The 57528-nt window shown below is 43.6% G+C and carries 55 protein-coding genes, 1 tRNA gene and 1 rRNA gene (1 of these 57 only partly in view); 36 read left to right on the top strand and 21 right to left on the bottom strand.

Annotation, left to right across the window (positions count from 1 at the left end; all coding sequences use genetic code 11):
- The first annotated feature begins 6 nt into the window (after nt 1-6).
- The 6 genes from rrf (at nt 7) to ABD943_RS00030 (ending at nt 6421) form a co-directional block, all read left to right on the top strand.
- Nucleotides 7-122: ribosomal RNA gene (gene rrf, locus ABD943_RS00005) — 5S ribosomal RNA — on the top strand.
- Nucleotides 123-457: 335 nt separating this feature from the next.
- Nucleotides 458-3154, top strand: a complete 2697-nt coding sequence (locus tag ABD943_RS00010; RefSeq protein WP_345291154.1) for a S8 family serine peptidase — start codon at nt 458-460, stop codon at nt 3152-3154.
- Nucleotides 3155-3275: 121 nt separating this feature from the next.
- Nucleotides 3276-3845 carry a hypothetical protein gene (locus ABD943_RS00015; RefSeq protein ID WP_345291155.1) on the top strand — a complete coding sequence of 190 codons (570 nt, stop codon included), beginning with the start codon at nt 3276-3278 and terminating at the stop codon, nt 3843-3845.
- A gap of 163 nt (nt 3846-4008) precedes the next feature.
- A complete protein-coding gene (locus tag ABD943_RS00020) occupies nt 4009-4581 on the top strand; it encodes an RNA polymerase sigma factor (RefSeq protein ID WP_345291156.1) in 573 nt (190 codons plus the stop codon).
- A complete protein-coding gene (locus ABD943_RS00025; RefSeq protein ID WP_345291157.1) occupies nt 4574-5107 on the top strand; it encodes a hypothetical protein in 534 nt (177 codons plus the stop codon). Before ABD943_RS00020 ends, ABD943_RS00025 begins: the two co-directional genes overlap by 8 nt.
- A gap of 3 nt (nt 5108-5110) precedes the next feature.
- Nucleotides 5111-6421 (top strand): hypothetical protein, encoded by a 1311-nt coding sequence (locus ABD943_RS00030; protein WP_345291158.1) that lies wholly within the window; start codon nt 5111-5113, stop codon nt 6419-6421.
- 13 nt (nt 6422-6434) lie between these two features.
- Here ABD943_RS00030 and hflD read toward each other — a convergent pair whose 3' ends face one another.
- Genes hflD through ABD943_RS00050 form a run of 4 tightly spaced genes read right to left on the bottom strand, consistent with a single transcriptional unit; the run spans nt 6435 to nt 9318 of the window.
- On the bottom strand, nt 6435-7049 hold the full coding sequence (gene hflD, locus ABD943_RS00035) for a high frequency lysogenization protein HflD (RefSeq protein WP_345291159.1): 615 nt from the start codon (nt 7047-7049) through the stop codon (nt 6435-6437).
- A 1-nt stretch (nt 7050) separates the two neighbouring features.
- Nucleotides 7051-8160 (bottom strand): tRNA 2-thiouridine(34) synthase MnmA, encoded by a 1110-nt coding sequence (mnmA, locus tag ABD943_RS00040; protein WP_345291160.1) that lies wholly within the window; start codon nt 8158-8160, stop codon nt 7051-7053.
- A gap of 6 nt (nt 8161-8166) precedes the next feature.
- Nucleotides 8167-8664 (bottom strand): NUDIX hydrolase, encoded by a 498-nt coding sequence (locus tag ABD943_RS00045; protein ID WP_345291161.1) that lies wholly within the window; start codon nt 8662-8664, stop codon nt 8167-8169.
- Between the two features lie 36 nt (nt 8665-8700).
- Complete coding sequence (locus ABD943_RS00050) at nt 8701-9318, bottom strand: pseudouridine synthase (protein ID WP_345292661.1); 618 nt, start codon at nt 9316-9318, stop codon at nt 8701-8703.
- Nucleotides 9319-9538: 220 nt separating this feature from the next.
- Here ABD943_RS00050 and ABD943_RS00055 point away from each other — a divergent pair, with 220 nt between their 5' ends.
- On the top strand, nt 9539-11767 hold the full coding sequence (locus tag ABD943_RS00055) for an NADP-dependent isocitrate dehydrogenase (RefSeq protein ID WP_345291162.1): 2229 nt from the start codon (nt 9539-9541) through the stop codon (nt 11765-11767).
- A 141-nt stretch (nt 11768-11908) separates the two neighbouring features.
- The gene (locus ABD943_RS00060) at nt 11909-12586 is read left to right on the top strand and encodes a nitroreductase family protein (RefSeq protein WP_345291163.1); all 678 of its coding nucleotides are present in this window, start codon (nt 11909-11911) and stop codon (nt 12584-12586) included.
- A 33-nt stretch (nt 12587-12619) separates the two neighbouring features.
- On the opposite strand, the gene ABD943_RS00065 is transcribed toward ABD943_RS00060, so the two are convergent.
- Nucleotides 12620-13180: a MarR family winged helix-turn-helix transcriptional regulator gene (locus tag ABD943_RS00065; RefSeq protein WP_345291164.1), complete on the bottom strand. Its 561-nt coding sequence runs from the start codon at nt 13178-13180 to the stop codon at nt 12620-12622.
- Nucleotides 13181-13369: 189 nt separating this feature from the next.
- Here ABD943_RS00065 and ltaE point away from each other — a divergent pair, with 189 nt between their 5' ends.
- Nucleotides 13370-14383: a low-specificity L-threonine aldolase gene (gene ltaE / locus ABD943_RS00070; protein WP_345291165.1), complete on the top strand. Its 1014-nt coding sequence runs from the start codon at nt 13370-13372 to the stop codon at nt 14381-14383.
- Here ltaE and fabR read toward each other — a convergent pair.
- Nucleotides 14370-15005 carry an HTH-type transcriptional repressor FabR gene (fabR, locus tag ABD943_RS00075; RefSeq protein ID WP_345292662.1) on the bottom strand — a complete coding sequence of 212 codons (636 nt, stop codon included), beginning with the start codon at nt 15003-15005 and terminating at the stop codon, nt 14370-14372. The two genes, ltaE and fabR, sit on opposite strands and share 14 nt — an antisense overlap.
- A 152-nt stretch (nt 15006-15157) precedes the next feature.
- On the opposite strand from fabR, the gene ABD943_RS00080 reads away from it, so the two are divergent.
- Nucleotides 15158-16321: an acyl-CoA desaturase gene (locus ABD943_RS00080; protein ID WP_345291166.1), complete on the top strand. Its 1164-nt coding sequence runs from the start codon at nt 15158-15160 to the stop codon at nt 16319-16321.
- 75 nt (nt 16322-16396) lie between these two features.
- Here ABD943_RS00080 and trxB read toward each other — a convergent pair whose 3' ends face one another.
- Nucleotides 16397-17344, bottom strand: a complete 948-nt coding sequence (gene trxB, locus ABD943_RS00085) for a thioredoxin-disulfide reductase (RefSeq protein ID WP_345291167.1) — start codon at nt 17342-17344, stop codon at nt 16397-16399.
- Nucleotides 17345-17565: 221 nt separating this feature from the next.
- On the opposite strand from trxB, the gene ABD943_RS00090 reads away from it, so the two are divergent.
- Nucleotides 17566-17745: a hypothetical protein gene (locus tag ABD943_RS00090; protein WP_345291168.1), complete on the top strand. Its 180-nt coding sequence runs from the start codon at nt 17566-17568 to the stop codon at nt 17743-17745.
- Nucleotides 17746-17757: 12 nt separating this feature from the next.
- Here ABD943_RS00090 and ABD943_RS00095 read toward each other — a convergent pair whose 3' ends face one another.
- Entirely contained in the window at nt 17758-18186 is a 429-nt protein-coding gene (locus ABD943_RS00095) for a DUF1801 domain-containing protein (RefSeq protein WP_345291169.1), read from the bottom strand.
- Between the two features lie 10 nt (nt 18187-18196).
- Complete coding sequence (locus ABD943_RS00100) at nt 18197-18829, bottom strand: DsbA family protein (RefSeq protein WP_345291170.1); 633 nt, start codon at nt 18827-18829, stop codon at nt 18197-18199.
- Between the two features lie 287 nt (nt 18830-19116).
- Between ABD943_RS00100 and ABD943_RS00105 the strand changes: the two genes are divergently transcribed.
- Entirely contained in the window at nt 19117-19323 is a 207-nt protein-coding gene (locus ABD943_RS00105; RefSeq protein WP_046561259.1) for a cold-shock protein, read from the top strand.
- Between the two features lie 188 nt (nt 19324-19511).
- Nucleotides 19512-19877, top strand: a complete 366-nt coding sequence (locus ABD943_RS00110; RefSeq protein WP_345291171.1) for a putative signal transducing protein — start codon at nt 19512-19514, stop codon at nt 19875-19877.
- 46 nt (nt 19878-19923) lie between these two features.
- On the opposite strand, the gene ald is transcribed toward ABD943_RS00110, so the two are convergent.
- Nucleotides 19924-21057, bottom strand: a complete 1134-nt coding sequence (gene ald / locus ABD943_RS00115; protein ID WP_345291172.1) for an alanine dehydrogenase — start codon at nt 21055-21057, stop codon at nt 19924-19926.
- A 150-nt stretch (nt 21058-21207) separates the two neighbouring features.
- Between ald and lrp the strand changes: the two genes are divergently transcribed.
- The 8 genes from lrp (at nt 21208) to ABD943_RS00155 (ending at nt 31962) form a co-directional block, all read left to right on the top strand.
- On the top strand, nt 21208-21711 hold the full coding sequence (gene lrp / locus ABD943_RS00120) for a leucine-responsive transcriptional regulator Lrp (RefSeq protein ID WP_345291173.1): 504 nt from the start codon (nt 21208-21210) through the stop codon (nt 21709-21711).
- 96 nt (nt 21712-21807) lie between these two features.
- Entirely contained in the window at nt 21808-24171 is a 2364-nt protein-coding gene (locus ABD943_RS00125; RefSeq protein WP_425559448.1) for a DNA translocase FtsK, read from the top strand.
- A 226-nt stretch (nt 24172-24397) separates the two neighbouring features.
- A complete protein-coding gene (gene lolA / locus ABD943_RS00130) occupies nt 24398-25075 on the top strand; it encodes an outer membrane lipoprotein periplasmic chaperone LolA (RefSeq protein ID WP_345291174.1) in 678 nt (225 codons plus the stop codon).
- A 16-nt stretch (nt 25076-25091) separates the two neighbouring features.
- Nucleotides 25092-26432, top strand: coding sequence for a replication-associated recombination protein A (locus tag ABD943_RS00135; RefSeq protein WP_345291175.1), 1341 nt, complete (start codon nt 25092-25094; stop codon nt 26430-26432).
- A gap of 7 nt (nt 26433-26439) precedes the next feature.
- Complete coding sequence (gene crcB / locus ABD943_RS00140) at nt 26440-26823, top strand: fluoride efflux transporter CrcB (protein WP_345291176.1); 384 nt, start codon at nt 26440-26442, stop codon at nt 26821-26823.
- Between the two features lie 25 nt (nt 26824-26848).
- Nucleotides 26849-28117, top strand: a complete 1269-nt coding sequence (gene serS / locus ABD943_RS00145; protein WP_345291177.1) for a serine--tRNA ligase — start codon at nt 26849-26851, stop codon at nt 28115-28117.
- A gap of 172 nt (nt 28118-28289) precedes the next feature.
- Entirely contained in the window at nt 28290-30542 is a 2253-nt protein-coding gene (locus tag ABD943_RS00150; RefSeq protein ID WP_345291178.1) for a mechanosensitive ion channel domain-containing protein, read from the top strand.
- A gap of 28 nt (nt 30543-30570) precedes the next feature.
- A complete protein-coding gene (locus tag ABD943_RS00155; RefSeq protein ID WP_345291179.1) occupies nt 30571-31962 on the top strand; it encodes an amidohydrolase family protein in 1392 nt (463 codons plus the stop codon).
- A gap of 56 nt (nt 31963-32018) precedes the next feature.
- On the opposite strand, the gene ABD943_RS00160 is transcribed toward ABD943_RS00155, so the two are convergent.
- On the bottom strand, nt 32019-33047 hold the full coding sequence (locus ABD943_RS00160) for a 3-deoxy-7-phosphoheptulonate synthase (protein ID WP_345291180.1): 1029 nt from the start codon (nt 33045-33047) through the stop codon (nt 32019-32021).
- A 12-nt stretch (nt 33048-33059) separates the two neighbouring features.
- Entirely contained in the window at nt 33060-34277 is a 1218-nt protein-coding gene (gene pheA / locus ABD943_RS00165) for a prephenate dehydratase (protein WP_345291181.1), read from the bottom strand.
- A gap of 321 nt (nt 34278-34598) precedes the next feature.
- Between pheA and ABD943_RS00170 the strand changes: the two genes are divergently transcribed.
- Nucleotides 34599-35078, top strand: a complete 480-nt coding sequence (locus ABD943_RS00170; RefSeq protein WP_345291182.1) for a DUF2489 domain-containing protein — start codon at nt 34599-34601, stop codon at nt 35076-35078.
- Nucleotide 35079: 1 nt separating this feature from the next.
- Here the strand turns inward: ABD943_RS00170 and ABD943_RS00175 are convergent.
- The 4 genes from ABD943_RS00175 to cmoA all read right to left on the bottom strand — a co-directional run bounded on the left by ABD943_RS00175 (nt 35080) and on the right by cmoA (nt 37779).
- A tRNA-Arg gene (locus ABD943_RS00175) sits at nt 35080-35156 on the bottom strand.
- Between the two features lie 218 nt (nt 35157-35374).
- On the bottom strand, nt 35375-36049 hold the full coding sequence (locus ABD943_RS00180; protein WP_345291183.1) for a pseudouridine synthase: 675 nt from the start codon (nt 36047-36049) through the stop codon (nt 35375-35377).
- 4 nt (nt 36050-36053) lie between these two features.
- Nucleotides 36054-37049 (bottom strand): tRNA 5-methoxyuridine(34)/uridine 5-oxyacetic acid(34) synthase CmoB, encoded by a 996-nt coding sequence (cmoB, locus tag ABD943_RS00185; protein WP_345291184.1) that lies wholly within the window; start codon nt 37047-37049, stop codon nt 36054-36056.
- 1 nt (nt 37050) lies between these two features.
- Nucleotides 37051-37779, bottom strand: coding sequence for a carboxy-S-adenosyl-L-methionine synthase CmoA (gene cmoA, locus ABD943_RS00190; RefSeq protein WP_345291185.1), 729 nt, complete (start codon nt 37777-37779; stop codon nt 37051-37053).
- A gap of 89 nt (nt 37780-37868) precedes the next feature.
- On the opposite strand from cmoA, the gene ABD943_RS00195 reads away from it, so the two are divergent.
- From ABD943_RS00195 to ABD943_RS00205, 3 genes are all read left to right on the top strand, one after another.
- On the top strand, nt 37869-38129 hold the full coding sequence (locus ABD943_RS00195; RefSeq protein WP_345291186.1) for a chorismate mutase: 261 nt from the start codon (nt 37869-37871) through the stop codon (nt 38127-38129).
- A 282-nt stretch (nt 38130-38411) separates the two neighbouring features.
- A complete protein-coding gene (locus ABD943_RS00200) occupies nt 38412-40481 on the top strand; it encodes a S9 family peptidase (protein WP_345291187.1) in 2070 nt (689 codons plus the stop codon).
- Nucleotides 40482-40577: 96 nt separating this feature from the next.
- Nucleotides 40578-40961, top strand: a complete 384-nt coding sequence (locus tag ABD943_RS00205) for an ACT domain-containing protein (protein WP_345291188.1) — start codon at nt 40578-40580, stop codon at nt 40959-40961.
- 3 nt (nt 40962-40964) lie between these two features.
- Here the strand turns inward: ABD943_RS00205 and ABD943_RS00210 are convergent, their stop codons facing one another.
- Nucleotides 40965-41651 (bottom strand): alpha/beta hydrolase, encoded by a 687-nt coding sequence (locus tag ABD943_RS00210; RefSeq protein ID WP_345291189.1) that lies wholly within the window; start codon nt 41649-41651, stop codon nt 40965-40967.
- Nucleotides 41652-41833: 182 nt separating this feature from the next.
- On the opposite strand from ABD943_RS00210, the gene ABD943_RS00215 reads away from it, so the two are divergent.
- Both ABD943_RS00215 and megL read left to right on the top strand, forming a co-directional pair.
- The gene (locus ABD943_RS00215) at nt 41834-42316 is read left to right on the top strand and encodes an Lrp/AsnC family transcriptional regulator (RefSeq protein WP_345291190.1); all 483 of its coding nucleotides are present in this window, start codon (nt 41834-41836) and stop codon (nt 42314-42316) included.
- 33 nt (nt 42317-42349) lie between these two features.
- Nucleotides 42350-43564 (top strand): methionine gamma-lyase, encoded by a 1215-nt coding sequence (megL, locus tag ABD943_RS00220; RefSeq protein ID WP_345291191.1) that lies wholly within the window; start codon nt 42350-42352, stop codon nt 43562-43564.
- Nucleotides 43565-43650: 86 nt separating this feature from the next.
- Here megL and ABD943_RS00225 read toward each other — a convergent pair whose 3' ends face one another.
- Complete coding sequence (locus ABD943_RS00225) at nt 43651-45414, bottom strand: hypothetical protein (protein ID WP_345291192.1); 1764 nt, start codon at nt 45412-45414, stop codon at nt 43651-43653.
- 121 nt (nt 45415-45535) lie between these two features.
- Here ABD943_RS00225 and ABD943_RS00230 point away from each other — a divergent pair, with 121 nt between their 5' ends.
- From ABD943_RS00230 to arsJ, 6 genes are all read left to right on the top strand, one after another.
- Entirely contained in the window at nt 45536-45820 is a 285-nt protein-coding gene (locus ABD943_RS00230; RefSeq protein ID WP_345291193.1) for a DUF4404 family protein, read from the top strand.
- A 155-nt stretch (nt 45821-45975) separates the two neighbouring features.
- Nucleotides 45976-46755: a DUF2884 family protein gene (locus tag ABD943_RS00235; protein ID WP_345291194.1), complete on the top strand. Its 780-nt coding sequence runs from the start codon at nt 45976-45978 to the stop codon at nt 46753-46755.
- Between the two features lie 149 nt (nt 46756-46904).
- The gene (locus tag ABD943_RS00240) at nt 46905-49031 is read left to right on the top strand and encodes an amidohydrolase family protein (RefSeq protein ID WP_345291195.1); all 2127 of its coding nucleotides are present in this window, start codon (nt 46905-46907) and stop codon (nt 49029-49031) included.
- A gap of 182 nt (nt 49032-49213) precedes the next feature.
- The gene (locus ABD943_RS00245) at nt 49214-49552 is read left to right on the top strand and encodes a metalloregulator ArsR/SmtB family transcription factor (protein ID WP_345291196.1); all 339 of its coding nucleotides are present in this window, start codon (nt 49214-49216) and stop codon (nt 49550-49552) included.
- 32 nt (nt 49553-49584) lie between these two features.
- The gene (locus tag ABD943_RS00250; protein WP_345291197.1) at nt 49585-50607 is read left to right on the top strand and encodes an ArsJ-associated glyceraldehyde-3-phosphate dehydrogenase; all 1023 of its coding nucleotides are present in this window, start codon (nt 49585-49587) and stop codon (nt 50605-50607) included.
- 2 nt (nt 50608-50609) lie between these two features.
- The gene (arsJ, locus tag ABD943_RS00255; protein WP_345291198.1) at nt 50610-51845 is read left to right on the top strand and encodes an organoarsenical effux MFS transporter ArsJ; all 1236 of its coding nucleotides are present in this window, start codon (nt 50610-50612) and stop codon (nt 51843-51845) included.
- Between the two features lie 61 nt (nt 51846-51906).
- On the opposite strand, the gene fdxA is transcribed toward arsJ, so the two are convergent.
- Both fdxA and mutS read right to left on the bottom strand, forming a co-directional pair.
- Nucleotides 51907-52230, bottom strand: a complete 324-nt coding sequence (gene fdxA / locus ABD943_RS00260) for a ferredoxin FdxA (RefSeq protein WP_345291199.1) — start codon at nt 52228-52230, stop codon at nt 51907-51909.
- 60 nt (nt 52231-52290) lie between these two features.
- Entirely contained in the window at nt 52291-54894 is a 2604-nt protein-coding gene (gene mutS, locus ABD943_RS00265; RefSeq protein ID WP_345291200.1) for a DNA mismatch repair protein MutS, read from the bottom strand.
- A gap of 256 nt (nt 54895-55150) precedes the next feature.
- Between mutS and ABD943_RS00270 the strand changes: the two genes are divergently transcribed.
- Together ABD943_RS00270 and ABD943_RS00275 are read left to right on the top strand one after the other, a co-directional pair.
- A complete protein-coding gene (locus tag ABD943_RS00270) occupies nt 55151-55663 on the top strand; it encodes a CinA family protein (RefSeq protein ID WP_345291201.1) in 513 nt (170 codons plus the stop codon).
- A gap of 57 nt (nt 55664-55720) precedes the next feature.
- Nucleotides 55721-56662, top strand: coding sequence for a DUF2971 domain-containing protein (locus ABD943_RS00275; protein ID WP_345291202.1), 942 nt, complete (start codon nt 55721-55723; stop codon nt 56660-56662).
- 127 nt (nt 56663-56789) lie between these two features.
- Here the strand turns inward: ABD943_RS00275 and ABD943_RS00280 are convergent, their stop codons facing one another.
- Nucleotides 56790-57173 carry a MerR family transcriptional regulator gene (locus ABD943_RS00280; RefSeq protein ID WP_345291203.1) on the bottom strand — a complete coding sequence of 128 codons (384 nt, stop codon included), beginning with the start codon at nt 57171-57173 and terminating at the stop codon, nt 56790-56792.
- A 157-nt stretch (nt 57174-57330) separates the two neighbouring features.
- On the opposite strand from ABD943_RS00280, the gene ABD943_RS00285 reads away from it, so the two are divergent.
- On the top strand, nt 57331-57528 hold the 5' end (the start) of the coding sequence (locus ABD943_RS00285; RefSeq protein ID WP_345291204.1) for a MauE/DoxX family redox-associated membrane protein. Its footprint extends 552 nt past the window's final position; the window shows 198 of its 750 coding nt (coding positions 1-198); the start codon lies at nt 57331-57333; its stop codon lies beyond the right edge, outside the window.

Consider the following 57528-nt stretch of genomic DNA (forward strand, 5'->3'; position numbering starts at 1 on the left):
TTTTTGCTTGGCGACCATAGAGAGTTGGAACCACCTGATCCCTTGCCGAACTCAGAAGTGAAACGACTCATCGCCGATGGTAGTGTGGGGCTTCCCCATGTGAGAGTAGGTCATCGCCAAGCGCTTATATAAAAGAAAGCCACCTTCGGGTGGCTTTTTTTATTACTTGTAGAAATTGTAAAGCCCACATGTTCGCTGAAAACCCCATCCTGCTTTTACAGCATTCCCATCGTCTCTGGGGGGGCAATGGGATTTTCGAGGGAGTGAGTAAAGCAAAGGATGTTTGCCTTAAAATAATGATTACACGCAATATCTTAAGCGTTATATGAACGCTTTCCTGCCAACACGCACTGCTCAGACCATTCAATAAATAGGGGATTCCCCGATAGTTGTCTTGTGCCTAAAACATTAGCATTGAAAATTCACTAGTGTTTATACGTAGGATAACAGAGTCTATATGAAAATCTCATTTACAAAAAGTTGGTTGATGGTAGTAATGCTGGCTTTCAGCTTTAGTTCTAATCAGAGTAAGGCCATAAATAGTCAGGGATTTGACATAGAAACATATGGTCAAGAACTGCAACCAGCAATGAGCAATGGCAAACAGGTATTGTTTATTGAGCTGGTTAGCAAACCACTGTCAGAAGTAAAGATAAGTAAGAAAAGACAGAGTGTATACCTGAAAAAGCTGTCAAAGGAGCGTTCAAGTTTTCTATCTGCTGCTAACCATGCAGGTATAAAGCTCCAGGTACGACACACTTATGATGTTCTTTATAATGGTTTATCGATTGAAATATCTAAAAATGATCTAGCTAAGATTAAAACTTTAGATATGGTTCATGCCACATACCCTGTGTATCAGGTTATGAGCGGACACTCTCCAATTCCATCTGAAACGAAACAGGTTAATCGAGAAACAGTAACCGTTACTGAACTGACGGGGGTGGCTGAGGCGCATAAAGCAGGAATAACAGGCGAGGGTGTCGTTATTGCTATTATTGATAGTGGTATCGACTATAACCACAAAGCTTTTGGTGGCTCAGGCTTTCCTAGTGAAAAAATTGTGGCTGGTTATGACTTTGCAGACAATGACGCTGATCCCTATGATGATCGCTACGGTATAGCCGCTATGCATGGTACCCATGTTGCAGGTATTGCTGCGGGTGAAGATGACATCATGGTTGGAGTCGCCCCTGATGCAAAGCTTAGTATTTATAGAATTTTTGGTACTGAGAACCCATATACTACCGAAGATATTCTGATAGCAGCAATGGAGCAAGCTGTTAAAGATGGCGCTAATGTAGTCAATATGAGCTGGGGAAGTAATCGAGCAGAAGTGATAAAGAATGGGCTTATTTCGCGTGCTGCTGATCGGATGATTAAGCAAGGAGTTGTACCAGTTGTTGCAATAGGCAATACATTAGCTGGGCCATTCTTACCCGGCAGTCCTGCCATTGCTCGCGACGCCATTGCCGTTGGTGCTGCTTATAATGATGATGTTACAGAATTGGCATTTAAGAACTCACAAGGTGAGCTTATTCCTTTTCGCTCTATGTATAAAGCTGAGCCAGTTCCTGGTGACGGTACCTATGAGTTAGTGAACGTCGGAGAAGCAAGCTGTAACCCAGCTCCAGAAGGTGTTTCTTACGAGGGAAAAATTGTTCTTGTTGAGAGAGGGCACTTTAGATGTCGGCCTTACACTGCAATAAACTACCTTGCCGATGCGGGGGCGGAAGCAGCTATTTGGTGGCAAGACTCTTGGAATCCAGAGCGTTGGGCCTCGCCTTTCAGCAGCTATAATGAGGCTATAAAAATCCCAGCTACCGTTATCCGTGCTAAAGATGGGAAAACACTTTCCACTTTACAAGATGGTATTTCTTTGTCTTGGGGACATTATTACTCACAAGAATTTATTTTTGGAGGTTTACCTGCATACTTTAGCTCCTGGGGGCCTAGTCATGAACTTGATCTTAAGCCAGATGTTATGGCGCCGGGTGGTTTCATATTTTCAACACTTCCAAGTTATGCTGGTGGTTATGGTCTAAACAACGGTACTTCGATGGCTGCTCCCCATGTCGCTGGCATCGCTGCTCTCATGCTATCTGCAGATCCAAGTCTAAAAGCACATGATGTCCGTCGAGTTTTAATGAGTTCAGCTTTGCCAGCTCAGTACAATTCTGACATTAACCTTGGGCTTCATCCAATTGCACAGCAAGGTGCAGGCATGGTCAATGCTTCAAGAGCTCTTGCGAGCCTTCTAAAAGTTGAGCCTGCTAAGATTTCACTAGGGGATCTAAATGGTGCTGCAAAAACGCAACGTTTAACTGTTGAAAATAAAAGTTCGACTGATATGGCTTATAACATCTCATACGAGCCAGCTTTAAGTGTTGCACCTCCAATGAATGCTTTTTGGGTTCCTCGCACAGCATCCATTTCTTTAAGCTTGTGGAAAAAAGAAATTTTAGTTCCAGCAGAGGGGCAGTCTTCTTTTGAAGTCTCTTTTGTTGATTCTCCAGAATTGCCGCAAGGGTCAATTGTATCTGGATGGATTGTTTTAACGCCAAAGGAAGGAGATGAAGTTAGAATTCCTTATTTGGGGTTATCGGGTGACTACCATCAACTACCAGCACTCAATCCGACTTTTAAAGAGTTTAATCAGAGTCTAGATAACCCATCATTACGTCCAGAAACACGCCCGTTTTGTAGCGGTCCTCCACCAACTCAAGCTCCTTGCTGTCGTGATCCACGTCCTGGTTCTTGTGGCTGGTCAATTGGCCCAAGTAAAGAGTTAACGCTCGACTTTTCTAACGATGACAAATATGACGACACTGCTTTTGTGATGCTGTCACAAGGTTTCCCAATGTTAAGGAAATACCGTGCGCGAATTATTGATTCCCATGGCAAAACTGTTGCTTGGGCTAAAGATCGCTTTACTGGCTTACAGTCTCTTGAGTCATTTGAATACTGGGTGCGTAACAGCGGCGTTGCTACCGGTATTGATTTTGCGCAATGGGATGGAACTTTAGAAAGCGGCGAGCTTGCTCCAGCAGGTACTTATTATATTCGTTTAGAGTTTGATAAGTTAGGAGGTGATGGTCAGTCTTATCCAGACTTTGAGTCTTGGACATCACCAACTATAACCGTTATTCGCTAGCTAATTAAGCGTAATCATACTTCTAAAGCCGGGGTTGTCCCCGGCTTTTTTGTTGATATTGTGAGTGCTCAGCGTTTAAATTATGCTATATTTGAGTAGGTTAAATCATTTAGGGGGATTTATGGGTGTTTCTATTATAGAGTTGTGGCTACCAATTTTATTGAGTGGTTTATTCGCTTGGATAGCGAGTGCGCTTATCCATATGGTCATTAAGTATCATAATACGGATTATAAAAAGCTTAATGACGAGGATGGAATATCTAACGCCATCGAGCAGTCTGGTGACAAGCCTGGATTTTACACACTGCCACACTGTGCTGACTTTAATGAAATGAATGACCCTGCGGTACAGGCCCGCTTTAAAAAAGGTCCTATAGCCATTGTAACGGTTATGAATAATGGGCTTCCGCCAATGGGAAAACTCCTTATTCAACAGTTCTTATTTTTTGTTATCGGTAGCCTGTTGGTAGCCGTTATTGGCTGCCTGACACTATCTAAAAGTGCTGTAGCAGTTGATATTTTTCAGGTGTTATTTGTTGCTGGCTTTATGTGTTTTGGCTGGGCGTCTATTCCATACAGTATATGGTTTGGACACCCCTGGTTAGTGACAGTAAAGTATCTGGTTGATGCAGTTATTTATAGTGCTGTTATTGCCGCGACCTATACTTGGCTATGGCCTTCAGCGGTCTAATTTGTTCTAAAGGCCCCTTTCCTAGGGGCTTTTTTGTAACGACTCTTGGCGATTCACTAGTAAAGTATGTTATTACGGAGTAATCGTTTTTTTGTTGTTTATTTGTCACATTCTCTTCGATTGCCGCGTCTTACCTATATAAATAGCGTATTGGAATAACTTTTTGTCTTTTCATCAGAACTGCTCAAAAAAAGTCATAAAAAAGGCTCAGAAAGGGGATAGGTTTGCTTTGACGCAAATTTATGAACTTTATAAGTCGCCCATTTTTAATTTGGCTTTTCAAATGCTAAGGGATGAGCACAGAGCGAACGATGTATTACAGACGGTGATGCTGAAAGTGATTAAGACTATAGCAAGTCTAAGTGACATATCTAAGTTTAATGGTTGGCTTAAGCGCATAACCTATAATACTACTATAGATTTAATTCGCTTAAACCAAAGGTTAGTTGATGTTGGTGATGAGGTTGAGTTCGATTATGCGACTGATGAAGTACTATCACATATCAATAAACCGGGTTGGGACTTAGACACTTTTCTAGCAATCCTTCAAGAGAGAGAGAGGGTGGTTGTTTGGCTTTATGCTATCGAAGGCTTAAGTCATTCGGAAGTTGCAAATCAACTTAATATTAGCGAGCAAAATTCGAGAATTATTTTCAGTAGGGCTATGAAATCTTTAAAGACTTTGGCAGCTGACGAGCGTTACAGCGGCAAAAAAGTAGGTGATCATAATGAGTAATAAGCGTGATGATACAGTAATCAAGGATGCTTTATTTGCTTTGTCTCAGGAGCTGGACAAGAAAGAGCCATCAATTGAACAAGATGCTGTTTTTCAGGAGAATCTTAGTAAAAACCTGCCTGAGTCCGGTTTTTATGAAAATAACAAAACAATGATAGGACTAGTTGCCTCTATATTTGTTGTTACTTTCTTCATAATAAGTGTTTTTTTTGAGACTAACACTCTAAATCAAGCTGTTGATAGCACTTTATCAGACACAGAGACTTCTACGTTAATATCTCAATCTAATGTTATCGAACATGATATTTCACAGTATGACCCAACAACCCTCAGTCCAGCTCAATATGTAGAAGTGGTTAGATTAAGAGGCGAGGTTGAGCGGATTGATCAATTGCTTAATGCTCACTATCAAAGTGAGTCAGGCGATGATGAGCAAAGAGCGGTAGTATTGTGGAAAGAGCGTTTAAAGAATATTCAAAGTTTGAGAGCGGTTTACAGTAATCAATATATAGTGGCTAGGATTTAACTTATGAAAACTTTGATTAGGGTTATTTTTCTGATCGTAATTTTTTTTTCTTATAGCGTCTATGCTAGTGAGTTATCAGATAATAAGAGTAAGGCTTTACTCGGAGATATTAGGCAAGATATAAGTCATTCACTTTCACAGGTTGGAAAACTTGAAGGTAATAATGATTGGAGTGTAAGTCTGCTAAAACATGGTCGAGGTACAACACCTCTTGGTGCAGTTATTGAAGCTAGCTCAAATTTGGTTTTGTCAGTATCTGCTAATGGTATTGCGCAACAATTGGGTGTTATATCAGGGGACCGGTTACAGAAGTTATGGGTAGGTGAAGAGCTATATTTAGATAATTTCTCAAAAGTCAAAATGTCTGAAGGAGATCAGGTTCGACTCTTGTTGCTAAGGGCTGGGGAGCGTATAGAGTCATCTTTAAAAATTCAAAATATTAATTTTCCTAGTTGGAAGCTTTTATCGGACCCGGGCAGTGAAGACGTTACTACCCTTAAGAAAGTTAAGCTGATAAATAATATTTCATCCTCCAAGGGCAAAGAACTGTTGCGGCAACTAGAGCTTCGAGTCAATAAAAAATTAGCCGAAATTTATAGAGTTGAATCTGAACATGCAGGGATGCGATTTGGTTTTGAGGTAATGCAAGCCCCTTTAGAAATGTATGAACTGGGGCTTTCTATAGATCAGTCAGATCAAGTAGTGATTAGTGTAGATGCAAATAGTAACGCTGATCGTTTGGGACTTATGAAAGGAGATAGAGTTGTAGGTATTACTCTAAATGGAGAGCTTTATAAAAATAAACTAGCAACACTGAGCGTCGAAGAGGGTGACCATGTCCAGGTTCAAGTAATGCGTAATGATGAACTATACTCTTTTGCAACAGAAATAGAGCCAACCACCATCCCTAGTTGGTATTTGACAGTTAACGATGCAACTAAACCTAAATTGTCTGGTTGTGGCGTGGTTACTTTCTTATTCACTCCAAAGCTCGTGCAAGATATATACAATGTAGAAGCGAGTCAAATTGATGGTGAAAGTGTTCTTATCAGCAAGACAATACATCAACTTAAAGCTGGTCAGCATAGCCTGAAGCTTTATGACAAAATCCCAGCTAAAGAGTTGCTTCCTAGTATTAATACCAGTAAGCGCTTTTATCGCGAGAGTAAAATGCTAGACTTAATTGTTGAATCAGATAAAAGGTATTTTATAGGAGCAAAATTTGATCGAAACAAGCGCTATAAAACTCGAGGCGGCGCATACTGGGAGCCCGTTATATTGAAGGTAGAAGACTATAAGTGCTCTTTGGACTAGAGCTCTCGAAGCTTTACGCTAGAAAAGCTTTGGCCGTATCAACGATTTTAGCCTTTGAGAATAAGAAATGTCTCTTTTTTCCACCTACCTGATGCCATAGAACAGCACTTCTGATGGCTGATAACAGTAGTGCCCGTATCTTGGATTGGTTAGCCGCTTGTTGCAAGTACTGGCTATTTCCTGTCACTTGTATCTTCGTCGGATAAGTAGAGATAGTGTCCTTATAAATATGGGCTAGCTGATCAATCAAGTCTTGATCGATCTTCTCTTGATAGTCATAGAGTCTTTTGGCTTGCGCGATTCTTGAGCTCATAACTTGTTGCATGTTTGAGTCATTTGAAAAGCGTTTCTGCAAGCTTAAGATACTCACCAAATAACGGCTAAGGTCGGCATCAGTACGAGGGCCCGAAAGTAAGTCGATTAAAGTTTGAAATCCTGTTGTAAGGTATTTATGCCCATTAAAAATCGACTCTGTATTGTCAGATTCTGTTTTAAGCAAGCTTTCAAACATAACCTCCATATCAATTGGGTCAGCTTGTCCGTCTTTTGAGATGCTTTTTACGCAGCTAATTGCTTGGCAAACGCCCGCTAAAGCAATCACTGAGTCTGAGAAATTATATTGTGTCATATTATTGTTGAATGCTTTCTATGATGCCGCCACCAAGACAAATGTCACCATCGTAAAATACGACAGACTGTCCAGGAGTAACGGCACGTTGTTGTTTGGAGAATTCTACCAGCCACTGCCCATCTTTCAAACGGCTTACGGTACAGTCGACATCTGCCTGGCGGTAGCGAGTTTTTGCGGTGCAGCTAAAGCTCTCTGCTGGTGGCTCTTTCGCTACCCAGTCAAGTTGTTTAGCGACCAGCGACTGACTCATCAATAGCGGGTGTTCATGCCCTTGTACGGCGATCAAAACATTGCGTTCTAAATCTTTTTTCGCCGCAAACCAAGGCTCTTCGGGAGCATCCTTAAGACCACCAACACCAAGTCCTTTCCGCTGCCCGAGAGTATGGTACATCAAGCCGTTATGTTGGCCGATAACTTCGCCTTCTGGGGTTTCGATGTTACCAGGCTGAGCGGGAAGGTATTGCTGTAAAAAGTCAGTAAACTTTCTTTCGCCAATAAAGCATATCCCCGTACTGTCTTTTTTCTCAGCAGTGACAAATCCTTGTTCTTCAGCGATTCGTCTGACTTCTGGTTTTTCCAGTTCCCCGACAGGGAATAACGTTTTTTCAATTTGCTCATGCCCGACGGCATAGAGAAAGTAAGATTGATCTTTATTGTTATCAAGTCCACGAAGTAGGATCGCTTTACCATTTTGTTGGCCGCGACGAACATAGTGTCCAGTGGCGATGTAATCAGCCCCAAGAAGTTTGGCGTAGTCGAGAAACGCTTTAAACTTTATTTCTTTATTGCACATAATATCAGGGTTAGGCGTTCGCCCAGCTTTATATTCGGCTAAGAAGTGCTCAAAGACATTATCCCAATATTCTGCGGCAAAATTGATGGTGCGAAGTTTAATTCCAATCTTGTCACAGACGGCCTGAGCATCGGCTAAGTCCTCAGCTGCAGAACAGTACTCAGTGTCATCATCCTCTTCCCAATTTTTCATGAACAAGCCTTCGACTTGATAGCCTTGTTGCTTTAGAAGGTAAGCGGAGACAGAAGAGTCCACACCGCCGGACATGCCGACAATAACTTTAGTATTCTCTGGGGTTTGTGTTTGAATGCTCATATAAGGTTATAACTGGCCATGCAAAAAATTTAAACTCTGCTGCTGCAATAAATCTTCGTCTCCACTGTAATGAAGGACGTCTAGAGGATATCGGTAACCGTTTAAGTAATCCTGCAAGCATTTCACGATTAAACCGCTCCGGTGCGCATTCATGCAATTGATGATTTCTTCTAAGCTCATCCAGTGCGCAGCAATAATATCGGGATCTTGGGGCGATGTTTCAAGGTTACCGTTGACTGAGCCTGTAAAACAAAAGCGCTGGTAGTAATGGCCATTCCCCGCAGGGTTTAGAGTATAAATGCCAACCAAGCCTTCCGGTTCAAAGTCGAGCCCAGTTTCTTCTCGAACTTCTCGGATAACAGCCTGCTCAATACTTTCATCAGGATCTAAATGCCCAGCGGGTTGATTGAAGGCAATGCCACCATTTGAGGTGTGCTCTTCAACCATTAAAAATTTGCCGTGAGATTCAATAACTGCGGCAACCGTGACGTGGATCGGTAACATGCTTCGTACCCAAGATAGTAGAGCGCGTATGATAGCTTATTTACGGGGTTTACTGAACCTTTTGCGTTGATTATGTGTAGGGTTATGTGATGAGGTTTTTGCGCCTCGGGGAGGCTCTACCTCTATAACTTTGTACTCGCCGGGTTGTAAATCCCCGATAGTCCAGGGGCCAATACTCGCGCGTATTAAACGTAGAGTAGGGAAACCAATAGCCGCTGTCATACGTCTTACTTGTCTATTTTTCCCTTCTTTAAGGGTTAACTCTAGCCAGGTGTCAGGCACATTTTTACGTTCACGTATCGGAGGCTCTCTGTGCCAAACGCTGGGCTCATCAATTATTCTCACTTTCGCAGGCTTTGTGGTGTACTTTTGGATCTCGACGCCATGGCGTAAGGGTTCCAAACCCTCGTCGCTGGGGGCGCCTTCAACCTGAACCCAGTAGGTTTTGCTCATTTTCTTCTTTGGGTTGGCGATTTGATGCTGAAGCTGGCCATCATCCGTCAAAAGCAATAGTCCCTCTGAATCTTTGTCGAGTCGTCCAGCGGGGTAAACCTTTTTAATGTCAACATAATCGGCAAGGGTCGAGTCACCATCTTCGCCAGTGAACTGACACAGTGTGTTGTAAGGCTTGTTGAGGAGAACCAATTGACTCATGGTTGATTGAAAATTAGCCAGTTTATAAAAGTCTTGGCATTGTAACCATTTACGCATCGAGTTTCATGACAAATGTGAATAAACTTTGGTCTATTGAGCATGCAGGAATTTTTGTTTTCGCGTATAATGTCGCGCACTTCATTCATAAAGATAGCGTCATGGGCAACTGGATGGCGTATCTAAAAATCTGTTTGGATTGCAAAGACTCTTAGGAAACTGTATGACAACATCAAAGATTATTTACACTCACACTGATGAAGCGCCAGCACTGGCGACTAAGTCTTTCCTGCCAATTATCGAAGCTTTCACTAAAGCTGCGGGTATCAGTGTCGAAACGAGCGACATCTCACTAGCTGGCCGTGTGATAGCAAGCTTCCCTGAGTACCTAAAGGAAGAGCAGCGTATTCCTGATGCTTTAGCGCAGCTTGGCGAAATGGTTAAAAAGCCAGACGCAAATATTATTAAATTACCAAACATTAGTGCATCAATGCCGCAGCTTAAAGCGACAATTAAAGAATTGCAGGACAAAGGTTATGCACTTCCAGATTATCCTGATAGCCCATCGTCTGATATTGAGCGTGATATTCGTTCTCGTTATGACAAAATTAAAGGCAGCGCGGTAAACCCGGTTTTGCGTGAAGGTAATTCAGATCGTCGTGCGCCAAAGGCGGTTAAAAACTACGCTAAGAAAAACCCACATAAAATGGGCGCTTGGTCGAAAGATTCTAAGTCACATGTTGCCAGTATGACCTCAGGCGACTTCCGCTCTAATGAGAAGTCGACAACATTAAATGCGGCTACCGATGTGAAAATTGAATTTGTTGCTGACAATGGTGATGTGACAGAGTTGAAACCAGCTTTCCCTATCCAACAAGGCGAAGTGATTGATGCGTCAGTAATGAGCAAGTCTGCCTTGGTGAGTTTCTTGGAAGAGCAGGTTGCTGAAGCGAAAGAGCAAGGTATTCTGTTCTCACTTCACATGAAAGCAACCATGATGAAAGTGTCAGATCCGATTATATTTGGGCATGCGGTTAAAGTCTTCTTTAAAGATGTTTTTGCGAAACATGCGCCTGTATTAGAGCAAGCTGGTATCAATGTCAATAATGGCTTTGGTAATTTAATCAGTAGCTTAGATAAAATTCCTCAAGATACACGTGAAGCGATTGAAGCTGACATTAAAGCAGTTTATGAGCAAAACCCAGAGTTAGCGATGGTTGATTCTGATAACGGTATTACTAATTTACATGTTCCTAGTGACGTTATTATTGATGCGTCTATGCCAGCGATGATTCGTAACTCTGGTCAAATGTGGGGGCCTGATGGTGATACCAAAGATACTAAAGCTGTGATTCCAGATAGCAGTTACTCTGGTGTTTACAAAGCTACAATCGATTTCTGTAAAGAGCATGGGGCATTTGATCCAACAACTATGGGTACTGTTCCAAATGTAGGCTTGATGGCACAAAAAGCTGAAGAGTACGGCTCTCATGATAAGACATTTGAAATTGCTGGCAGCGGATCTGTTCGTGTGGTTGATGCTTCAGGTACAACATTGCTAGAACACGCTGTTGAAGAAGGCGATATCTGGAGAATGTGCCAGGTTAAAGATGCGCCGATTCAAGACTGGGTGAAGCTTGCTGTAAACCGTGCTCGCGCCACTGGTACACCAGCCGTTTTCTGGTTAGACAGTGAGCGTGCGCATGATGCAGAACTGATCAAAAAAGTAGAAATTTACTTAAAAGATCATGATACAGACGGTTTGGATATCCATATCTTATCTCCGATTGAAGCGACTCACTTTACCCTGAAGCGCGTTAAAAATGGCGAGGATACGATTTCTGTCACAGGTAACGTGTTACGTGATTACTTAACTGACTTGTTCCCTATTTTAGAGTTGGGTACGAGTGCGAAGATGCTATCGATTGTTCCTTTGATGAATGGTGGCGGTTTGTTTGAAACAGGTGCTGGTGGTTCTGCGCCAAAACACGTTCAGCAGTTCATGAAAGAAAATCACTTACGTTGGGATTCACTGGGTGAATTCTTGGCGCTAGGCGTGTCTCTTGAGCATATGTCTGAAAAGAATGGCAACAAGAAAGCGCAGGTGCTAGCAGATGCGTTAGATGTTGCAACGGAAGCTTTATTGCAAAATGGTAAATCACCATCGCGTAAAGTTAATGAGCTTGATAACCGAGGCAGTCACTTCTACCTAGCCATGTATTGGGCAAAAGAATTGGCTACTCAGAATGACGATGCTGAGTTGAAAGCGCAGTTTACCAAACTTGCGGAAGAACTTGCCGAGAAAGAGCAGGTTATTGTCGACGAGTTGAATAAAGTTCAAGGTCAAGCTATGGATATCGGTGGTTACTTCTCTCCGGATCACAAGCTAGCGTCAGAAGCGATGCGCCCAAGCGCTACTTTGAATAAAGCGTTAGAACTTATCAATGTCTAATCTTTGATGCTGAGCTAAAAAGGCGCCTTAATGGCGCCTTTTTTGTGCCTGATAGAAAATATATTTGGTGATAAAATGTTGCAAGTGCAATTATAAGTGGTTAGTATTCTGCTCAGTAGTGAATAAAAGAGACGCGTCTAAATGCAAGACCATGACAATATTATCCTTCCTGATTACCAAGAGTATCCGACGGATGAAATGCTGAAGCGATCACAGACCTTTTATGAGGAAATTAAGCGCCGCCATACGGTTCGAGATTTTTCGGATAAGCCAGTACCTCGTGAAATTATTGAGAACTGTATTAAAGCAGCCGGCACGGCACCAAGCGGGGCTAACCATCAGCCGTGGTATTTTAGTGTCATCGGTAGCCCAGAGGTAAAAAAAGAGGTTAGGGTTCATGCTGAGCGCGAAGAGTATGCATTTTACGATGAAGGTAAGGGTGGGGAAGTTTGGCTTGATGCATTAAAGCCTTTAGGCACTGACTCGCATAAGCCTTACTTGGAGACAGCACCATGGCTCATTGCGATTTTTGGACAGCGTAAGGGCGGTATTCATGCCGGTGAGCAACGTAAGAATTATTACGTGCCTGAGTCGGTAGGGATCGCTACTGGTTTTTTAATTCATGCGTTACATAGCTGTGGATTGGTGACTTTAACTCATACCCCGAAGCCGATGGGGTTTCTTAATACGATTTGTGATCGTCCGAAGTCTGATCGACCTTATATTTTGTTGGTTACCGGTTATCCTGCCGAGGGCGCAACCATACCCGTGCACGCAACCGTTAAAAAGCCGTTGCAAGATATTGCCGACTTTATTTGATGAATGTTAGGACATGATGGACGAGCAAATTTGCTAGTCCATTTTGTTAAACCAGCGGATAATTTCCTTTTGATCGCCTGAAAGTTCGATACCTTCATTTTGCTCAGCGATAGCGTGCTGCGCTAATAGCTCTACCGCTTGCTGCTCTAGCTTTTTTAAGTTTTTAATCAATTCGGTACGTTGTTTTTTCGTCAGAAAAGAAGCGAACTGTTCATCACGGCGAGTCAGGCTTGCCGTAACTTTTGTATACACTGCCTGTCCTTTATCCGTCAGATAAAGCAGCTTTTCCTTTTTATTATTGGGTAGTGCTCGTTTCTCTATCAATCCTTGATTAAGTAGAGCTTTGACGCCACGACTGATAGTGTAACTATCGAGTTTTGTTTGAAAGGCAATCTGTGCAGCCGAGACAGGGGTATAAGTTCCGACGTTTAGTAGTACTCGAAGCTCACGAGAGCCTAAGTCAGTGATCTTTCTGATCTCAATATCTCTGCCCAGTTGCAAAATATTACTGATAACGGCAATGCGATAGGGCAGGTGTTGATCAAGCTCGTAGGTTTCCGTCGTTTCCATGTCGGTAGACAATTCGTTTGTCATGAGAAATCATTGTTAGTTTTTATTCATTGTAGCCTAAATGTATTTATTAGAGAAATTTGAGTGGCACAGAGAGTGCTGGAGTTAACATTTAACGGTTTGATTTTATGGGTTCAATCAGTCACGATATTTATGCATAATGGCAGGCTAAGATAGTCAATGGCAGCTGGTTTAAACAGTTAAGAGGCAAATATGATCGACTTAAGAAGTGATACAGTGACGCAGCCGACCGAAGCGATGCGCAAAGTGATGGCAAAAGCGGCGGTAGGCGACGATGTTTTTCACGACGATCCAACCGTTAACCGCTTAGAGGCATTGATGGCTGAGATGTCGGGAAAAGCTGATGCTTTGTTTGTCCCTTCTGGAACCATGTCGAATCTTGTCGGCTTACTCGCTCACTGCCAACGAGGCGAAGAGTACATTGTGGGGCAGGATTACCATACCTATTTATACGAAGCGGGCGGTGCGCCGGTCTTGGGTAGTATTGTGCCTCAGCCCGTCGCTGTTGAGCCAGATGGTACGCTCGATCTAGCGAAGGTCGAGAAGGTGATCAAAAAAGACGACTATCACTTTGCAAGGACAAAGCTCTTGTGTCTTGAAAACACACATAACGGCAAAGTGATCCCGCTGGAGTACATGCAACAAGCTTACCAGTTTGCTCAGAATAAAGGGTTAGGCTTGCATTTAGACGGAGCGAGAGCTTTCAACGCAACGGTCGCTCTTGGTTGTGAGCTTAAGGACTTGGCGCAGTATTCGGACTCGGTTTCTATATGCCTTTCTAAAGGCTTGGGGGCACCTGTGGGTTCAGTACTGTGCGCGGATAAAGATACCATTAAATGGGCGCGGCGTTGGCGCAAAATGGTTGGTGGTGGCATGCGCCAAGCTGGTGTGTTAGCTGCTGCTGGTATTTTCGCGCTTGAGAACCATGTTGATCGCTTAGCCAAAGACCATGCCAAGGCTAAAATTTTAGCTGAGCGCTTATCTAAATTTGAGCAATTAAGTGTCAAGCCGGACTTGGTTCAAACCAATATGGTCTTTATCAAAACTGAACTTGAGACAGCTCAGAAACTCGCTGCCTATTTGGAGCAAAAAGAAGTTCGCATTATTCCAGGAGAAAATATGCGCTGGGTAATGCACTTGGATGTTACTAGTGAGCAATTAAACTATGTCTGCCAGCAAGTCGAGGACTTCTTTAACTCGCTTTAGCGTTCCCGTCAGCGACTTTTCCAAGGTGCATTGCTTTCGCACCGAATGATAAGTATCGCAATTGCATCGTGGTGCGCTCTTTTAATGCTTCGCGTTCAGCTGGCCCGAGATCGAGAAACTCTGCGCCAGCATTGAAAACCAGTGTAACTAACCCTTCAGCAATGGTGAAAGCTTGCTCCTGGTTGTAATTTGATTCTTGTGCCAAGTAATCGCTTAACTCTTCTTTGAAGTGCTGAATCTCTCGGGCGACAGCATCACGAAAAGCAGGGGAAATCCCGGTTCTTTCACGAAGCAGTAATCTAAAGATGTTAGGATTCTTTTCAACAAACTCCATGAAGGTATCGACTGAGGTTTGGATCACGCTACCATTAAGCTCGATTCGACTTCGAGCTTTACGCATAAGCTTGCGCAGAGTGACGCCAGATTCATCGACCAAGGTTAAACCCAGGGCCTCCATATCATCAAAGTGGCGATAGAAGGAGGTTGGAGCGATACCTGCTTCTCGGGCAACTTCGCGTAGACTCATGCTTGAAAAGCTATGATCTGCCGATAAATGAGCAAGCGCGGCCTGGATAATTGCCTGTCGAGTTTTTTCTTTTTGTAGTGCGCGAGTGCCAGCCATCATGTAGTATTTATTGTTGTAAAGTAGCTCTAGTATAGGAAACAATGCGTTAAGTGTACAGTTGTACGCTGGATTGCATTTTGATTCGACTATAGATATACTGTGCAAAGATTTAAGCGTACAAGTGTACGCTGTAATAAAGAGGTAAGTAAATGTCTGCAACTCAACCCCATTCACACGAGCAATCACCCCAAAAAGGTCGCCTAATTTGGCCTAATATCATCTTTTTTGGTTTGAGTTTTCTGATTGCTGTAACCGTCGTACCTTGGTATGGCTTTGAATATGGCTTCCATTGGTCTACCTGGTTATGGGCAACGGGGCTATGGCTATTCTCTAGCACGTCAATTTCAATGGGTTACCATCGCTTATGGTCGCACAGAGCTTATGAAGCGAACGGTTTCTTGCGAGGCATTTTAGCGTTCGGCGGTTGCTTGGCGTTGCAAAACAGTGCGCTGCATTGGGCGTCAGATCACCGTATACACCATAAGCATGTGGATCATGATGAGAAAGACCCTTACTCAGCGAGCTTAGGCTTCTGGCACTCACACATTGGTTGGATTCTAAAGCGTCGAAATGAACTCCGTTACGACGAGCAGTATGATCGCTGTCCTGATTTAAAGCGTGATCCAATTGTGATGTTCCAGCACAAACATTACTGGTTATTAAGCATTGGTGCCAATGTGATGGTTCCAGCGCTGTTAGGGCTTGCCTACGGTATCTTCTGGGAGATGATGCTAGTCGCCGGTGTGTTCCGTTTAGTATGGTCGCATCACCTGACTTTCTTTATCAACTCTCTAGCTCACATCTGGGGTTCTCGTCCTTACACCGAAGAGAACTCAGCGCGTGATAACTTTATTTTAGCGGTGTTGACTGGTGGTGAGGGTTACCATAATTATCATCATAAGTTCCAGTACGACTACCGTAATGGCATTAGCTGGTGGCACTTCGATCCATCAAAATGGTGGATTAAAGCATTCAGCTGGGTCGGTGTGACAAAGAACTTAAAAGTGGTGTCAAAGGATAAGATTGAGCGAGCGAAAGCCCAGACCTTGCTATTAAAAGCAAAAGAGAAGACGGCTCACTTGCCAAATGCAGAAGAAATTATGCAAAAGCTTCATCATGAATATGATCAGTTGGTACTGAATATGACTGAGTTCTATGAAGCGAAGAAGGCATGGTTGGAGTCTAAGAAAGCCGACATCGCTCATGAAATAGCGGAAGAAAAAGCTCATCTGATTGAGAATTACGAACAGTTTAAACTCAAGCTTGAAGAGCAAAAACTTAACTGGATGAAGCTAGCTAAGCAGTACGCTTAATCGTTAGCTAAGTCAGTAGTCAATAAAAAGCCCAGCAAACGCTGGGCTTTTTTGAGTTGATTGCTTGAAAATTTTTTATTGGTCTAAAAACTTCTCTGCATCAAGAGCTGCCATACAGCCTGTACCGGCTGAGGTGACTGCCTGGCGGTAAACGTTGTCAGAAACGTCTCCTGCAGCAAACACACCTTCAACAGAAGTAGCTGTGGCATTACCTTTTAGGCCGCTTTGTACTTGAATATACCCATCTTTCATCTCAAGCTGGCCTTCGAAAATGTCTGTATTTGGCTTATGGCCAATGGCAATAAAAACACCTTGGAGTTCTAGTTCTTCAATAGAGTCATCCTTGGTGCTTTTCATGCGCAGGCCCGTAACACCCATGTCATCACCGACAACTTCTTCAAGCGTACGATGCCAGTGCAAGACAACATTACCGTTTTCTGCTTTTTCGAAGAGCTTGTCTTGAAGAATCTTTTCTGCTCGAAGTTCATCACGACGGTGTATCAAATGGACTTCGCTGGCTAGATTCGACAGATATAAAGCTTCTTCAACCGCAGTGTTACCCCCACCGATGACGGCTACTTTTTGGTTTTTGTAGAAGAAACCGTCACAAGTCGCACAGGCTGAAACACCTTTTCCCATAAAGGCTTCTTCAGACGGTAAGCCTAAATACTTGGCTGATGCGCCTGTACAAATAATTAGCGAGTCGCAAGTATAAGTGCCGCTATCGCCTTTAAGCGTATAGGGCTTATTTTTTAAGTCGACTTCATTAATATGATCAAAGATCATCTCTGTACCAAAGCGCTCAGCATGCTTTTGCATACGGATCATAAGGTCAGGACCTTGAACACCTTCGTTGTCGCCTGGCCAGTTATCCACGTCAGTGGTGGTGGTTAACTGCCCACCTTGCTGGATACCTGTGATGATGGCTGGCTCTAGATTTGCTCGTGCTGCATAGACTGCCGCACTATAGCCTGCTGGGCCTGAACCAAGAATTAAGCACTTTATATGGCGCGTATCGCTCATAGGTCGTTATCTCCGAAGTTCTAAAGTATTTATAACAATTTGGGCTAAATTGTAGGTATTTGTTAGCAATAAATAAACCTTTTATTCATTACGTTATTCTATGGAGCCATAGGTTGAAGACTTCAAGGGGACACAAGTGGGTTTAGTGGTAATGCAAATCCGCATTGAAAATAATGCAAATAAGCGTTACTCTAAAACTACATCAGATATGTGTGCGAATTATGAACAACGATACTTTTGACAACAGCTACGAAACCGATAAAGACATCGATGAAGTGATCCAACAGGTCGCTAATGATGCCTCTTTATATGGCTTAGATGCGGAAAAAGTCAGAGAAATCTGGTTTGATGCGTTGCTTCGACAGGTTGCTGACAATGAGTTGGAGCGAAAAGCCCATTAGGGTTTTTCGAGTTTAGCATCCTGACTGATGCTTCTTCGTGTATGCTGCCGACTTCCTGAGCATTTGTTTAAGCACTTTCTTATCTACATCCTCTAATTTATTGATATATAAGCATGATTTACTGGCTTTGTGCTTGCCAAGTTTTTCGAGCAGGTCGGGGTATCGATTCATTCCTGCCATAATATAAAGCGTTAAATTTTGCTTTCGTGGCGAAAAGCCGACTAAAAACCAATCACCCTCGCGACCGCTGGCATAGGTGTAATGGTATTCACCAAAGCCGATTATGCTGTCTCCCCACATTCTAGGTTCTTCCTTTGTGACTTCTTGCATGAGCTTGAGAATTTCAAAGCTGTCGGCGCGCTTTTGATCATGCTCAATCCTATTGAGAAAATCCCCCACAGACTGATCGTTAGGTTTGGTTTTATTGTCCGCTTGTGCCATCGAAGATCCTTTACTTATGATTCTTCAGGTATGCATCTATCATATCAAACATTGCCTGTGGGTGTTTGTAATCCACTGGTATCTCGTATAACAAGTCATTGATCAGTAGCGCCAATGACGGAAACCCTCTTGAAGATAATTGTTTATAGAGTGCTATCTGCTTCATTAGCTCGGACTCAGTTTCGTCTGAGCAAAGATCCTCTTTGAACTGTTTAGTATTCAATACCAGCTTTTCAGCCAGCTGTATGAGGGTGTCAATGTCAGAAGGGTTCATTGCTTTCAAGTAATAGGCTTCCTGTATAGCGCTGATCATCAGTTGTCCAGCACCCTGATTAGAAGCGGCTATGACCGCTCTACAGGCGGGGTAGGTTGAACGTCGTGGCTGGCATAATGTCCAAAAATCATGATTAAACTCGGTGCCGAGGAGTTTCTCGATTCGATGCCAATAACTTTGAAGTGTCTGTTGTAACGACAAGGGCATGGGCTGATCAGAGTCTGGCGCTAAACCGCCAAGAATAAAGTCCACCTCCAAGTCTTCAGAAAAATGCTTATGGCAGAGCTGTTGTAAGCGCTCCCAAGTTGGCGCAAACCCCCAGCACCAACTGCACATAGGATCATGAAAATAAAAGAGTTTTGCAGTCATATTAAAAAGGTGACAGTTGTATGAATATATAAAATAATACTTTACATCCTAGCCGTATATAGTATTCTACACACGCTGGTTAAAATAACAGCTAACACGAAAGATACATATGTTCGATGCTACACCCTAGTGTAAAAAAGTTTAGGCTTTTATCCACTAACTGTCGTACCACCGCTATTTGTTATCTAAGTTAATGCCGTTTTTATCTCAGTAACACCCGCGTTAGTGACCCAAAGGGGGTTTACGACGCAAACATTAATTTAAAGCAATTGGCTTTGGAGAAAAACATGTCAAAAGTAACTGGTACAGTTAAGTGGTTTAACGAGTCTAAAGGTTTTGGTTTCATCGAACAACAAGCTGGTGAAGATGTATTCGTACACTTCCGCGCTATTCAAGGTGACGGTTTCAAAACTTTAGCAGAAGGCCAACAGGTTGAGTTCGAAATCGAGCAAGGCCCTAAAGGCGCTCAAGCTGCTAACGTTACTAAAGTATAATTTATACTTTAAACGTTTCAAAAAAAGCCGCTCAGTTGAGCGGCTTTTTTTATGCCTACAACAAACTCATTGAAGTAATGAGACTATTAAATAAAAAATATAGGCTGTCGTTCTGAATTCTTTTTTAATGTGACGTTTTGTGATTAAATCATCGTGTTACTCATTATCATCAAGCAGGGAAACAACCTATGAAAATAGCCTATCATGCAGAGGACGCAGTTGATGCGCAGCTTATTTCTGATCTCTTAAATAATAACGGTATCTTTGCACAAGTCCGTGGCGCTCACATGCAAGGTGCTGTAGGTGAAGCCGCAGCGATAGGGAATGTTAAAGTTTGGGTGAATGATGAGGATGTGAGCCAAGCTGAGGCGATCGTTGAGGAGTGGGGGAGTGCCACTTTTGTCGAGGAAGAAGATGCTCAGATGTTTGATGACAGTTTAAATTCGAGCGAAGACCAGAACCGAGTGATTAGCGAGTCGAGTTTCGGTTTAATGAAAACATGCTTTTTCATCATCTGCGTTATTATGGTGGTAGCCGCTTTGCTCAATGTCTAATCAAAAAAGCCGCTCAGTCGAGCGGCTTTTTAATCACAAATGTCACTTACAGAGTATCGTAACTAATTTCTAAGGCATCTTTCGGATCAACGTATTCAAACCCTAAGTTTTCTGCTACTGATTTCTCAGTCACTTGACCTTTATACACATTCAAGCCATTCAACAAGTGCGGATCACGAGCAAGTGCTTCGTGATAACCCTTGTTAGCAATGGTAATAATGTAGGGTAGAGTCACGTTGTTCAATGCAAATGTTGATGTACGTGGCACAGCACCCGGCATGTTAGCGACACAGTAATGAACCACATCATGCTTGATGTATGTTGGTTCTGCGTGTGTCGTTGCTTTTGAGGTAGCGAAACAGCCGCCTTGGTCAATTGCAACGTCTACTAGTACTGAACCTGGCTTCATGTTTTTAACCATCTCTTCAGTCACAAGCTTTGGAGCTGCTGCACCTGGAATTAGAACGCCACCAATCACTAAGTCAGCAGTTGTTACTTCTTGCTCAAGAGATTCCTGGCTTGAGAATACCGTTTCAACACGCGAACCGAACTCAGCGGTAATACGGCGAAGAGCGTCAACATTACGGTCAAGCACAACTACTCGTGCGCCTAGGCCTACAGCCATGCGAATGGCGTTACTGCCCACAACACCAGCACCAATTACAACGCACTTTGCTGGCGATACGCCTGGTACGCCACCAAGCAACATGCCTAAACCGCCACGAGATTTCTCAAGGCATTGTGCGCCAGCTTGGATCGACATGCGGCCAGCAACCTCTGACATTGGAGCTAACAGCGGTAAACCGCCGGTACGACCGGTTACCGTTTCGTAAGCAATACAAACGGCGCCTGAATTAACCAAGTCTTGCGTCTGAGGCATATCTGGAGCTAAGTGAAGGTAAGTGAATAGAATTTGATCTTTACGCAGACGCTTTCGTTCTTCTGCTAAAGGTTCTTTGACTTTCACAATCATTTCAGCTTTTGCGAAGACTTCTTCAGCCGTATCAACGATTGTTGCACCAGCCGCTGCATAATCTTCATCCGTAAAACCAATGCCGCTACCAGCATTTGTTTCAACAATAACGTCATGACCATGCGCGATAACTTCACGAACGCTACCAGGTACCATACCGGCGCGGTACTCGTGATTTTTGATTTCTTTAGGTACACCGATCAACATAATATAGCTCCAAATTGACGGTTAAATTAAGCCCTTTCTGGGGCAGTAAAAATCGCTATTATAGTGCTGTTTTATCAGTTTTATTTGCTAATGTTTGGCTTTTTATAGTATAAGTATCTTTATTAATTCAAAAAACATTGTTTTTATTCTGTGAAAGTAAAAAGTGCCAGTAAGCAGATATTAGACCGAATCGACCGCCGAATTCTACGTGAATTACAGGCCAATGGTCGGATCTCTAATGTTGAGTTAGCAAAGCTAGTCGGGCTTAGCGCGACTCCCTGTTTGGAGCGTGTTAGGAGGCTAGAGAACGATGGGTTTATTGAGGGATATTTAGCAAAGCTTAATCCAAAAAAGCTGTCTGTCTCGTTATTGGTTTTCGCTGAAATTCGTTTGATGCATACCTCACCACATATGTTTACTGAGTTTAATAATGCTGTGGCTAACATTCCCGAAATCTTGGAGTGTCACTTAGTATCGGGTGATTTCGATTACTTATTAAAAGCACGGGTTGGCGATATGCAAGAATACCGAAAGCTGCTGGGGGAAACCTTGTTAACCTTGCCGGGGGTTAGAGCCTCGCGTTCATACATGGTTATGGAAGAGGTTAAAGAGACCAGCTTATTGCCAATATCTGACCAGAAATCAAATGATTAGTGGTTGTTAAGATCTTATTAGCGTTTTTGCATGATGATGCTTGAGATAGCTGTAACTTCGATTAGAATGGTGATAGAGAATACTTAGGATAATATTTTGAGTAAAACTAAAACAAAACAAGCAGCAACAAAGAAAAAAGATACTCAGTTAGATTCAAAAGCCATACTCCGTAAAAGACTTAGCGAAGGCGGAATGATCATTCTGGTCACTATTGCTTTGTTCTTACTATTGGCGTTGCTGAGCTATAACCCGAATGACCCTGGTTCTTTTACCAACGGTAGCGGTGCGCCTGTGCAAAACGCTGCGGGCAAAGGTGGCGCCTGGTTCGCTGACTTCTTTTTACATTTGTTTGGCTATTTTGCGTATCTGATTCCGTTGGTGGTAGCTTATTTTGGCTATCTGGTTTATGCCGAGCGTAGTGAAGAAATCTCACACCCTAAAAGCTTTTGGCTGATTAAGAGTGCTGGTCTTGTTATCGCTATTATTACTGGCGCTGGCTTGTTATATCAGCACTTTGGTGATCGCTGCGTTTCTGGGCTAGAGGTTTGTCATGAGCAAACGGATATCGTCTACTTCTCAGGGGGGATTCTCGGTAAAGCGATTGTTGGCCTTATTATTGGCTCGCTAGGCTTGTATGGTACGACCTTAATTTTATTGGCGCTATTCTTGTCAGGAGTCACTCTTTTTACGGGAATTTCTTGGCTGAAAATTATGGACGCCGTTGGTCGTTGGACGATCACTACCCTTAACAACTTAAAAGACTGGTACGCGTCTTTCAAAGAAAAGAAGAAAGAAGAGAAAGAAGTTAAGCAGGTGGTGGTGAAGCGTAAAGAAGCTATCAAACAGGAAAAGACAAAACGTGAAACTCGTAAGCCCGTTAAAATTGAGCCAAAGGTAGCTTCAGTCCCACCAAGCGCAAAAGTTGAAAAGAAAACACGACAAAAGCCGTTGTTTGAAGGTGCGGGCGAGGGTCCATTACCAACCATGGAGCTACTCGACGAGCCTGAACCACCAAAGAACCACTTCTCAGAAGAAGCCTTGGAAGCGATGTCACGTTTGGTGGAGTTGAAGCTTAAAGACTTTAACGTCGACGCTGAGGTCATGGAAGTGCACCCAGGTCCTGTGATTACCCGTTTTGAGCTTGAGCTGGCTCCGGGTGTCAAAGTCAGTAAAATCTCGAACCTCGCTAAAGACTTAGCGCGTTCGTTATCGACCATCTCGGTTCGTGTTGTCGAAGTCATTCCGGGTAAAACCTATGTTGGCATTGAAATTCCAAACGAAAGTCGAGAGATAGTACGTTTACGTGAAGTATTGGCGTGTGATGAGTTTGAAAAGTCTAAATCACCGTTGAGTATGGCTCTCGGTAAAGATATCGCGGGTAATCCTGTAGTGGTGAACATGGCGAAAATGCCGCACTTACTGGTTGCTGGTACTACGGGGTCGGGTAAGTCGGTGGGTGTGAACGCCATGATCATCAGTATGCTCTACAAGTCATCGCCAGAAGACTTACGCATGATCATGATTGACCCTAAAATGCTTGAGTTAAGCGTTTACGAAGGAATTCCGCATCTGCTTTGTGAGGTTGTCACTGACATGAAGGATGCGGCCAATGCTTTGCGCTGGTCTGTCGGCGAGATGGAGCGCCGTTATCGCTTAATGTCGGCGTTAGGTGTTCGAAACTTAGCAGGCTTTAACAAAAAAGTTAAAGACGCGATTAAAGCCGGTGAGCCGATTAAAGATCCTTTATGGCAGCCGACCGATGATTTAGAAGAAGAGCCACCAACTCTAGACAAGCTTCCATCAATCGTTATCGTCATTGATGAGTTAGCAGATATGATGATGATCGTCGGCAAGAAAGTCGAAGAACTGATTGCTCGTATAGCCCAGAAGGCACGTGCTGCTGGAATTCACTTAATTCTGGCAACACAAAGACCATCTGTAGACGTTATCACAGGCTTAATTAAAGCCAACATTCCATCGCGAATTGGTTTCCAAGTATCGTCAAAAATTGACTCGCGCACGGTTCTTGATCAAACCGGAGCGGAGCAACTATTGGGCATGGGTGACATGTTGTACTTGCCCGGCGGCAGTAATATTCCAACTCGTGTTCACGGTGCTTTCGTGGATGATGACGAAGTTCATCGCGTGGTCGAAGACTGGAAGATGCGTGGTGAGCCAGATTATATTGAGGAAGTGATCAGTGGAACGTCAGAAGTTCCAGTGCCGGGTATGCCAGGTATGGATGGTGGTGACAGTGAACAAGACGAATTGTTTGATCAAGCGGTCGCTATCGTCACAGAAAGTCGCCGCGCTTCAATTTCGGGTATACAGCGCCGTTTGAAGATTGGTTATAACCGAGCAGCACGTATGGTTGAGGCGATGGAGGCTGCGGGGATTGTGTCTGAGATGGGGAGTAACGGGGCGAGGGAGGTTTTAGCGCCGCCACCTCCCAAGGATTAATTTGAGCTAGCTCACTTGTAGCTACTTTGTTAAAAGATATTTTCCAATGCTCATTTACCATCTGTAAACTGCGCGTGAAAAATATCTTTTGCCGCGTATCTACAGCGCCGCTAACGCTCAAGTATCATTTGAAAAACACTCATTATCTGCTGCTAAATATTAAGTCCATATTCAGTCTTAGGGCTGTATAACAGTAAATAATCAATAAAGGCTCAAAAGGTTTTATATGAAAACACTATTTGAACATGCAGTAAGAATCATAACCATTGGCTTTAGCTTGCTACTGGCCAGTTTGAATGTTCAAGCCGATGCAGCGCATAAGCTCCAAGAAAAGTTGCAAAATATTAGTAGTTATAAGGCGAGTTTCACTCAAGAGATTCGTGACGAATTTAATACGGTGTTAGACAGCTCGTCGGGCCATTTTGAGTTACAACGGCCTAAGCAATTCCGCTGGGTTGTGACGGATCCTTATGAGCAGGAAATTGTGGCAGATGGTAAGAGTCTGTGGCAGTTTGACCGCGACATTGAGCAGATTAATGTATCTGAGCTGGATGCGAGCTTAGAGACAACGCCTGCAGCGATCCTAACCAAAGATCAGGTTGATATCGTGGATAACTATAATGTGGCCGAAATAACGACGAGCAGTGATGATACGACACTATTTCAATTAAGCTCTACCGCTGAAGACGCGCTCTTTGAACGCTTACTCATGGAATTTAAAGGCGAGAGTCTTATAGCGCTACAGGTGAGTGATAACCTTGGTCAAACGACGTTGATTGAGTTTACGGATGTTAACTTAGCTCCCGACTTTGAACAGCAGCACTTCGTTTTTACCCCCCCAGAAGGTGTTGACGTTATTGATAATCGCCAAAAAGTCGCGGACAATGCTAAGGATAAACCTTAGCCACTAAGCCGCTTTAATGAGTCAGCAGAATCCGCTTTTTAACGATTCACATGTTTATGTCCCCTTGGCCGACAGAATGCGTCCTCAACGACTTGAGGATTATGTGGGCCAAGAGCATTTATTAGCCCCAGGAAAACCGCTTTACCAAGCCATCGAAGCCAAAAAACCATTCTCCATGATTTTCTGGGGGCCTCCGGGTACTGGCAAAACTACTTTAGCTCGACTTATAGCAAATACCTCTAACGCACATTTTATTACGATCTCAGCGGTTCTCGCTGGAGTTAAGGATATTCGAGCTGCGGTAGAAGAGGCGAAGCAATACCAAGCACAAGGGAAGCAAACATTACTTTTTGTCGACGAGGTTCACCGTTTCAACAAAGCCCAACAAGACGCCTTTTTGCCCTATGTCGAAAATGGCACCGTCACCTTCATTGGGGCTACTACTGAAAACCCTTCTTTTGAATTAAATAACGCACTATTGTCACGGGCGCGAGTATTCGTTCTTAAAGACTTATCCAGCTCAGCGCTTCGACAACTGTTGCAGCGTGCGGTTAGTGATGAAGAACAGGGGTTGGGAAGTATTCATTTAAGTGTTGAGGAAGATGCTGCTGAGATTCTTGTTCAAGCTGCCGATGGTGATGGCAGGCGTTTACTCAATATCTTAGAGCTGGCATCAGAGCTGGCATTAGCGGATGATGATCAAGCGCCTGTCGTTAATAACAAGATTTTAGAAGAAACTCTCACTCAGTCATTACGTCGCTTCGATAAGGGCGGTGAGCATTTCTATGATCAAATTTCAGCCTTACATAAATCCGTCCGTGGCAGCGATCCCAATGCAGCTCTTTACTGGTACTGCCGAATGCTAGACGGTGGCTGTGATCCTCTTTATGTGGCACGACGCGTCGTCAGAATGGCGAGTGAAGACATCGGCAATGCTGACCCTCGTGGTTTAACCTTGGCTTTAAATGCATGGGATGTGCAAGAGCGACTCGGCAGCCCTGAAGGAGAGCTAACGATTGCTCAAGCTATTCTTTACTTGGCTTGCGCGCCAAAAAGTAATGCTGTTTATAATGCTTATAATCAAGCGCGCAAAGACGTATCTAACGAACCGACTTACGAAGTCCCGATGCATATTCGAAATGCTCCAACGCATTTAATGAAGGATTTAGAGTATGGGAAGGGCTATCGGTATGATCATAACGAACCTGATGCATTTTCTGCGGGGCAAGCCTATTTCCCGGAGGAAAAGTCACCTGTTGAGTATTATCAGCCGGTACCGCGAGGGCTAGAGAAGAAAATCTCAGAGAAGATGGAATGGTTGCGACAACGAACCGAAGAAGCATTGAAGAGGAGCTAAGGGCAAGATGAGCTGGGCGGTTATTGGTGCGATTGGATTGGGTGGTGCTTTAGGTGCTATTTTGCGTTTCAAGATCCGAGACTTTTCACAATGGTTATTGGGCGAGCAGTTTTTATACGGCACATTAATTGCTAATGTCGTGGGGTGCTTTGTTGCTGGTTTTTTGATCAGTTATTGGCAACATGCTCAAGTCTCAATGACCTTAAAAGAAGGCATTATGATTGGGTTTTTAGGTGCTCTGACAACATTCTCAACCTTTTCGCTAGAAACTATGTACTTACTTCAACAGCAGGTATGGCTTAAAGCAGGCATGAATATTCTTGGAAATTTAGTGCTTTGCATGCTTTTCGTGTTTGTTGGCGCTTGGCTTGGTGGTAGAATGTCGAGCTAATAATTCATGGAACCGTTAAATTCAAATGCTTGATCCTAAACTATTACGCAATGACATAGACGCTGTAGCTGCTAACTTGGCCAAACGTGGTTTTGAGTTGGACGTTGCTACCTATCAGAAACTGGAAGATGAACGAAAAAAAATCCAGGTAGAAACACAAGAATTACAAAATGAGCGTAATACGAGTTCAAAGTCGATTGGACAGGCAAAAGCCCGTGGTGAAGATATTCAGCCTTTACTCGATCAAGTTGCTAACTTAGGTAAAAAGCTTGATGCTGGAAAAGAGCGTCTTAACGACGTTATGACTCAGCTTGATGATATGCTGGCTGGTATCCCAAATCTGTTGGATGAATCTGTACCAGAAGGTAAAGACGAGAATGACAACGAAGAACTTCGCCGATGGGGCACGCCGAGAGAGTTTACTTTCGAGCCTAAAGATCACGTTGAAATTGGAGAAGGTCTTGGAGGCATCGATTTTGCTAGCGCTGCTAAGATTTCGGCCAGTCGGTTTGTGGTCAAAAAGGGGATTGTTGCAAAGCTACACCGTGCCTTGATTCAGTTTATGCTTGATTTGCACAGCAAAGAGCATGGCTATGAAGAAATTTACGTACCTTATATGGTGAACGAAGAAAGCCTGATGGGTACTGGCCAGTTACCAAAATTTGGTGAAGACCTGTTTAAAGCTCAAGGCAAAAACCAAGATGGTAAACAGCTTTACCTGATCCCAACCGCTGAAGTTCCCGTGACCAATATGGTTCGTGACGAAATTGTTGAAGCGGATGATTTGCCACTTAAGTTCACAGCGCATACACCATGCTTTCGAAGTGAAGCAGGCTCATATGGGCGTGATGTACGGGGCTTAATCCGACTGCACCAGTTTGAAAAAGTAGAGCTAGTACATATGACTAAGCCGCAAGACTCGATGCAGGCTTTGGAGGAATTAATAGGGCATGCTGAGAAGGTGCTTCAATTGCTAGAGCTTCCGTATCGTGTAGTTAACCTATGCTCAGGGGATATTGGCTTTGGAGCGACCAAGACCTATGACATAGAAGTTTGGTTGCCGAGTCAAAAGACTTATCGTGAAATTTCTTCATGCAGTAATACTGGCGATTTCCAAGCGCGACGCATGCAAGCTCGCTGGCGTAACCCTGAAACAGGAAAACCGGAGCTACTTCATACTTTGAATGGTTCTGGTCTCGCCGTTGGACGTACGCTGGTGGCTATTCTAGAGAACTATCAAAATGAAGATGGAACAATAGATATTCCTGATGCATTAAAAACATATATGAGTTAATGAAAAAGCTGCCTTGTGCAGCTTTTTTTATGATTGCGTGTTTTTCACAGCAGTTTCAAGGAATTGGAAATAAAAACTTTCCCTTAAATTTGAATAATTTATATTCATAAGTGGTACACTAAGCCTTGAGAATTGATATAAAGCTTAAACTTAAGGAATCCAAATTAAGTTAATGAAACGTTTTTTTAGCCTACTACTTTTAACATTCATCCTTGGCATTAGTCTGTCGCCAGCCTCGTCTTTTGCCGCCTCCAGTCAAGACCCACTTAATCTCCTTAACAACGAAGAAGAAGACTCTAAAGATAAAACACCCAACATCAGGGATATGAGCAGTCGCTGGTGGGCTCAGTATCAAGAGTTAGAAGACGCTAAAAAGTTTGAAAATCAATTTAAGCAGTTTATTAGTAAGCTAGAATCTGCGGTCAATGACATTGAAGGCGAGGAGAGAAGTGATTTATTAGAGCGTATCGCTATCATCCGTAACCTCGCTCAAGAGTTCAAAAAACTAAAATATGCAAAAAAGAATGAGCTTGATATACCCAAAGCTCTTGTCTTACAAGAATCCTACTCTGTCCAAGACTACTTAGAGCTTAACCAGCTACTTTTGCAGGTTGATTTTTTACTTCAACAAACTCAGGAAGAAATCAGCCGAGTCAGCGATAGCATTAAACAAACGTCTAATACATTAGATGTCCTAAAAGTGTCATACCTTAATAGTGACGCAGGAAGTGTTGAGCAACTGTCTATTGTATTGAACTGGGTAAACAGTCAACTCAGCAAGGTGATTGAGGAGCAGTTACTCAATAATCTTGAAGTTCGAGAGAGTGGCTTAAATGACGAGTATGAAAGCCTTCAGAAAACGTTAGAAGAAGCTCGACAAAGACTTGCATTCGAGCCTTTCCCCGATGAACAACGCGCAGAATTAAAAAAACAGAAAGATGAGTTGGACGAGGATTTAAAGCAGTTAAACCTTAAGCTGAGCCGTGATATTTCGGAGACCAGTATTGGCTTTACCAGTTATGAGATCCTAAAACTCGATTTGGCGCTAACATTGTTGTCATATCATGAGGTGTTATTAAAGCTCCAAAGAGCTGAAGATCAGGACAGGCTTGCGAACATCAAGCAGCTCGAAGAGGAAGATAAGCCAGACTTGGATGAGCTTCGAAATCTTATTGCTGGGTCTGAGCGTGCGATAAAACTTGCCGAGCAGGAAATCTCGAAGGCAGAGACCTTGGCTCGAGATACTTTACTATCTTCTGACATCAATTTACGTCAACAGACGACTGCCGAAAAGCAAAGCTTGCAGAAACTGTCGGATGAACGACGTCAAAAAGCGCAATTAATTCTACGTGCCATGTCGGATGTTCGTGTAACCATTAGTGATAATGAGTTGCTGCTATCGCTCCTAAAAGACATTGAAGATAACCAGCAAACCGGACTCAATAAAACGTGGGACTCTGTAAAAGAGTTCACTCAAGATGCTTGGGACTCAACTGTAAAGCTGGTTAACAAGCCATTATTCAGTATCAATGAACGCCCGATAACATTGTTGCCGCTGATTAACCTATGTTTCATTATTCTAATAGGTTACCTTGTTTCTAAGCTGGTGAGTTTCTTGGTTCACCGCTTTGAGAAAAAACATAAGATTAAAAATAGCTCGTCCTTATACCTGTTGCACCGCCTGATACATTATTTAATTATTTTTATCGCTGCCGTTGCCGGCTTTAGTGCTTTGGGGCTTAACCTTAGTAACCTCACACTTATTGCTGGTGCTTTATCGGTTGGTATCGGTTTTGGTCTGCAAAACCTAGTGAGCAACTTTGTTTCCGGCCTGACCATCATGTTTGAGAAAACCCTGAAGGTTGGTGATTATATTGAATTAGAAGACGGCACAACGGGACAAGTTCGTGAAATCAAAACCCGAAGCACTCGAATCAATACGAACGATAACATTGATGTCATCATTCCAAACTCTTACATGGTTACCAACATTGTCACAAACTGGACCTTGAAGGAGTCAACACGAAGGGTGCGTATTCCATTTGGCGTGGCTTATGGAACCGATAAAGAAATTGTAAAAAAGGCGGCGATTGAAGCTGCTAACAATGTTCAGTACACCCTGAAAAATATTCCCGGAAAAGAGCCTGATGTCTGGCTGACCGAATTTGGTGATAGTAGTGTCAACTTCCTGTTGCTCGTTTGGGTTGCCCACTACGGTGTGCGCAGGCCTACACGAATTAGTAGTATCTACATGTGGGAGCTAGATACTGCATTTAAAAAGTATGGCATCGAGATTCCATTCCCGCAGCGTGACGTGCATTTAAATATAGTCAGTGAAGAGGATAAACATTCACTTCCTCTACAGTCAGTAACAGGCGAGTCTTTGCCTTTCAAGGACGATAAAAATAGAAAAAAGGATGATTAAAACAATCTTATAACCCAAAGAGGTGTTTATGAAAATCACACTGGCATTTATTGTCATAATGTTTTCCTTGTTTTCTTCTTGCAATGCGCAGCAATTAAAAGCTTTTGTTGGCGGTATGTTAGTTGATGGTACCGGCGGAAAAGTGATTCATGACAGCGTCATTTTAGTCAATGGTGAGCGCATAGTAGCCGTCGGCACTGAAAAAGAAGTGTCCATCCCTGATGGCTATCAAATCATCTCTACAGAAGGTATGACGGTGCTTCCTGGTTTATGGGATATGCACGTCCACTTGATGATTAATGGCCATGCAGACTATAAACATTGGGATACAGCCTATATCAATAAGCTCGGCAGTGAAATCATGCCAGCTTCTGCTGAGCAGTTATTATTAGCTGGGGTTACTAGTGCTAGAGACTTAGGCGCTCCCCTAAAAGAATCCAAAGCAATAAAAGATGCTATTAATAATGGCGATTTAAGTGGGCCTCGTATGTTTATGTCGGGGCCATTTATTCAGCACGAACCTTACCCAGGCACAGAGGCATTTAGATGGGGAGTATCCAGCGAGCGTGATGCACGTCAAAAAGTGCGTCGCTTAAAAGAAGCTGGAATGGACGTTGTTAAGCTTATTGATCATGATGTTATGCCTTTGTCGCATGCTAAAGCTGTGGTCGATGAGGCTCATAAACAAGGTATGAAGGTGGTGGGCCATTCACACAAACCGGACGAGATTAGAATTGGCCTAAAGATTGGTATTGATAATTTTGAACATACAGGCCTCACAACTGCACCTGAATATCCAGAAGATATTATGACAATGCTCAAAGAGCGAACCGCAAAAGGGAGGATTAGTGGAGGTCCGCTTTACTGGACTCCAACTGTCGAGGGGTTGTGGAATTACGACTACACGAGAGATAACTCGGAAGAGCTTGATAATCACTGTTGGAAACGTGGACTTTCTCAGGCGACCGTGGATGATATTGAGCAGTCGATACAGCATCCTGAGCGCCTTGACTATATGCAGCTTACTCCAAAACGTAAACCAACATTAAAGACGAAGTTTAATCAACTGCGTAATAGTGGGGCGATTTTACTGGTTGGTACCGATAGTGGTATCCCCATGAAATTCCATTGCCAGTCAACATGGCATGAACTGCAAGTTTGGGTTGATGAATTTGGTGTGCCTGTGATGGAAGCGATACAAGCTGCCACCTATTGGCCTGCAAAATTCATGGGTGTTGATAAAGACTTAGGCACGATTGTTCCGGGAAAATATGCAGATATCATTGCTGTAAAAGGCGATGCCTTAAAATATATTAACTTGCTACAGCATGTCGATTTGGTGGTGAAAGGTGGCGTTATCTATAAAGAGAAGGGGGCCACTAAAGAGGAAAATCTAACGAGAGTATACCCAGACTCTTGATGGGTGTATTCATGCATTAATTACTAGCAAAAAGCCGGCTTATGCCGGCTTTATATTTATAAGCTTCTGAGTAACTCTTCTGTTGTTTCCCAACCGATACAACTGTCGGTTATTGACTGTCCGTATTGTAGCTGGTTGGAAAGCTTTTGATTTCCTTCAACAAGGTGGCTTTCTAGCATAATGCCTTTAATCGAGGTATTACCGGCTTTAATTTGCGCCATGACATCTCGAGCCACACCTGGCTGTTTGGTGAAATCTTTACTGGAGTTGCCATGACTCGCATCAATGATAATTTGCGGTTTAATATTAGCCTGCTTTAGATCAGCGATGCACTGCGACACACTATCGGCATCGTAGTTCGGCTGTTTTCCTCCGCGCAGAATTATGTGTGAGTAGGGGTTGCCATTGGTGTGGAGTAGGGCGGTGTGGCCACCATTATCAATACCGATAAAGGTGTGTGGTGACTGGGCGCTGATAATGGCGTTAACAGCAGCGGTCAAAGAGCCATCAGTACTATTTTTAAAGCCTACAGGCATTGATAGTCCGGAGGCCATTTCTCGGTGAGTTTGCGACTCAGTTGTTCGAGCGCCAACCGCTGACCAGCTGATGAGATCTGCAATATATTGAGGTGTTACAGGGTCTAATGCTTCTGTCGCCGTGGGTAATCCAAGTTCTGCAATCCATGACAAAAGTTCTCGTGCTTTGGTCAAGCCAAGGTTCATATCGTTTGAGCCATCGATGTTAGGATCATTAATTAAGCCTTTCCAGCCAACATTGGTCCTCGGTTTTTCAAAGTAAGTTCGCATGACAATAAAAAATTTATCAGATAACTCGTCATGGAGACGCTTAAGACATTTGGCATACTCTTTTGCGCTATCTAAGTCATGGATAGAGCAGGGGCCAGCGATTATTAAAGTGCGTTCATCGGTTCCATCTAAAATATTTTGAATGCTAGCTCTGCCTTGAATTACGGTATTGGCAGCTTTCTCAGTTAGAGGAAGCTTTATTTTAAGTGCTTCTGGTGTCATCAACAGGTCGAGACGATTGATATTGACGTTGTTGATGGTATTGTGTGTTAGAGCCATAGTAGGTTCCTCTTACAGCCTATTGAACTGGTTGCTAAGTGCATGATGATCAAGCTTGGTGGCTAAAATGTCGTGCATAGGGTATGAGCCCAACAGAGTGACTTCCGAAGCTATCTGTTTCAGTTCGACAAGTGCTTTTTCAATAATCAGATCAGAAGCGTTACCTTCGAAATCAATATAAAATAATTCTTGCCAAGGCTTGGTCGGGATTGGCCGAGACTCTAGCTTGGTCATATTAATGCTGTGGCTTTTAAAGACCTGCAAGCAATCCAACAAAGCCCCGGGCTTTTGAGGTGTCTGTAGCGTCAAGGTCGTTTTAGCGGGTATTGTACTCGGTACTTCGATCGTCTTTTTAGCGACCAGCAGGAAGCGGGTGTAATTTTCTTGATAATTGTTAATACCGTAACTAAGAACTTCCAAGCCAGAGTTTTCAGCCGCTTGTTCGCTGGCTATTGCTGCAATACTAGGGTTTTGATACTCCGCAACCAGTTTAAGGGCAGAGCTGGTGCTACTTCTAAAGTGACTGTTAATGTTTGGATGCTCATTGAAGAAACTCTTACATTGAGCAATCGCCTGTGGGTGCGAGTAGACATCTTTAATGTCATCGATGGTGGCACCTTGGGTAGCGACAAGGCAGTGTTTTACCTTTAGCTTTTCTTCGCCAACAATGTTGAGTTTGTACTCCAGCAGTAAATCGTAGACCTCAGTAATGTTGCCCGCGGTGGTGTTTTCAATCGGCACAATGCCTAAATCGACTCGGCCTGACTCAATCGCTTTAAAGATCGATAAAAAACTAGGACAATACTCTGACTCAAAGCGACGCTTTTTTGTGGCAAAGTGTTGCTGGGCCGCGATGTGGCTATAGGAGTCTGGCTCTCCAAGGACGGCGAGCGTAAGAGGCTCTAGTGAATCTGAAGAGGTGTTCTCAAGGATATAGTCGTACTGACTTCTCACAGAGTCTTCAATAATGTTATGGAATAGGCTTAGAGTGACGCTAGGGTCAATGCCTAGATGTTGACCTTTAGCGGTAAGGTTGGTCAGCAAATTCTTTTCCTGAGCTTGATCCCTCACTTTTTTGTTGGTGGTCAACTTATTCGCCGCCACGGCAAGACTCAGCTTGCGACGTTCAGCGAATATTTTGAGCAACTCTTCATCAAGGCGCCCAATCGACTGACGCAGATTATTCAAGCTATTGACTCCCCCTGATGGAGCACTTCTTTCTTCTTTCATCTTGATATCTCACTGATTTACATATTTATTCTTGGCAAAAAAAAACCTCCCAGTGGGAGGTTTTTGCGTTGTTCTATTTACTTTTTTCTAAGCGAACACAGCTCCTCCCAAGAACTTTGGAGTAAAAAAGTAAAAATAATATTGCTGTGCCGTCATATTCATGGCTTTGATAGTAACTCTATTAATAAAAGCAAGTCAACAATGAATTGGTTATATACGAGCAACCGTTTTACCGAATGAACTGTTTAAGGTGGACTGGGTAGAGTAATAAATGTAGCCTTAGCCTACGTTATATAGTTCAACGAAAACCAAGAGTGAAGAATGACACTTTTTTACTACATCGCATCTTTTATTACGCTAATCCTCATCATATACGCGGCTTACTTACTGTTAAAGCTAAGAAGTCAGAGAGCGCATAAAAAAGTTACAGAGGCAGCTTTTGCTAAAAAACAGCATTCTCAAATGAGTTCGGTGGTGGGTAGTATTGTTGATATTTCAAAAGCTATGCAGCAGGAGCAGTGCCCGGTTATCGAAGGTTGCGTTCGGCTAAAAGTTTTGATTGATCAGCTACGTTTGAGTGAAGACGAAAAAAAACCATTCGAGATTTACTATACGGTGTACGATAAAACCGAGCATATCCCAACCCACCAAGCTTGGACAGAACTCGAAAAGCAGCAACAAATGAAATTTACCAAGGAAATGATGATGGTAGAAGCTGAACACCGTGACGAAATAAAAGAAGCCGTTGATAAAACGGTGGAGCACTTTAAGGACATGGCTGATAAGCTTAAGTCTGATTAAATGGCGCACCCGGCAGGAGTCGAACCTGCGACCTTCGCCTCCGGAGGGCGACGCTCTATCCAACTGAGCTACGGGTGCGTAATTTAAAATCTAACCTGCTAAATAGGCTTAATGCAACTGGTGAGTTTTTGTTGGAGCTTCGCTCCAAATCCAACTGTACCCTTGTCTTCTTTGAAGACGGGGCAGGCCCAGCTACGGGTTTGTAACGTTAACTGTTTACTTCCAACAATGTGTTTATGCTGCAAGTCCTAACTTTAACCGGCGGTATTCTGACAAGTCTTGATTTTTTTATCAAGTTAAAAAGCACAAGGCGCTTGAGCCGTAACTATTTTACCTGACTTTGGATCTTTAATGGTTAAAGATTCCGCATGAAGTAGCAACCGAGAAGCCTTCATGTCGGAGCCATGCTTTGAATATAGGTTGCAGCCTAAGATTGGGTGGCCTAGTTCAAGGCAGTGTAAGCGCAGTTGATGGCTTCTGCCAGTTATTGGCGTTAGCTTGAGTCGAGTGCAGTTGTTGTTGCTGTCTCGTTCTAGAACGTGCCACTCGGTTACCGCTTTCTTTCCATCGTCAAAGTCAATCTTTTGCTTTGGGCGATTAGGCCAGTCAGCAATCATGGGTTTATCAATAATGCCATGATCGTTCTCCACTAAACCATCAACCATAGCGATGTAGTGCTTTTGCGTTTCACGATGCTCGAACTGTCGGCTGATTTCTCGATGCGCCATTTTGCTCAGTGCTACTACCATAATGCCTGAAGTCGCCATGTCGAGGCGGTGAACAACCGTAGCCGTCTGAGATTTTGGGTGTTGCTGAAGTCGTGTGATTAAGCAGTCTTTGTTCTCTTGGTGACGGCCAGGTATGGTCAGGAGTCCAGCAGGCTTAGCTACAAATAAGAAATTTTTATTCGGCAGAATAATGCGCACTGGGGCAGGGCAGAAAGGAACGATGTGGTATTCTTTATCAGACATACGACTACTTTTTATTTTTATGTAATGGTTTTTGCGCGACCATAAACGCACGTTTAGGCGCAGGGTAGCCTTCAATGGTGATGCTTTTGTCCTCCGGATCTAAGTAGTCGCCCAATGATTGGAACGTCATCCAGTCAGTTGCCCGTTGCTCCTCTAAGCTGGTGGTTGATACGTTGGCAACTTGTACATTGTCTAGCCCGCATTTTCGCATCCAGTTTTGAAGCATGCCTGTGGTGGGTATGAACCACACATTATTCATTTGGGCATAGCGATCTTTCGGGATTAGGCATTGATCGTCATCTCCCTCGATGACCAATGTTTCGAGCACTAATTCGCCACCCGGTTTAAGTAAATTTTTAAGGTGCAGAATATGATCGATCGGTGAGCGGCGGTGGTACAGAACGCCCATGGAAAAGATCGTGTCAAAACCCTGTTTACCCATATTTTGTGGCATATACTCAAGACCAATGGGTAGGTAATGAACGGGGTGCTCGGAAAGATATTGCTGCATGATTGCAAATTGCATCAAGAACAATTGCGATGGGTCAATCCCCAAAACCATTTTCGGTTTTTGCGCCGCCATACGCCAACAGTGGTAGCCATTACCACAGCCGACATCCAGCACAATTCTGTCGTTGAGTGGGGTGATATGGTTTTTAATCCGATCCCACTTCCAGTCAGAACGCCATTCTGTATCGATATGATGTCCAAACAAATGAAAAGGGCCTTTACGCCAGGGATGGAACTGCTTCAACAATTGTTCGAGATTCTGATGCTGCTCCTCATTGAGCTGTCCGCGGCTTCCGATAGCTACTTTATCTGTAATATCGATGTCATCAGGCTTGATCTCAGGTAGCTGTTTTAATAGCTCAATCCATTGTGTGATGTTGCCATGGGTATAGTCAGCCATGCGTTGATGCACAGCGTCTTTGAAGGAATCTACCCAAGGGTGAAGGCGAGTGTTGGCTAAGGCGTTGTAAGTATCGTTAAAGCTAAACATATTATTTGACGACAATAAAGGATGCGAAATTATAATGTTGGAACCAAGTATCAAACTGACTGAAGCCAGCTTTTACAAAGCGCTGGTAGTGCTGCTCTCGGGTATCTGGGATGAGCACATTTTCTAAAGCGGCACGTTTTTGTGCAATCTCCATGTCGCTATAGCCATTTTGTTTTTTGAAGTCATGATGGATATCAATGATATTGTGATCGAGTGACGTAGAGCCCATGGTAAGTTTTTCGGAAAGTACTAATGCACCGCCTGGGTTCATTCCTTGATAAATGTTATTGAGGAGGGTTTGACGTTGATCTCTAGGCAAAAACTGTAGCGTGAAATTCAACACAACGAAGCTGGCGTTTTCAAACTTCAGATCGCTGATGTCTGCCTCAATAACATCTACTGGCATGGCAAAATTGTAGCCTGACTGAATCAGTGTGCAACGCTCAATCATCGCTTTTGAGTTGTCTACTGCGATAATCTTGCTGGTTTTGTCGTTGACGGCTTCACGGATAGATAGGGTTGCGGCGCCAAGAGAACAGCCAAGATCGTAGATTGAACTGTGTGGTTGCGCATACTTCTTAGCCAGTTGCCCGATACCATCAATAATCGAGGTGTAGCCTGGCACAGATCGCTTAATCATATCAGGGAAGACTTCTACAACTTTTTGATCAAAGTTGAAGGACTCAACCTGTTCTAGCTGATCAGCGTAAATATTATCCTTTTTGCTCATAAAATGATGATTTAAGTAGGGTTCAACATCGATGGCGTAATTCTACTATAATAAGACGAGGTTACCATGATTTATTGAAGAAGGTGGGTATGGATTCACTCGAAAGCATCCGGGCGAATATTGATCGGGTTGATGAGACCTTAGTTCAGTTGATAGAGCAGCGTGCAGAACTGGTTCAGCTGTTAATCAGCGTTAAAGCCAAACAGGGCTTAACCGCGCGTATTCCTGAAAGAGAGGAAGCTATTCTCGACGCACTGCATCAGCGACACGGCAAGCACTTCAGCAAAGAAGAGCTTGAATCTATTTATCGACCAATTTTTGATGCTTGTGTAAGGCTACAGCTTGAGTAGTTGAATGATAAGACTTTAGGCATAAAAAAGCCCCCAATAAAGGGGGCTAAAAATTGCGTCTCAAAATGAGAAGGAGATATTTTGAGAAGCGAACACATTGTTAGGGGTAGTTAACTTTGTGCTCAGTGGTACTTTAATTGACAGCATTTGATATTGCCATATGCCAATTGTAACAGTTTGTAACATTGTAAACTGATAATTTATGGGTCAATTTAGGCACTAACCTAGACCTGTTTCACATTTTTTACTATGCTAACCGAAATCCAAACAATGAGTAGTTGTATGAAAAATATACTGTTTTTCATAGGGTTGGCTTTATTTGGCGCTACGGGTTCGATGTCGAGCTCAGCAGCAGAGAATAAAGGGCTAACGCTAGAAGATATTTCTAAAATTGAGTCAGTTCGATCGGCTAAGGTTTCTCCGGATGGCAAGTGGGTTGCTTATACTAAAAGTAACAAGCGCAAACCTTATATTGATGATGATGGCCCGGCATGGTCTGAGCTGTATGTGAAGCCTATCGGTAGCGATGCAAAGCCATTTATTACCGGTAAAGTGAATATCGGTTCGGTCAGCTGGTCCCACGATAGCAAGACTCTTTATTACATCGCGATGCGTAACGATGATACTTTCGCAGGTGTTTATAGTATCCCAGTAGACGGCGGTGAGTCGCAGAAGGTTGTTGGTGTACAAAACAACATTTTGAGCTACACCCTAAATAATGACAGCAGCAAAATGGTCTTTATTGCCAAAGAGGGTGCTCCTAATCATAAAGAGCAACTGGTGCAAAAAGGTTTCCAAGCAAATGTTTATGAAGAAGACATTAAACACGTTCACGCTTGGGAATATGCCTTAAACGACGAGGATGCTGAGCCTAAGAAACTTGATATTGATGGCAGCGTTATCAGCGCCAAGTTCAGCCCTGTGTCAGACCAGCTAATGGTCCAAGTTTCTCCGACCCCGCTAATTGACGACATCTACATGAAGAAAAGCCTTCAAGTTATTGATTTAGATGGTGATGTGGTAGCGAGTTTCAAAACCAAAGGTAAGCAGGGTAAAGCGGTTTGGTCGACTGATGGTGAGAATATCGCTTTTTTAGGAGCGAATGATTATAACGATCCCACAGCTGGTGCTTTGTACATCGCAAACGTCGATGATGAAACTGTGTCTAAGCGTGTGACTAACGATACCAGCCATGTGATGGATGTGGCTTGGCACAATGATGATCTGATCTATATCGAGCATCAGGGTTTAGAAAGTCGTGTAGTAAAAGCTGCGTTTAAGCGTCGCATTGCGGCAATGCCTTTGGTGGATTATGGGCAAGGTATTCAACGAAGCCTATCCGTTGCCAACAATGGTGCCGTTTATGTATTAGCAGATACTGCGAAGCATCCTTCAGAGCTTTTCGCGGTGACTTCTTCAGGAATGCAGCGTTTAACAAACTCTAATACTTGGCTTGATGACGTTGAGCTAGCGAAACAAGAAGGCTTTGAGTATGAGGCGCGAGACGGCCTTAAGATTCAAGGCGTTTTGGTTTACCCGCTTAACTATAAAAAAGGAAAGCGCTACCCGATGATTGCCTTCATCCATGGTGGTCCTGAAGCGCACCGTTCTAATGGCTGGAATACTCGCTATGCGGATCCAATCCAAGCGGTTGCCGCCAAAGGGTACTTTGCCTTTATTCCAAACTATCGTGGTAGCACGGGGCGAGGTGATGAGTTTGCGCGTCTCGATCAACATGCTTACGCTGATCCAGAGTTCACTGACATTCTTGATGGTAAGCTTGCTCTAGTCGAAAAGGGCATGGTTGATGCTGATAAAGTTGGTATCACTGGCGGCTCTTACGGCGGTTATGCTACGGCTTGGTCTGCAACGAAACTATCTGAGCACTACGCGGCAGCAGTCATGTTTGTAGGTATTTCAAACCAATTATCCAAGTTCGGTACGACAGATATTCCTAACGAAATGCATGCCGTTCATGCTCGTGCGTGGCCTTGGGACGATTATCAGTGGATGTTAGAAACAAGCCCGATTTATCACGTCAAAAATGCTCAAACACCATTGCTAATTATGCACGGCGACTCAGATACCCGAGTTCACCCATCGCAATCCATGGAGCTTTATCGTTATGTTAAAACACTTGGACAAGCACCGGTTCGTTTAGTGCTTTATCCTGGTGAAGGTCACGGCAACCGTAAAGCAGCAGGTCAATACGATTACTCGTTACGCCTGGTTCGCTGGATGGATCACTACTTGAAAGGTGATGGTGGCGAACCGCCTGCTTACGACCTTAAGCATGAGAAGAAACTAGAAGAACTTAACGAGAAAGATAAGTCCGATAAGAAAGACGACTAATTACTTCTTGGTGTTTCAAAGCTCCGCAATCCACTTTTAGTGACCGTTGCGGAGCTTTTTTTATGAGAGTTTATATGAGTAAGGATAGGTGAATATATGGCTATTACAGATTTGAGTAGACTGTTGTCTGAGCTTAACCCGGTTATGGATGAGCAGGATTATGTTTTTTGTACAGTCACCGAGCTGCCAGTGGGCATCAATCCAATAGCGACTTTCCACGAAGAGGAAGGGCTTAGCTTGGTATGTTTTAAAGCTCAGGCTCAGGCTGCAAATATAAACTTCCAAGGAACATTCAAGAAAATCACCTTAACCGTTTATTCGAGTTTAGAGGCGGTGGGGTTAACGGCTGCGGTTTCCAATGTGCTAGCCAAAGCGGGCATTAGTGCCAATATGGTAGCGGCTTATCACCATGATCACGTTTTCGTGCCAAGCGAGCAGGCAGAAGAAGCGCTAATCTTGATAAAAGGACTCAGCTCTTGAGCATTAGCTTTCACTGGTATTCAGTAACGGTTTGCGCTCTTGCTGTCGATAGAAATTACCCGTAGCCAAAAAGTTGACGATATGATCCTTAACCTTGCGCTTATTCATAATGAAGGTATGGCCATGCTTGACCGTAATCAGATCCTTCATTTCAGTCAGTTTGGTGTCGGCGACAGCCACTTTCCCATCATGCTCACCATCAAAGACGTGATTAAACCAAGGATCTGAAGAGCGCGTTCCGGCAATGATACCAACATCGGTATAAATGGGATCGAGCTTTTCTAGCAGAGGGTTGTTACTTTTATGAAGCTGCTGTCCTGGCACGCCGGTCATCCAGCGATACCAAAAGCGGTCACGATATTTTTCTGCAACTGGAGAGCCATTGTTTGGCGGTGCCAGCATGACAATTCGTCCGAGCTGTTTGATTTTATGGTTGGAAAGGTAGTAACGCACTAAAAGACCACCCAAACTGTGTGTCACAAAGTGGATTTTTGAGACTTCATCGCGTGAGATGTTGGCCAGTGCTGAATTAATATAATGTACGGCTGAGCGCTCCACACCTGCAACGGTTGAAGGGTAGCTGCGGTTATAGGTAACGTAGCCTTTTTTATTCAAATAAGTTTCTAAACGCTTCATGGATCGTTTACTTCGACCCATGCCGTGAATCAATATAACAGCTTCTTTTTTCAATTCTTTGGTCTTATTTTGTTCAATAGCTGGTCAGACATCAGTGTATCAGCTTGATAATATTCGTCAAAGGCAGAGTTTAAATAGCACTAAATTAATAATATTAGGCAAAGCCAGTCCTTGTTGTTATTATTTATGTAATTTATCTCGCTGTGATTAACTATATTCAGTTATAAGGAGGGTTGATGATAGAATCATCTAAGGCAAAGCTGGATGTTTTGGATCGAAAGATACTCAATGTTTTACAAACGGAAGGACGCCTAAGCAACGCGGAGCTGGCAAAGCGACTGAATTTATCGCCTCCCGCCACTCATGCTCGTGTTAAGCGTTTAGAACATGAAGGGATAATCCACCAATATGCTGCGTTAGTGGATCGACACCGCCTGGGAATTGATACCTTGTGCTTTGTTGAATTCAGCTTACAGTTGCACAGCATAGAGCAAATCCAAAGCATCTTAGCCACTGTTAATTCATGGCCTGAAGTGTTGGAGTGCCACAATGTCACCGGTGAGTATGATTACTTATTAAAAGTGGCGGTACGAAACACGCAGGCCCTTGAAAGCTTTATTTCGCAACGAATGATTCCGCTGGATGGTGTCGCAAGAATTCATACCAGTATGGTCTTGAAGGAAGTGAAATCGACCACCGCCATCATTCTTGAGGAATAGCTTCATACATTTAAAGATAGGGGTTGGTGAATTATGAAATCGTCCGAGGGTAAGCAATTTTTTAATCATTTAGAAACACGCGCTATTCATGCGGGCAGAGTCGGAGATCCAAGCTTTGGTTCACTGGCGACACCAATCCATCAAACCTCAACATTTATCTTTGATAATGTTCAACAAGGATCTAACCGTTTCGCCGGCGAAGAACAGGGCTATATATACAGTCGTTTGGGCAATCCAACCGTTCGTGAGCTTGAGCAGAAGATGGCTGCGCTTGAAAATACAGACGATGCAGCAGCCTTTGGTTCTGGAATGGGAGCTGTGTCGGCGACTCTTTTGGCGAATCTAAAGCAAGGCGATCACTTAGTTGCATCATCAGCGCTTTACGGTTGCAGCTTTGCTCTAATCAATCACAAGTTTCCGGACTTTGGTATTGAGGTGACTTTTGTCGATATTACCAACGAACAAGAAGTGGAAGCTGCGATCCAAGAGAACACCAAGCTGATTTATTTTGAAACGCCGATCAACCCAAACCTCGCTTGCGTGGATATGGAGACAATTGGTGCCATTGCGAAGAAGCATGAGCTTTTGACCATTATGGATAACACCTTCATGTCTCCTGTGTTACAGCAACCGAGTGACTATGGCATGGATTTAATCATTCACAGTGCGACTAAGTACTTGAATGGCCATGGCGATGTTATTGGCGGCATTGTCTGCGGTAGTGAGGAACAGATTGGCAACATCAAAATGACCACGCAGAAGGATATGGGCGCAACCATGAGCCCGAACGACGCATGGTTAATTACGCGTGGTTTAAAAACGCTTTCTGTTCGTGTTGAACGTCATTGCGACAATGCAGAGAAAGTGGCGGACTACCTTGAAGGTCACGGTGATATTGAGCAAGTGTATTACCCTGGATTGAAACATCACCCGGCGAACCACCTTATCGGTACTCAAATGAAGCGTGCGGGCGGTATTATTGCGTTTGAGGTAGCCGGGGGCTTCGATGACGCTGTGCGTTTTATGAATCATCTAGAGCTATGTCATATCGCAGTGAGCTTGGGTGATGCGGAAACCTTAATTCAACACCCAGCCTCAATGACTCACTCCACCTATACGCCTGAAGAGCGTGCTGATGCGGGAATTAGTGAAACCTTGATTCGAATTTCTGTGGGCTTAGAGCATCCGGAAGATATCATTGCTGATTTAGAACAAGCTCTACAGAAAATGAAAATTAGAGCTGCTTAAGTTTAACCCCTTAGTTAAATCTTAGTGGCCTAATAAAAAGCCCGGCATTTGCCGGGCTTTTCTTTGCTGCTTGTCTAAGCGCGATTTTATCGTGCTTGGTAAGAGCTATCGGTAACAATGCCTTCATTGGTAATATCGAAGTTGCCTTTGATAATACCGTCAGCTTTCTTCAACTCAGAGAATACTTCTTTTTGTTCTTCAAGCATTTCTTTTTCTGAACCGTAAGCGCCTTCAGATGCTGATTCCATTGCTTGCTCAAGCAAGCCCATGTACTTTTTGAAGTCCATTGAGAAAGACATCAAGCCATTTTTCTCTAGGCTGCTGTTGCTTTCAACTTTGCTGATAAGTTTATCCGTTTGGCCCATCATTAATACTAAGTCATGACCACGCAAAGCAATCTTAGTTTCAGCGCCCATACCCATTGGCAAGGCTTGAGGTTCGCCACCATCTTCTAGCTTCATTTGAGCAAGTTCAGGAGCATACATGCCCAGTGACTGTAGCAAGTTTTGTGGCTTCTCAGCAGTAACAGTGACTAACAGTTGGCTGTCTTGCATGAATGCCATCGGATTGCGTTCCATGTTGTTAAGCGCTTCTTCATTCATTTCAACAACGCTGAAACCAACACCTTTAATACCAGCAACCATACCTGACATCATGCCTAGCATCATTGGGTTAGACTGGCGAAGGCTTGCTTGCATCTCAGTAAGAGGAGGGCAAGTGAAGTCTTCTTTAGTTAAGCTTTCCCAAACGGTCGTGATAACTGGAACCACTTGGTCCATATCAAAACCAAAGCCAAAACTCATGACATAATCGTCATTAGAAACATTGTTAGAAATGTGACCACGCAGTTTGCCAAGCGTTTCTAGAAGGTCAGCATTGCCGCCTTTAAGAACCATTTTGTAGCTAGCGTTGCTGTCATCAAATTCAGTGTAACCTGCTGAAAGCATAGGCCAGTTCTTAGTCAGGCCTGTAAGTTCTGTGTTACACGCTGGTGTTTGGATGTCTTTCATCTCTTGACCGGCACCATAAGCTGTCAACACTTCTTCTAAGCTCTTACCAAAAGCGTTAGCCGAAGGCTTAGTAATGCCGTCAACGATCGCTAAGTTGTCTAGTAAGAAAATTGAATAGCCTAAGTAACCATTATCAGAAGCCAGTTCATTCAGAACGCCACCCTCAAGGATGTTAGTTGTTGGCTTTTCTGAAAGTGTACGCTGAAGATCTTTAGCATCATCAAGCTGAGTGTTAACAGTAACGATTGCTTGATTGTCATGAGCTGCGATAACTAAAGTCATTGGAACTTCGTTTGACTCGTCATTCATGCTGTATTCGCGATACTCAACACCGTTAACTGTGTTGACTGCTGCTGTAATGCCTTGGTCAGCTTCGATTTTAGCAATAGCTTTAGCGAACGTGTCTGTACCATCAAGTTCAAGACGGATAACCGGTAAAGCACCAACCGTGTAGAACGCCATGTTCACTTCGCTGCGTAAACCAAGCTCTTTAACCGACTTGTTTTTTACTGCTTTTAAGTAATCACCATAAATGCTTACAAGAACTTTTGCCGCATCTGGAGCGTCACCTAAGTCAGATTTTAGGTCGTCAAAACTGGCACCCATCATAGCCGAGTAGTCAAAGCCCATTTTGCTGCTCATTTCCAGAGTTTTAGCAAAATCTAACGGCTCTACGCTACCAGCGAATAAAACGGTATCGGCTGGAACATATTCTAGAACAGGGTTGTCCGAAGGTAATGAGTTACCTAAGCTTAAGCCTCCAACTTTCCCTCCCTTAAAAAAGAATATCCCTGCAGCAATAGCAACTGCTATCACTATAATAATCAGTAGTTTTTTCATAATAGTCCTTCTGTATCGTTGTGTTTTCAGCGGAAATTATATGTCATGATAGTGATTAGACCAATGAATTTTATGTGTCTATCACATAGAATGGGTAAAAAAATGTTTCAAAGGAAATACTATGAGCCAAAAAGATATGAGCAACAGCAACCTTACTCAAGCCGTAGAGCGTGTATTCGCTGAGCTAGAGGCTAGAGAAACACTGGATAAAGATGAAACTTTAGCCCTAGCCAAGTTGGAGCTGATGATTGAAGCTAAATTGTTTCAACAAGACGCTGAAGGTAACCCAGAAGAGTACTTAATTGAGCGTTTTCAAGAACGTTTATATAACTTTGAGCGTGAATATCCCTCGTTAAGCAGCTTTATCCGTAGGATATCCAATAGTTTAAGTAACATCGGTATCTAACTGAAAAATAAAGAAAACCCCTCCTTGTAAAAAGAGGCTGTTCACAATTTGTTACCCTAAACAGCCTTTTTACACACTAAAACGCTAAACCTTTTCCGCTAAATCCTTAATCTAAGTCTATGTGTCACCCACATTAACTATTAAGGAGTTCTACTATGACAATTAACGTTAAATCAGCTGCATTGGCTGTGTGCCTGGCTTTAAGCGCAGGTTCCGTAGCGGCTCACTCAAATAAAGACATGGCCTGCGATGCAGACTTTGCCTATAACATCGATATCAAAGATGCTGGTTTGAGTTTTTCAACCAAAAACCAAGAAAAAGTCTTAATCACGCCTGCCTCTGAGTTGTTCTTAGAGGGGCAGAAGCAGTTGCTGTCAGCGCAACAGGTTGAGCTTTTAGCTGAGTACAATCAACGAATTCGTGAGCTATTGCCGCTAGCTTCAGGCGTGGCGGAAGAAGCCAGTGCGATGGCGATAGAGGCTGTTGGGAGTGTAACCGCAGCATTACTTCATGATAACCCTGAGAAAGCCGAAGAGTTTGTAACGCGAGTAGAAACAATTTCAGCTGAACTTAAACAGCATATCAGTAATACCCATCTTCGCCCTGAGGCCGTGGTAGATTACATGGAAAGCTCCGACTTTGAGGCAGAGTTTGAGGGCTTGGTTGAAACTGCGGTTAAAGAGTTTATGGACAACAATGTCGGTGAAATGATTGCTGCGGCCATGAGTGGTAATGAAGAGAAGGTTAAAGCTTTCGAACAGCGTATGGAGCGCTTCGGTGAAGACTTAGAAGAAAAGTTGGAGCGTCGAGCAGAGCAGCTAGAGCTACAGGCTGAAAAGCTTTGTGCGTTGGTGGATAACATTGATGAAACCGAAGCTCAGCTGGTTAAATCTTTTGATAAGTTTGATGCTTATCAATTAATCACCAAAAAATAACCCTCGCTTGATAGCGCTCGCTAAGGCAGTCTTGCTCCAGCAAGGCTGCTTTTTTGGGTTTAAGGTTATCATTTTGCTGAACAAAAGATAGACACCCGAAATTCACAGTTATAAGCTGTATGACAAATAAAAAACGCAAGGAAATCACTATGTCTTTCAAACACCTCAAAGTATCAGCAATTGCGCTGAGTATGACGCTCGCTTTAGCCGGCTGTGATTCATCAGAAACGTCGAAAGAAAGCGCTAACCAGTCTAAAGTCACTGCTGATTCAAAAAGCAGCGAAGCCCACTCTGAAAAGGGAACAATGGAAAAGTCTGTGGTTGAGCCTCCTATGGAGTTCAACATCTACAATAAAGAAGACACGGCAGGCAAGGTAAGGGTTGAGCAAGATGGCAATGTAGTCAGATCCAATCTAGAGTTGGGCTGGAATAACCGACGGGTCAATATCGATGAAAAGATAGTCCTCGGTGAAGATGGTTACGTGATCAGTCAGGAAGTCACGGGAACGTCAGCCTTTGGAGCGCCAATCGATGAGCGCTTTAGCATGAAGGCGGGAAAGGCTGAGTGGAAAAGTCTCAATGAACAGGGTAATGCGAGCGTAGAGGACAGTAAGTTTTATATCCCCAGTGATGGCACGGGCGTCTCCTCGAATTTCCTGGTGAAAGCATTACTGGAAGATGATGATAATAAAATCGAACTGCTACCGAGCGGTACCGCTTCGTTAATAGAGTTAGATAAAGTGACCCTAACCAAGGGCGAAGAACAAAAAACAGTTCGTTTGATCGGTGTCGTTGGGCTTGGCTTTACGCCTGAGTTTAATTGGTATGACGAGGACAATAACTTCTTTGCGTCGGATGGCGGCGGCTGGTTTGGTGTTATTGCTAAGGGCTGGGGCCGAGAAAACCTAGAAAAACTACAAGCGATCCAAAAAGAAGCCGATAACCAATACTTAGAGGACCTTTCAAAGCGACTAACGTACGTTTCAGAGAAGCCCATTTTGGTGACTAATGCTAATTATGTTGACGTTGAAGCCGGTCAGTTGATTGAGGGTAAGTCGATTGTCGTGGTTGACGGTAAAATCGACAAAATTGTGGATGCTGGAAGCATTGAAGCTTCTGACGAATACACGGTGGTTGATGCCTCTGGAAAAACATTAATCCCTGGTCTATGGGATATGCATGGTCACTTGTCGAAGTCTGATGGGCTGCTAAATATTCCTGCAGGCGTGACCAATGTTCGTGATATGGGGAATACCCATGACAACATCGTTGCGGTTGAAAAGTTAGCTGAAGATGCTGAAATTATTGGTGGTGACGTTTATCGCGCGGGTTTCATGGACCGTGAAAGTCCTTATGCGATGAAAATGGGCCAGACAGTTGATTCACTTGAGGATGCGAAAAATGGCGTCGATTGGTACGCTGATCGTGGTTATATTCAAATCAAAACTTATAGCTCAATGGAGCCTGAGTGGGTTAAGCCTTTAGCGGAGCATGTTCACAGTCGTGGCTTACGACTGAGTGGACACATTCCAGCGTTCATGACAGCGGAAGAGGCGGTTGATGCAGGGTTTGACGAAATTCAACATATCAACATGATTTTCCTTAACTTCTTAGGTAAGAACATTGATACGCGAAAACGCTTACGATTTTCGATTGTTGGAGAAAAAGCTCACGAGCTGGATTTAGACAGCAAAGCAGTGAATGACTTCGTAGCTAAGTTGGCGGAGAAGGGTATTGAAGTTGACCCTACGGTTTCAACTTTCAACAGCCTGTTCCGTAAAGGCGGTGTGATTGACCCTGAAATTGAGCCCGTCTATGAGCACCTTCCTGCAAATGTTGCGCGTGGTTACTTGAGACCTGTAATGGATATTACGGCTGAGCAGCGTGATGACTATGACAAATCAATTAAAGCTTTGTCAGCGATGGTCAAGAAGTTGCATGAGAACGGTGTACCTATCGTTCCAGGTACTGATGCCATTGCTGGGTTTACCTTGCATCGCGAGCTAGAACTTTACGCCGATGCCGGTATTTCTAACGCAGATGTCTTGAAGCTAGCGACTATAGGATCGGCCAAGGTCGTGGGTAATGACGATAATGTCGGTTCTATTGCTGTAGGTAAGCAAGCCGATCTTGTGTTCGTCGAGGGTAACCCGTTGGAGGATATAGGCCATTTACGCCATATTGGTCTCGTTGTGAAAGAGCAGCGCATCTATAAGCCGGATGAGATTTACGAAGCCATTGGGGTTAAACCTTTCATTAAGTCTATAGACTTCTAACCTTTATTGAGTGTATGAAAAGCCGCTGGTAACCGCTGTTACTAGCGGTTTTTTTTATTTCAGGACCCTGCTCACCGAGCGGACTTCTGCCTGCTTGATGTTTTCAGTATTTACAATACTCTTGTTTTAATATATGGTTATCCGTATATTCGAATTATCGAATAGATGCCATGGAGGTTGTTATGATAAACCCTAGTCAATTTTTTAAATGCTTGAGTGATGAGACGCGACTCAAAACGGTTTTGCTCATCTTGCATGAGAAAGAACTCTGCGTGTGTGAGCTTACTGAGGCCATCGATGAGTCGCAGCCTAAAGTATCGCGCCACTTGGCTCAATTAAAAAACATATCAGTTCTGAATACGCGTAGGCAAAGCCAGTGGGTATATTACCGCTTAAACGAAGAGTTACCGGAGTGGGCGAAGCAGGTGTTGATGACAACGCTCGACGCGCAAAAAGATACGATTAAGCCGTACTTACACAATTTATCAGCCATGTGTGATCGCCCGAACTGTTGCGACTGATCATGCTAAAAATAATGTAATGGGAGATTAAAATGTCTATTAAAGTTGGTATTAATGGATTCGGCCGCATGGGGCGCCTAACCTTGCGAGCCTTGCTGGGCGCCGAGGGCCGTGTGGACAATATCGACATTTGTCATATCAATGATCCTGCGGGTGACGCAAAAACTTTCGCCCACTTAATGAATTTTGACTCGGTTCATGGGCGCTGGCAACACGACGCTGTTGAGCAAGAAGGCTCCATCGTCATTGACCAGTCTCGAATGACCTTTAGCCAAAATAGAACATTAGCTGAAACCGACTGGTCTGGTTGCGACTTAGTGATTGAAGCATCTGGCAAGATGAAAACTCAAGCGTTACTTCAAGAGTATTTTAATCAAGGCGTCAAGCGAGTTGTGGTAACTGCTCCAGTTAAAGAGGACGGTGTGCTGAATATCGTGATGGGGGTTAATCATGATTTGTATGATAAGACTGAGCATAGACTGGTTACAGCGGCTTCTTGTACTACAAATTGTCTGGCGCCAGCGGTCAAAGTGATTCATGAAAACCTCGTGATTAAGCACGGTAGCATGACCACTATTCATGACATTACCAACACTCAAACCATTCTTGATGCGGCTCATAAAGATTTACGTCGTGCACGAGCTTGTGGAATGAATTTAATACCGACAACAACGGGCTCAGCGACAGCAATTACGCATATTTTTCCTGAGTTGAAAGGCAAGTTAAATGGCCATGCCGTTCGTGTGCCATTAGCTAACGCCTCGATAACCGACTGCGTGTTTGAAGTCGAAAAAGCGACAACCGAAGAAGAGGTTAACGCCTTATTTAAGAAAGCTTCGCAAGGTGAGCTTAAGAATATTCTGGGTTATGAAGAGCGTCCTCTAGTTTCGGTTGATTACAAAACTGACCCTCGCTCAACGATTGTTGATGCACTATCGACCATGGTGGTGAATGGTACTCAAGTGAAGCTCTACTTGTGGTATGACAATGAGTGGGGTTACGCCAACCGTACCGCTGAAATCGTGAAAATGGTTGTTGATAAGGGCGTCGATTAGCTATGAAGTTTTGGCGAAATGTAACGCAAGATCTGTCTGATGACGTCCGCCAGTACATGCTGGTCACCGGGAATTATTGGGCATTTACGTTGACGGATGGCGCTTTACGCATGCTGGTTGTGTTGCATTTCCACCAGCTGGGATACAGTCCATTACAGATCGCCATGCTATTTTTGTTTTACGAGTTTTTTGGCGTCGTCACCAATTTAGTCGGTGGCTGGTTGGGTGCTCGATTAGGTCTTAACAAGACCATGAATATCGGTCTGTTACTACAAATTTTGGCGCTCGGTGCACTGTTGGTGCCGACGTCCCTGTTGACCGTCCCCTGGGTTATGACGGCTCAGGCGGTTTCCGGAATCGCAAAAGATCTGAATAAAATGAGCGCCAAAAGCGCGATCAAAAGCTTGGTCGCAAAAGGTGAAGATGGAAAGCTGTATCGCTGGATCGCAGTGCTAACCGGCTCTAAGAACACCCTCAAAGGCGTAGGATTCTTTATGGGCGGTTTGCTGCTAGCGCTGCTCGGTTTTCAGGGGGCCATATTATTAATGGCACTGATGTTATTCGCCGTATGGATATTCAGTTTGTTAAAACTGAAGCAGGACTTGGGACGCAGCAAAGCGAAACCTAAGTTTTCACAAATATTCTCAAAAAGCGCAGCCATTAATTACTTATCCGCAGCACGTATGTTTTTGTTCGGAGCGCGCGACGTATGGTTCGTCGTTGCTTTGCCGGTGTATTTATCCAGTCAATTTGATTGGTCACATACTTTTGTTGGTGGTTTTCTAGCCTTATGGATCATCGGCTATGGGATTGTTCAAACCTTAGCACCTAAAATTACAGGCAGAAAAACAGGGAACATACCCACAGGAAACACAGCTTTCTCGTGGACACTTATTCTCGCAGTGATCCCAGTGCTCATTGCTTCAGCGCTTTATTTCAATGTGTCACCACACATTGCGCTGCTTGGAGGTTTGCTCCTGTTTGGCGTAATTTTTGCCATTAACTCCTCATTACATAGCTTTTTAATCGTACACATGGCATCGGACGATGGCGTGTCATTGGATGTAGGGTTTTATTATATGGCTAATGCCATGGGGCGTTTGATTGGAACGGTGCTTTCGGGGTGGGTATATCAAGCATATGGACTAGAAATGTGCTTAATGATTTCTGCGATGTTTGTGGTGATCGCAGCGGTTTTGTCATTGTTGATTCCTAAGCCAGCTAGCCTCCAGACCTAGGAAAGTCTGTAGGTACAAAAAAGCCCTCTTTGTGAGGGCTTTTGTTTATTATACGTTTTTGTTACTTCTCTAAAAGCTCAAACTTGCCTTCTTTGCCATCCCATTCAGCCGCATCGGGCATAGGGTCTTTCTGTTCGGTAATATTCGGCCATTCTTCAGAGAGCTCGGCATTCAGCTCAACAAAGTGTTCCATGCCTTCTGGCACTTCATCTTCTTCAAAAATAGCTTCAGCGGGACATTCAGGTTCGCATAATGCGCAGTCGATGCACTCATCAGGATTGATAACCAAAAAATTGGGACCTTCGTAAAAGCAGTCCACAGGACACACCTCAACACAGTCAGTGTATTTACATTTGATACAGTTTTCGGTTACTACGAACGCCATGAATGTCTCCTAAATTGCAATTCTGTCGGCTAATCTCGGCTAATGATTGCCTGTGCAGCGTTATTTTAGCGATTCTTTTAACTTATACAATAGCTCTAGCGCCTCACGAGGCGATAAATCGTCCGGCCGAATTTCTTCGAGTAGCTGTATTGCTGCGCTGGGTACTTCGAGCGCCACTTGCGCATCTTCAATCAGGTCCAGCTGCGGCATGACCTCGTTCGATTGATCGTCGTGGGTACCGTTTTGCTCAAAATAGCTGAGTAGGGCTTTGGCATTTTGAATCACAGCCTTGGGAAGTCCTGCAAGTTGCGCCACCTGTATGCCGTAACTCTGATTGGCAGGCCCTTCGGCGACTTGATGCGAAAACACCAGCTTTGTTGAGCCGGTTTGATCAGAGTCATATTCTGTGGCGCCGAAATGAACATTAGCGCAATCATGCCATTCTTGAATTTGTTGCGTGAGCTCGAAGTAGTGAGTCGCGAACAAGGTTAGCGAGTTGAGTTTTTCATGAATGTAGCGCATGGTTGCCGAGGCGAGGGCAAGTCCATCGAATGTACTGGTGCCTCGCCCAATTTCATCCAACAGTACCAAGCTGTTAGCGGTCGCGTTGTTGAGAATGTTTGCCGTTTCTGACATTTCGACCATAAAGGTCGAGCGGCCACTAGCCAAATCGTCAGAAGCACCAATTCGCGTGAATATTCGATCGATTGGACCAATCTTTGCGCGTTCGGCAGGAACGTAAGAGCCGGTGTAGGCCAACAGAGTGATTAACGCCGCTTGACGCATATAGGTCGATTTACCGCCCATGTTTGGGCCAGTGATAATCAGCGAGCGCCTTGTTGGTGACAGCTCTAAATCGTTTGGTATAAAAGGTTCTTTACTGTGGTACTCAACGACCGGGTGACGACCATTAGTAATCGAAATGCCGGGGTTGTCGCTAAAGTTTGGTTGCGCCAAGTTGAGGTTTTCTGCGCGTTCAGCGAAACAGGCGAAGACATCGAGTTCGGCGATTGCCGCTGCCGTGGATTGGATATTGGCCACATGCTCTTGCAGCTGTTGTACTAACTCATCGTAAAGTCGCTTTTCTAGCGTTAAGGCACGGGTTTTACTGCTCAATACCTTTTCTTCGTACTCTTTGAGCTCCGGCGTGATAAAACGCTCAGCATTTTTTAGCGTTTGGCGTCGCACATATTCCGCTGGTGCTTGCTCACTCTGTGCTCGCGAAATTTCGATATAAAATCCATGGACTCGGTTGTAGCCAACTTTAAGCGTATTAATGCCTGAGCGTTCTTTTTCGCGCTGCTCAAGCTGCAGCATAAAGTCGCTGGCGTCGTTGGCGAGATTCCGTAGTTCATCAAGCTCAGCATGATAGCCTTCAGCGATAACACCACCATCGCGAATCACCATGGGTGGTTGCTCGATAATGGCACGCTCTAACAATTCTTGAACGCTTGGCAATGGTTTAATTAAGTCGATAAGCGGCAGCTTGACCTGGTGAGTGGACAAATAACTCTTTATCTCTTGAGACTTACGTAAACCTTGTTCCAAACGCTTTAAATCGCGTGGACTGGCACTACCAAGCGCTAACCGAGTAACGATCCGTTCGATATCGGCAATCTCTTTTAAGTGCGATTGCAGATCACTATAGATTAAATCATTCTTTAAAGCAGAAACCGCTTCTAAGCGCTTTTCGACCGAGTCTTTCTTGCTCAGTGGACTGTGCAACCAACGCTTAAGCAAACGACCACCCATAACCGTTTGCGTGCTGTTCATGACTTCAAACAGCGTATTATGTGACTGGCCTTGGATATTCTCTGTGAGTTCGAGGTTTTTGCGTGTTGCAGGATCGAGTACTAAATGATCCGCATCAGACAGTCGTTGCAGCATGCGGATATGCGGTAGGGCATTGAGCTGTGTCTTTTTGGCGTACTCTAAAACAACGCCCGCTGCAGAAACGGCTAGTCGATAGTCTTCACAGCCAAAGGAAGAGAGGCTGTTGACAGAAAAGTGCTGTAATAACTTATCGAGGTTCTGTTCGTAGTCAAACTCCCAATCCGGTTGCCACTGGATGGAGCTTTTGACTAGCTGACTCAAGGTCTGCTGATTATCCGCAATTAATAACTCCGCGGGTTTAACGCGGTGTAACTCAGCTTGCAGAGCGAGTTCGCTATCAAATTCCGACAACCAAAAGCGACCACTTGCCATATCCAAACAGGCCAAGCCGTACTGGTTATTTTTTCGATAAATAGCGGCTAAAATATTTTCAGAAAGGGCGTCTAGCAGGTTTTCATCATACAGCGTACCCGGCGTAACGATTCGGACTACTTTGCGCTCGACAGGGCCTTTACTGGTGGCGGGGTCGCCGACTTGTTCACAAATCGCTACCGACTCGCCCAGTTTTACGATTCGAGCTAAATAGGAATCCACCGCATGAAACGGTACACCAGCCATCGGAATCGGCTCGCCAGCAGAGGAACCACGCTTAGTGAGCGTAATGTCTAATAATTCAGCCGCACGCTTTGCATCGTCATAAAACAACTCGTAAAAGTCACCCATGCGATAAAACAGTAGGTAATCTTTATGATCCTGCTTCAAGCGCCAGTATTGACGCATCATCGGAGTGTGGTGTTCGAGACTTTCTGGTGCGGCTTCTTGTTTTGTCATGCTTGTAATTGATATCTAAATTCTTATAAAAAGAAATTGCTGGCCCCTAATGTATTACAGCCTTTGCTTGTCATCCCGTGGCTTGACCACGGGACCCAGTGACTCTAAGTTTTATTTTTAAAGGCACTGGATTCCTCGGTCGAGCCGAGGAATGACGTTTATTTATACTAAAGGATGCGTTGGTTTAGGCTGAACAATAAATGTAGTATATTAGCTCATAGCTTAACGGATTTGAGTCAAAAGAGGTAGACGAAGATTGCCCGATTTACAAAAAGAAGTAGATTCTTCTGACTTAGAAAAATCATTAAAAAAACTCTCTAACCTATTAATTAAAAAGAACTTAATGCTGGTCACAGCAGAATCCTGCACGGGTGGCCTTATCGCAGCTTCCTGTACCGAGTTGCCCGGCAGTTCACAATGGTTTGATCGTGGCTTCGTCACCTACACCAATGAAGCGAAGCATGACATGCTTGGTGTTCCAGTAGACCTTATCGAACAACATGGTGCCGTTTCACAGCAAGTAGTCGAAGCGATGGCTGCTGGCGCGTTTAAGAAAGCAGGCAATAAAAATCGAATCACCATATCGGTCAGCGGCATCGCAGGCCCAGACGGCGGCACAGCAGAAAAGCCCGTCGGTACTGTATGGATTGGTTTCGCCGATGATAAAGGCATAAAAAGCAAGCTGCTACGACTTAAAGGCTCAAGAGCTGAAATTAGGCAAGCGACGGTTGAATATTCTGTAGGGAGGGTCTTGACCTACCTTAAGTAGATTTTAAAGGGTGCGTCAAGACGACCTTAATTCTTGTCTTGAATAAAGGGAAACTAAGTGAAGACTTTATACAAATATATGCCTCTCAGAATGGACTTCTTTGATGAGCCTTTATTAAGGTTGACACCACCTCTATGCCTTAATGACCCGTTTGACTCTAAACCGACTCGTGAAGCCATAAGAAAGAAAGTTGCATTCATGAGTGACGAAGAAGGAGAGGGAGCAGGCTACATATCCGATGAAAACTTGGACACAGTTTATAGTCGTTTTAAGGAATTTCTAGAGGAGGGATTGAATAACTTCGGGATAGTGTCTTTAACTGAAAATCCCCACAATTTGCTTATGTGGTCTCATTATGCAGATCAGCATAGAGGAATAGTTATAGAGCTTTCAGAACTAGAAAGCACATTTGAGTTTTCTGACTCCTCAGATACTAGTAGGGTAGGTAGTAAAACACCATTAAGAGTTTTATATGATAGTAAGCGCCCTAGTTCTGATATATCTGATGAGCTTATCTTTACAATATTTGAAGACGACTTCTTCCGTCACTTTGCTCTTGTTAAAAGTGATGCTTGGATTTATGAAAAAGAGCATCGCTTTATACTTCCTATAAATCAAGCTGAGGTTGGAGTTTTCTTACATAATAAAAATGTAGCTAGTAAAAGTGAGCTTGAAGTATATTTAAAACAGAGGGGAATTTCGTATGAGAAACGAGAGGGTAAGTATTTTTTCAGAGCAGATAATTTGAATAATCCAATTAATAATGTAGCAAAAGTATGTAGAGATGAGTTTTTATTAGGAGCAGGTGAGGTTCTTTTGTTTAAAAGGATAGCTGATAAATCTCTAAAAGCTATTTACTTCGGATGTAAAGTTTCCGACGAAATTATAAATAGTGTTGTTAAAAAAGTCAGAAGTAATAATGTATTCTCGGAGAATGTTGTATTTTATCGTGCAACTGAAAGCTCGGATTACTTTGATGTTAGCTTCGATTTAATTTAATACTCAAAATTAGAATATACGTAGTCTTGAACAAGAGCAAATGCTTTCAAGGTTTGAGTGAGTAGAGTCTCTTACGAATACTTCAGTAAGATCCTGACTTCAGACAGGATGACAAGTCTTAAGAAACTCAAACCTCAAAAGCTTTTAAAATCGCGCAGGGTTTGTACTTGCCTCCAGTCTCACATTGACGGAATAGGGTTTTGAGCCGGTCGCGGGCTTGTTGCATTTCTTCGATTTTTTCATTGAGTTCTTTAATTCTGGCGCTGGCGAGTTGTTGGGCGCGTTGGTGGTCGTGGCTGGTGTCTAGCGCTAGGAGTTCTTTGATTTCATTAAGCGTGAAGCCAGCTTTTTGGGCTTCTTTGATGAATCTTAAACGTCGTAGGTCATCTTCGCTGTATTTTCTAAAGCCTTCGGTTTTACTTGGAACCTTGATTAAGCCTTTACGCTGATAGTAGCGGACGGTTTCGACGCCGATATTCACTTCTTTGGCTAATTTGCCAATGGTTAGCATGCTGTAGTCCTAAATTTTACTTTTGTTTAAACCTATAACCGAGTCAGGGTTTGATAAAGAATACTTGACTCCGTACCATGGTACAGAGTTTATAGTGTGCTTATTGTTTGAATCAAGTTATATGCACAATTCTTTTGAATGAAGGAGTATTGATTGTATGAGCACTACCAATAAGAAGACGGCGCAGCTTTACCGCATGTCGACGGATAAACACACTTGTCCTTTTGGCTTAAAGTCTAAGGATTTGTTGCAGCGTGAGGGCTTCGAGGTCGAGGACCATATTTTAGCCAACCGTGAGGAAACGGATGCTTTTAAGGAAAAGCATGGTGTGGAAACAACGCCGCAGACGTTTATT

The sequence above is a fragment of the Kangiella marina genome, assembly GCF_039541235.1.
Lineage (GTDB): Bacteria > Pseudomonadota > Gammaproteobacteria > Enterobacterales > Kangiellaceae > Kangiella > Kangiella marina.

What these genes read in the sequence shown, in the direction of transcription:
- ABD943_RS00030 (WP_345291158.1), top strand. Translation starts at nt 5,111, where the DNA reads ATGAAAACTTTGATTAGGGTTATTTTTCTGATCGTAATTTTTTTTTCT.
- serS (WP_345291177.1), top strand. Translation starts at nt 26,849, where the DNA reads ATGCTTGATCCTAAACTATTACGCAATGACATAGACGCTGTAGCTGCT.
- ABD943_RS00080 (WP_345291166.1), top strand. Translation starts at nt 15,158, where the DNA reads ATGTCTGCAACTCAACCCCATTCACACGAGCAATCACCCCAAAAAGGT.
- ABD943_RS00105 (WP_046561259.1), top strand. Translation starts at nt 19,117, where the DNA reads ATGTCAAAAGTAACTGGTACAGTTAAGTGGTTTAACGAGTCTAAAGGT.
- mnmA (WP_345291160.1), bottom strand. Translation starts at nt 8,160, where the DNA reads ATGAGCATTCAAACACAAACCCCAGAGAATACTAAAGTTATTGTCGGC.
- ABD943_RS00205 (WP_345291188.1), top strand. Translation starts at nt 40,578, where the DNA reads ATGGCTATTACAGATTTGAGTAGACTGTTGTCTGAGCTTAACCCGGTT.
- ABD943_RS00135 (WP_345291175.1), top strand. Translation starts at nt 25,092, where the DNA reads ATGAGTCAGCAGAATCCGCTTTTTAACGATTCACATGTTTATGTCCCC.
- mutS (WP_345291200.1), bottom strand. Translation starts at nt 54,894, where the DNA reads ATGACAAAACAAGAAGCCGCACCAGAAAGTCTCGAACACCACACTCCG.
- ABD943_RS00235 (WP_345291194.1), top strand. Translation starts at nt 45,976, where the DNA reads ATGACAATTAACGTTAAATCAGCTGCATTGGCTGTGTGCCTGGCTTTA.
- ABD943_RS00045 (WP_345291161.1), bottom strand. Translation starts at nt 8,664, where the DNA reads ATGTTACCGATCCACGTCACGGTTGCCGCAGTTATTGAATCTCACGGC.
- ltaE (WP_345291165.1), top strand. Translation starts at nt 13,370, where the DNA reads ATGATCGACTTAAGAAGTGATACAGTGACGCAGCCGACCGAAGCGATG.
- arsJ (WP_345291198.1), top strand. Translation starts at nt 50,610, where the DNA reads ATGAAGTTTTGGCGAAATGTAACGCAAGATCTGTCTGATGACGTCCGC.
- cmoB (WP_345291184.1), bottom strand. Translation starts at nt 37,049, where the DNA reads ATGTTTAGCTTTAACGATACTTACAACGCCTTAGCCAACACTCGCCTT.
- fabR (WP_345292662.1), bottom strand. Translation starts at nt 15,005, where the DNA reads ATGGCTGGCACTCGCGCACTACAAAAAGAAAAAACTCGACAGGCAATT.
- ABD943_RS00200 (WP_345291187.1), top strand. Translation starts at nt 38,412, where the DNA reads ATGAAAAATATACTGTTTTTCATAGGGTTGGCTTTATTTGGCGCTACG.
- ald (WP_345291172.1), bottom strand. Translation starts at nt 21,057, where the DNA reads ATGTTGATCGGTGTACCTAAAGAAATCAAAAATCACGAGTACCGCGCC.
- ABD943_RS00110 (WP_345291171.1), top strand. Translation starts at nt 19,512, where the DNA reads ATGAAAATAGCCTATCATGCAGAGGACGCAGTTGATGCGCAGCTTATT.
- ABD943_RS00095 (WP_345291169.1), bottom strand. Translation starts at nt 18,186, where the DNA reads ATGGCACAAGCGGACAATAAAACCAAACCTAACGATCAGTCTGTGGGG.
- ABD943_RS00240 (WP_345291195.1), top strand. Translation starts at nt 46,905, where the DNA reads ATGTCTTTCAAACACCTCAAAGTATCAGCAATTGCGCTGAGTATGACG.
- ABD943_RS00150 (WP_345291178.1), top strand. Translation starts at nt 28,290, where the DNA reads ATGAAACGTTTTTTTAGCCTACTACTTTTAACATTCATCCTTGGCATT.
- ABD943_RS00025 (WP_345291157.1), top strand. Translation starts at nt 4,574, where the DNA reads ATGAGTAATAAGCGTGATGATACAGTAATCAAGGATGCTTTATTTGCT.
- ABD943_RS00170 (WP_345291182.1), top strand. Translation starts at nt 34,599, where the DNA reads ATGACACTTTTTTACTACATCGCATCTTTTATTACGCTAATCCTCATC.
- ABD943_RS00225 (WP_345291192.1), bottom strand. Translation starts at nt 45,414, where the DNA reads ATGAAAAAACTACTGATTATTATAGTGATAGCAGTTGCTATTGCTGCA.
- fdxA (WP_345291199.1), bottom strand. Translation starts at nt 52,230, where the DNA reads ATGGCGTTCGTAGTAACCGAAAACTGTATCAAATGTAAATACACTGAC.
- ABD943_RS00230 (WP_345291193.1), top strand. Translation starts at nt 45,536, where the DNA reads ATGAGCCAAAAAGATATGAGCAACAGCAACCTTACTCAAGCCGTAGAG.
- ABD943_RS00180 (WP_345291183.1), bottom strand. Translation starts at nt 36,049, where the DNA reads ATGTCTGATAAAGAATACCACATCGTTCCTTTCTGCCCTGCCCCAGTG.
- ABD943_RS00155 (WP_345291179.1), top strand. Translation starts at nt 30,571, where the DNA reads ATGAAAATCACACTGGCATTTATTGTCATAATGTTTTCCTTGTTTTCT.
- hflD (WP_345291159.1), bottom strand. Translation starts at nt 7,049, where the DNA reads ATGACACAATATAATTTCTCAGACTCAGTGATTGCTTTAGCGGGCGTT.
- lolA (WP_345291174.1), top strand. Translation starts at nt 24,398, where the DNA reads ATGAAAACACTATTTGAACATGCAGTAAGAATCATAACCATTGGCTTT.
- ABD943_RS00160 (WP_345291180.1), bottom strand. Translation starts at nt 33,047, where the DNA reads ATGGCTCTAACACACAATACCATCAACAACGTCAATATCAATCGTCTC.
- ABD943_RS00215 (WP_345291190.1), top strand. Translation starts at nt 41,834, where the DNA reads ATGATAGAATCATCTAAGGCAAAGCTGGATGTTTTGGATCGAAAGATA.
- ABD943_RS00245 (WP_345291196.1), top strand. Translation starts at nt 49,214, where the DNA reads ATGATAAACCCTAGTCAATTTTTTAAATGCTTGAGTGATGAGACGCGA.
- pheA (WP_345291181.1), bottom strand. Translation starts at nt 34,277, where the DNA reads ATGAAAGAAGAAAGAAGTGCTCCATCAGGGGGAGTCAATAGCTTGAAT.
- ABD943_RS00055 (WP_345291162.1), top strand. Translation starts at nt 9,539, where the DNA reads ATGACAACATCAAAGATTATTTACACTCACACTGATGAAGCGCCAGCA.
- ABD943_RS00010 (WP_345291154.1), top strand. Translation starts at nt 458, where the DNA reads ATGAAAATCTCATTTACAAAAAGTTGGTTGATGGTAGTAATGCTGGCT.
- ABD943_RS00090 (WP_345291168.1), top strand. Translation starts at nt 17,566, where the DNA reads ATGAACAACGATACTTTTGACAACAGCTACGAAACCGATAAAGACATC.
- crcB (WP_345291176.1), top strand. Translation starts at nt 26,440, where the DNA reads ATGAGCTGGGCGGTTATTGGTGCGATTGGATTGGGTGGTGCTTTAGGT.
- trxB (WP_345291167.1), bottom strand. Translation starts at nt 17,344, where the DNA reads ATGAGCGATACGCGCCATATAAAGTGCTTAATTCTTGGTTCAGGCCCA.
- ABD943_RS00280 (WP_345291203.1), bottom strand. Translation starts at nt 57,173, where the DNA reads ATGCTAACCATTGGCAAATTAGCCAAAGAAGTGAATATCGGCGTCGAA.
- megL (WP_345291191.1), top strand. Translation starts at nt 42,350, where the DNA reads ATGAAATCGTCCGAGGGTAAGCAATTTTTTAATCATTTAGAAACACGC.
- ABD943_RS00100 (WP_345291170.1), bottom strand. Translation starts at nt 18,829, where the DNA reads ATGACTGCAAAACTCTTTTATTTTCATGATCCTATGTGCAGTTGGTGC.
- ABD943_RS00195 (WP_345291186.1), top strand. Translation starts at nt 37,869, where the DNA reads ATGGATTCACTCGAAAGCATCCGGGCGAATATTGATCGGGTTGATGAG.
- ABD943_RS00015 (WP_345291155.1), top strand. Translation starts at nt 3,276, where the DNA reads ATGGGTGTTTCTATTATAGAGTTGTGGCTACCAATTTTATTGAGTGGT.
- ABD943_RS00065 (WP_345291164.1), bottom strand. Translation starts at nt 13,180, where the DNA reads ATGACAAACGAATTGTCTACCGACATGGAAACGACGGAAACCTACGAG.
- ABD943_RS00060 (WP_345291163.1), top strand. Translation starts at nt 11,909, where the DNA reads ATGCAAGACCATGACAATATTATCCTTCCTGATTACCAAGAGTATCCG.
- ABD943_RS00050 (WP_345292661.1), bottom strand. Translation starts at nt 9,318, where the DNA reads ATGAGTCAATTGGTTCTCCTCAACAAGCCTTACAACACACTGTGTCAG.
- ABD943_RS00250 (WP_345291197.1), top strand. Translation starts at nt 49,585, where the DNA reads ATGTCTATTAAAGTTGGTATTAATGGATTCGGCCGCATGGGGCGCCTA.
- cmoA (WP_345291185.1), bottom strand. Translation starts at nt 37,779, where the DNA reads ATGAGCAAAAAGGATAATATTTACGCTGATCAGCTAGAACAGGTTGAG.